We start from the raw sequence: 57,671 nt of genomic DNA, 5'->3' as shown, positions 1-57,671 counted from the left end.
TCCCTGGGATGTCGGCACGACGAAGCTTCTGGCCTCCTTCGGTTTCGAGGCACTGGCGACGACCAGCGCCGGCTTTGCCTTTTCGCGCGGCCTGCCCGATGGCGCGGTGACCTTCGACGCGATGATCCACCATTGCCGCGAGGTGACGGCGGCGACCGGCCTGCCGGTCTCGGCCGATCTCGAGAAAGGCAAGGGCGACAGCGCGACAAGTGCCGCCGAGACCATCTTCGCGGCCGAAGCGGCGGGCCTCGCCGGCTGCTCGATCGAGGACCACACCGGCGAGCCCGACAAGCCGATCTACGATTTTTCGCATGCGGTCGAGCGCGTCGCCGCTGCGGCGGAGGCGGCGCGGGCGCTGAAACACGATTTCGTCTTCACCGCGCGGGCCGAGAATTTCCTGTGGGGCAGACCCGACATCGACGACACGATCAAGCGGCTGCAGGCCTTCGAGAAGGCCGGCGCCGACGTGCTCTACGCGCCGGGCATCGGCGACATCGAGACGGTGCAGATCATCTGCTCGGCGCTGACCAGGCCGGTCAATGTCCTGGCGAGGCCCGACTTCACCATCGACGACCTCGCCCAGGCAGGTGTCAAGCGTATCTCGCTCGGGTCCGGACTCACCAATTTCGCCTTTGGCATGCTGGAAACCGCGGCGCGCGAGATCCAGCAGGACGGCACCTTCGGCTTCAGCCGCGACGCCATGCCTTTCGGCAAGCTGCAGGCGTTGTTTGCCGAATCCTTGGCTTAGATGGGCCCCGACGCATGAGACTCACCGTCGTCGACATGCACACTGGCGGCGAGCCGCTGCGGATCGTCACCGGCGGTTATCCGCAGATCCCGAAAGGCACGATCCTGGAAAAACGCGCCTATGTGCGCGACCACCTCGATCATCTCAGGAAGCTCCTGATATTCGAGCCGCGCGGCCATTACGACATGTACGGCGCGCTGCTGGTCGAGCCCGACCTGCCCGGCGCCGATCTCGCCGTGCTGTTCATGCACAATGAAGGCTATTCGACCATGTGCGGCCACGCCATCGTCGCGCTCGGCCGCTACGCCGTCGACGAAGGGCTGGTGGCGCGGCAGGAGCCGGTGACGACCGTCAACATCGAAGCGCCGTGCGGGCTGGTCGTCGCCTCGGTCGAGGTGCAGGACGGCAAGGCCGGCGCGGTGTCGTTCGAAAGCGTGCCGGCCTTTCTGTTCGCCCGCGACCAGGAGATCGAATTGCCCGGCTTCGGCGCGATCGGCTTCGACATCGCCTACGGCGGCGCCTTCTATGCGCTGGCCGATTGCCGCCAGTTCGGGCTGGAGTTCGGCAAAAGCCGCGTGCGCGATTTCGTCGATGCGGCGACGGCGCTGACCGACAGGCTCAAGGCCGAGTTCCCGCTGTCGCACCCCGACCATGCCGATCTTGCCTTTCTCTACGGCACCATCCTGACCGACGGACGGGACGTATTTTCCGATACCCCGACTAGGAACGTCTGCGTCTTCGCCGAGGCCGAGGTCGACCGTTCGCCGACCGGCTCGGGCGTCACCGCGCGGCTGGCGGCGATGCATGCCAAGGGCCAGATTGCCGGCCAGACGCGGGTGTTCGAGAGCATCGCCGGCTCGCGCTTTTCCGGCAGCGTGGCGCGGACGGCCAAAGCCGGGTCGCATGACGCCATCATCGCCCGTGTCGGCGGCCGCGCCTACTACTGCGGCCGGGCCGAATTCATCGTCGAGCCCGACGACGAACTGGGCAAGGGTTTTCTGCTGCGCTGATGGTCAGAGATCTCAGAGGTTGGCAGGACAGCGCCCCCACATGGGGGAGATCGGAAGCTTCGTCCGCAGCGCCTTGCTGCAACGTTGGCGATTGGTGAAAACGACGACGATGTCCAATCTCCCCCCGCGTGGGCAGGGCAATCGCATATGGCGCTCCCCCACTCCGTCTCGGCTTCGCCGAGCCACCTCTCCCCACAAAGTGGGGGAGAAGAAACGCCGGTCGCCATGGTCGCGGCCTTGAAAGGCTTGGGTTTCCTCTCCCCCATGTCATGGGGAGAGGTGGCCGCGCAGTGGCCGGAGTGGGGGGCAGGCGCTGCCATATGCGATTGCCCTGCCCGCGTGGGGGAGATGTCCGGCAGGACAGAGGGGGGCGCGAAGGAACTCGACCTGAGCCAAGTAGCGAGCGGGCGAGCAGTCAGTTCGCTTCCCGCGCACTGATCGCCTTGTGCAGGTGCACCATCATGGCGGCGGCGAAGAGCGGCGTCAGAAGGTTGAGCAGCGGGACAGTGAGGAAGGCAGCGATGACCAGCCCTGCGAGGAACACCGTGACGGCATGTTTCCTGCGCAATGCCCTTGCCTCGGCTTCCGGGCGAAAGCGCATGGCGGCGAATTCGAAGAACTCGCGTCCCAGCAGATAGCCGTTGACGACGAAGAAGGCGGCGATGTTGATGCCCGGCACCAGCAGAAGCAGCAAAGCCACGATGTTGCCTGACATGACGACGCCGAAGAATTTTATCGCCAGCACCAGGGAGCGCAGCGCCGGCATGGCACGGCCGGGCGGGTCATTGGGATAGTCGGTGCGCTCGACCACTTCGGCGACGTCGTCGAGAAACAGGCCGGCGATGATCGCCGTCACCGGCGCGATGAGCAACGCCAGCCCCAGTGCAAGGCCGATACCGGCGACGATGACGCCCAGCCATCCGGCCCAGGACGGCAGCCCGGGCAGCCAAGCGTCGATCCAAGGCAAGGCCAGCCACTCGAACAGGCCCTCGATGGCGAACCAAAGTGCGGCCAGCGTCAGCAAGGTCAGCCCCAGCGTCTTCACGAACACCGAGCGGAATTCGGGCGAGAACAGCCGGCTTGCGGCGGCGCGGGCGGCGTCGAAGATCACGGCGTTTCCAACTCCTATGTCAAACAGGGCCTATATAGAACAGGCCCAAATCGAACGGAACATCTGCGAGATAGGCGGAGACGCGACGCGTCATGGCGGGTCCGCAACCTTCGAGGGACGTTGATCGACTACGCCATCCCTATAGGCAAGGCACGGAAGAAATGCTTCGATCATTGTCCAACCGTGATGACGCATCCAGCGCGCGCCGTATTTGTTGGCTAGGCAAAGCCGCATCAAATCGCTAGACCCGCCCGCGGCCGGCGTGGCAGAAAGCCGGTGGGTTTTTGACGGAGACATCATTGATGCCGGATTATGACGTGCTTTGCATCGGTAATGCCATTGTCGACATCATCGCCCAGTGCGACGAGGCATTCCTGGAGACGAACGGCATCATCAAGGGCGCGATGAACCTGATCGACACGAGGCGCGCCGAGCTCCTCTACAGCCGCATGGGCCCGGCCATCGAAGCCTCCGGCGGCAGCGCCGGCAACACGGCGGCGGGCGTCGCCAGCTTCGGCGGTCGCGCCGCCTTCTTCGGCAAGGTCTCGAACGACCCGCTCGGCGAAATCTACGCCCATGACATCCACGCGCAGGGCGTCGCCTTCGACACCAAGCCGCTCAACGGCCAGCCGCCGACGGCGCGCTCGATGATCTTCGTCACGCCGGACGGCGAGCGCTCGATGAACACCTATCTCGGCGCCTGCATCGAGCTCGGCCCGGAGGATGTCGAGGCCGACAAGGCTTCGGGTGCGGCGGTCACCTATTTCGAGGGTTATCTGTGGGACCCGCCGCGCGCCAAGGAGGCGATCCGGCAGACGGCGATGCTCGCGCATGCCTCGGGGCGCGAAGTGTCGATGACGCTGTCGGATTCGTTTTGCGTCGACCGCTACCGCGACGAGTTCCTCGACCTGATGCGCTCGGGCACCGTCGACATCGTCTTTGCCAACACCCACGAGATCAAGTCGCTCTACCAGACCGCCTCCTTCGACGAGGCGCTGGCCCAGATCCGCAAGGACTGCAAGGTCGCCGCCGTCACCCGCTCCGAAATGGGCTCGGTCATCGTGCGCGGCGACGAGACCGTCACCGTCGGCGCGACCAAGATCCGCGAGCTGGTCGACACCACCGGCGCCGGCGACCTTTATGCCGCCGGCTTCCTCTACGGCTACACGCAAGGCCGCAGCCTGAAGGATTGCGGCGATCTCGGCTCGCTGGCGGCCGGATTGGTCATCCAGCAGCTCGGGCCAAGGCCGAGGCAGAATTTGCGCCGCGAGGCCGAGTTGGCGGGGCTGCTGTAGGTGACTCCTTCCTTCTCCCTTGTGGGAGAAGGAAGAGGTCGATCGCTGCCGTAAAAGCGGCAACCGCCGCCATATTCACGATGTCTGAAGCCTGGCGTTGAGCGCGACGATCTGATCCGGCGTGTCGAGGCCGGCATTCTATCGTGTGCTTCACGGGCCGCATCGCCACAGCGGTCAATACCTCCCGCCTGTCCAAAGAAGCCCGCCTGCAAGGGTCCGGCGCACTGCGCGGGCCGCAACAATTGAAACAATTCGGTTGAATTTCGGCATTCGTCCGAAACAGTCCGGAGCGAAAAGCCGCGCCATGGAGCGACCCGACGGGACGGCTCCGTTGAAGACGAAACGCTCCCGGCATCAAGCCGGCCACTCATCTGACCCAATCGCGGCCGAGGCCGCCAACCAACTGAAGGATCCGGAAAATGTCTACTTCCGTAACAGTCGACGGCGTCGATCCCGACGCATTGACGCCGACGCAGTATGAGGCGCTCTATACCGGCGCCGCAGCGCGCGCACATCAGGAAAGATCGGCCGTGCTCGCCAAAGGCGTGGCGCGCCTGACATCGATGTTCAAGATCGAACGCGCCGGTGTCGTCTTGCTGCTGGCCGCGATCGTGGGGGCCATGGCCGTCACGAACGGCGCCCACGCCGAAGGGAGCAACCTCAAGATAAAGCACGGTATTTCACAGGCCGTGAAGCAAGGCCCGGCGACGCCGCATGTTCGCCTCGCCCGCCGCACCGAAACCCTCAGGCCGTCAGGCAAACTGCCGTTTACCGACAAGATCCGCCCCAGGATACAGGCGAAAATCGACTGCGCTGCGATTGGCTGCAAAGCCAAACCGCCGATCCTTAAGCATCAGCGCAAAGGTCTGCCTTGCAAGATCGTCGGATGCAAGCCTGGCAATGGCGGCCATGGCGGCCACCATGGCAATCACCACCACAAGCACGGCTCCTGGGCGTGGGGCGGCGTGACGATCGTCGCTGCCGACCATGGCGGCTGCGGCTATGAGTTCTGGAAATGGAAGACGACCGGCTGGCGCTACTGGCGGCATGCCTATCTGAGCTGCCGCGACTGGGAATGAGCCGTCGCTATGTCAAGTGTCTGGCCTTCCCTCGCATGCGGGGGAAGGTTTTTTGCCTACCGATTGAATGACGGCGGCGAGCCGAACCACCACAGGGCCCATCGGCGCTCGCGCGAAGAAAGTTTGCGGCAAACGGCGTGCCGCCGCCCTGGCATCGGCGATGCGGACCGCTTTCAAGTCCCCGCCGAATACGCCGCGATAGCCGCCATGTTGACGATGTCGCTGTCCTTGGCATTCAGCGAGACGATCTGAACCGGCTTGTTCAGGCCGACCAGCAGCGGGCCGATGACGGTCGAGCCGCCGAGCTCCTGCAGCATCTTGGTCGAGATCGAGGCCGAGTGGAAGGCCGGCATGATCAGCACATTGGCCGGCCCGGTCAGCCGGATGAACGGGTATTGCGCCATGGCACGCGGGTTGAGCGCCACGTCGGCGGCCATCTCGCCGTCATACTCGAAATCGACGCGCCGCTTGTCGAGGATGCGCACCGCTTCCTGGACCCGTTCGGAGCGCTCGCCCTGCGGATGGCCGAAGGTGGAATAGGCGAGCATGGCGAGCCTTGGCTCATAGCCCATGCGGCGGGCAAAGCCGGCCGCTTCCTCGGCGATGTCGGCGATCTGTTCGGCATTCGGCATGTCGTGCACGGCGGTGTCGGCGACGATCACGGTCCGGCCCCGCGCCAGCACGATCGAGGCGCCGATGACGCGGTGGCCGGGTTTGGCGTCGATGACGCGGCGGATGTCGTCGAGCGCCGTCGAATAGTTGCGGGTGACGCCGGTGACGATGCCGTCGGCGTCGCCCAGCGCCACCATGCAGGCGGCGAAGTGGTTGCGGTCGTTGTTGATCAGACGCTGGCAGTCGCGGAACAGGAAGCCCTTGCGCTGCATGCGCTCGTACAGATAGTCGGTGTAGACGCCGTTGCGGCGCGACAGTCTGGCGTTGATGATCTCGAGGCCTTGCCTGTCGAGCTCGATGCCGGCGTTCCTGGCGTTCTCCTTGATGACGTCGTCGCGGCCGAGCAGGATGGCGGTGCCGAGCCGCTGGTTCACGTAGGAGACGGCGGCGCGCATGACCTGCTCCTCCTCGCCCTCGGCGAAGACGATGCGCTTGGGCTGGCGGCGCACGCGGTCGTAGATGCGCTGCAGCGTCGAGGCGATCGGGTCGCGGCGGGCGGAAAGCTCCTGGGCGTAGCGGTCGAGATCGAGGATCGGCTTGCGGGCGACGCCGCTATCCATCGCCGCCTTGGCGACCGCGATCGGAATGGCCGAGATCAGGCGCGGGTCGAACGGCACCGGGATGATGTAGTTGGGGCCGAATTTCGGCCGGTTGCCCTGGTAAGCGGCGGCGACGTCGTCGGGAACGTCCTGGCGCGCGAGTTCGGCGAGCGCGCGCGCCGCGGCGATCTTCATGTCGTCGTTGATGGTGGTGGCCCGCACATCCAGCGCGCCGCGGAAGATGTAAGGAAAACCAAGCACATTGTTGACCTGGTTCGGATAGTCCGAACGCCCCGTGGCCATGATGGCGTCGGTGCGGATCTCCGCCACTTCCTCGGGCGTGATCTCGGGGTCGGGATTGGCCATGGCGAAGATGATCGGCTTCTCAGCCATCGACAGCACCATCTTGGTGGTCAGCGCGCCCTTGGCGGAGAGGCCGAGGAACACGTCGGCGCCGTCCAGCGCCTCGGCCAGCGAGCGCGCCTTGGTCTTGACCGCATGCGCCGACTTCCACTGGTTCATGCCTTCGGTGCGGCCCTGGAAGACGACGCCCTTGGTGTCGCAGAGGATGATGTTTTCGGGCGAAAAACCCATCGCCTTCATCAGCTCGATGCAGGCGATGCCGGCCGCGCCCGCCCCGTTGCAGACCATTTTCGTGGTCTTCATGTCGCGGCCGGTAACTTTGAGCGCGTTGATCAGGCCGGCGGCCGAGATGATGGCGGTGCCATGCTGGTCGTCATGGAAGACCGGTATGTCCATCAGCTCGCGCAGCCGTTGCTCGATGATGAAGCATTCCGGCGCCTTGATGTCTTCCAGGTTGATGCCGCCGAAGGACGGGCCGAGGTAACGCACGCAATTGATGAACTCGTCGGCGTCCTCGGTGTCGATCTCGAGATCGATGGAATCGACATCGGCGAAGCGCTTGAACAGCACCGCCTTGCCTTCCATCACCGGCTTGGCGGCCAGCGCGCCGAGATTGCCGAGGCCGAGGATGGCGGTGCCGTTGGTAATGACGGCGACCATGTTGCCGCGCACCGTGTAGTCGAAGGCGCGGCTGGGATCCTCTGCGATGGCGAGGACGGGAACCGCGACGCCCGGCGAATAGGCAAGGCTGAGGTCGCGCTGCGTCGCCATCGGCTTGGTGGCGACGATCTCCAGCTTGCCCGGCCGGCCCATGACATGGAAATCCAGCGCCTCCTGCGCACTGACGGAGGGGCCGTTGTTTTCGGTTTTCCTGGCCATGATGCTTTCGGTTTCCTCACCCGAGCGGCACCGCTTGAGACGGGTGCGTGCTTTTTTTGAAGCTTCCGGATTAAGGCTACACGCCGCCGCTGTAAACCGCCAAGCGATCCGCAAACGCTCTTCCTGCGCGCCGCGAGATGCCTTCGATCAAGGGCGACCTTGCAACGTGGCGAGCCGGGTAAGTTCCCGGGCCGTCTTCCCCTGCTTTTCAAGTCGCCGGCATTAAACCGCGCGATCACATCTGCTAGCGTGCAGCGCATGGACATGCGCACTGCGAAAGACACCGACGCCCCGGCGGCCATGCCGCCGACACCCGCCGCCGCGAGCGGCGCCACCCCCATGATGGAGCAGTATATCGAGATCAAGGCGGCGAACCCGGATTCGCTGCTGTTCTACCGCATGGGCGATTTCTACGAGCTGTTCTTCGACGACGCCGAGAAGGCGAGCCGGGCGCTCGGCATCGTCTTGACCAAGCGCGGCAAGCACCAGGGCCTCGACATCCCGATGTGCGGGGTACCGGTGCATGCCGCCGACGACTACCTGCAGAAGCTGATCGGACAAGGGTTCCGCGTCGCCGTCTGCGAGCAGATCGAGGATCCGGCCGAGGCGAAGAAGCGCGGCGGCAAATCGGTGGTGCGCCGCGACGTGGTGCGGCTGGTGACGCCCGGCACCATCACCGAGGACAAGTTGCTGGCGCCGTCGGAGTCGAGTTTTCTGATGGCGCTTGGCCGGGTGAAGGGCGGGGCCGAGCACACTTATGCGCTGGCCTGGATCGAGATCTCGACCGGTGCCTTCCGCGTTGCCGAAACCACCGCCGACCGGCTGCTCGCCGATGTCTTTCGCGTCGACCCGCGCGAGCTGATCGTCGCCGAACCGGTGTTCTACGATCCCGAACTGAAACCGGTGTTCGACGTGCTCGGGCGGGTCGCCAATCCGCAGCCGCCGAGCCTGTTCGATTCGGCGTCGGCCGCCGGGCGCATCGCCCGCTTTTTCGAGGTGGCGACGCCGGACAGTTTCGGCACCTTTTCCCGCGCCGAATTGTCGGCGATCTCGGGCGCCATCGCCTATGTCGAAAAGACGCAGAAGGCCGAGCGGCCGCCGCTGTCGCGGCCGGAGCGCGAGGAGCAGGGTTCGACGCTGTTCATCGATCCGGCGACGCGCGCCAATCTGGAGCTACTGCGCACCCTGTCCGGCAGCCGCGAGGGTTCGCTGTTCAAGGCGATCGACCGCACGGTGACCGGCGGCGGCGCGCGGCTGCTCGCCGACCGGCTGATGGCGCCGCTGACCGATCCGGCGGCCATCGGCGCAAGGCTGGATTCGGTGTCGTTCTTCCGCTCCGAGACACAGCTGTGCCAGACGGTGCGGGCGAGCCTGAAGAGCGTCGCCGACATGCCGCGGGCGCTGTCCCGGCTGGCGCTCAACCGTGGCGGCCCGCGCGATCTCGGCGCATTACGCGCCGGGTTCGAGGCAGCCGGCGCCATTGCCGAACTTTTCGAGGCGACCGCCCTTCCGCAAGAACTGGCGGCGGCTTTTGCGGCGATCGAGGCGCTGCCGCGCCCGCTGGCCGCACGTCTGACGCAGGCACTCGGCGACGAGCTGCCGCTGCTCAAGCGCGACGGCGGCTTCGTGCGCAGCGGCTACCACGTTGAGCTCGACGAAATGCGGGCGCTGCGCGACGAGTCGCGAAAAGTGATCGCCGGGCTGGAACGCTCGCTGATCGACGAGACCGGCATCCGTTCGCTGAAAATCCGGCACAACAATGTGCTCGGCTACTACATCGAAGTCACCGCCAACCACCATGCGATCATGACGAGCAGCGATGGGGCGAAGGCGCGCTTCATCCATCGCCAGACCATGGCCAATGCCATGCGCTTCACCACGACCGAACTGGCCGAGCTGGAATCGAAGATCGCCAACGCCGCCGACCGGGCGCTGGCGATCGAGCTTGCCGCCTTCGACAGGCTGACAGCGGAAGCGGTTGGCGAGGCGGACACAATCCGCGCCGGCGCCGAAGCGCTCGCCGTGCTCGACGTGTCGGCGGCACTTGCCCTGCTATCCGAGAGCGAGGCCTGGTGCCGGCCGGTCGTGGACGCGAGCCTCGCCTTTTCAATTTCGGGCGGGCGCCATCCAGTGGTCGAACAGTCGCTGCGGCGTTCGGGCGAAGGACCGTTCGTCGCCAATGATTGCGATCTGTCGCCGGAAGGCGATGCCAAAAACGGCGCGATCTGGCTGCTGACCGGCCCCAATATGGGCGGCAAGTCGACCTTTCTCAGGCAGAACGCGCTGATCGCCATTCTCGCCCAGACCGGTTCCTTCGTGCCGGCGGCATCAGCTCATATCGGCGTCGTCGACCGGTTGTTTTCGCGTGTCGGCGCCTCAGACGATCTGGCGCGGGGTCGCTCGACCTTCATGGTCGAGATGGTCGAGACGGCGGCGATCCTCAACCAGGCCGGCGAACGCGCGCTGGTGATCCTCGACGAGATCGGCCGCGGCACCGCCACCTTCGACGGCCTGTCGATCGCCTGGGCGGCGGTCGAGTATCTGCACGAGAAGAACCGCTGCAGGGCGATCTTCGCCACCCATTTCCACGAAATGACGGCGCTGGCCAGCAAACTCGCTCGACTGCACAACGTCACCATGCGGGTCAAGGAATGGGAGGGCGACGTGGTCTTCCTGCACGAGGTCGGCAAGGGTGCCGCCGACCGCTCCTACGGCGTGCAGGTGGCGCGGCTGGCCGGCCTGCCGGAAGCGGTGGTCGGCCGGGCCAGGGAAGTGCTGCACCAGTTGGAGGCAGGCGAGGTTTCGGGCAAGGCAAACCGGCTGGTCGACGACCTGCCGCTGTTTTCGGTTGCGGTGAGGCGGGAAGCACCGAAGTCGGTGAAGGACGACGCGCTGGGTGTCGCGCTCGGCGCGATCAACCCCGACGAGATGACGCCGAGGGAGGCGCTGGAGGCGCTGTACCGGTTGAAGGGCATGGCGGGGAAGTAGCCGTCACTGGCTGGTCCCTCTTCCATCCGCCGGCATTCCTTCGCGCCCCCCTCTGTCCTGCCGGACAGAGGGGGGCGCGAAGGAATGCGACCTAAGCTCTGAGCCTCGTCCTCAAATCATCTCCAGGCCGCGCTTGCGGGTCGGCGGCGGGAAGGCGCGGTCGATGTCGGCGAAATCTTCCGGGGTGAGCCTGATGTCGAGCGCAGCGACATTCTGGCGGACATGCTCCTGTTTGCCGGCCTTCGGAATGGCGATGACACCTGGCTGCGCCATCACCCAGGCCAGCGCCACCTGCGCCGCCGTGGCATCATGGCGGGCGGCGATGGCTTCGAGCCCGGCGTTGCGCGCCAATACGCCCTGATCGACCGGCGAATAGGCCATCAGCGGAATGCCGCGCTGCCGACTCCAGGGCGCAAGGTCGAATTCGGGGCCGCGCTGGGACAGATTGTAGAGGATCTGGTTGGTCTGGACGCTGTCGCCGGCCGGCAGGCCGACCAGCTCGTCCATCTCATGAGTGTCGAAATTGCTGACGCCCCAGTGGCGGATCTTGCCGGCCTTTTTCAACGCCTCGAAGGCATCGACCGTTTCCGCCAGCGGCACGCTGCCGGGCCAATGCAGCAGATAGAGATCGATGCGGTCGGTGCGCAGATGCCTGAGACTTCTGTCGCAGGCCGCCGGCACGCCGGCGCGCGAGGCGTTGGAAGGCAGCACCTTGGAGACCAGGAACACCTCATCGCGGCGCCCGGCAATGGCATCCGCCACCACCTCCTCGGCACCGCCGCTGGCGTACATTTCGGCGGTGTCGATCAGCGTCATGCCGAGGTCGAGCCCGAGCTTCAGGGCGTTGACCTCATCGGCATGGCGACGGGCGTCCTCGCCCATTTTCCACGTGCCCTGGCCGAGCACGGGAACGGCTTCGCCCGAGGGCAGTGTGGTGGTTCTTATCGTTGACGGCATGGCGTGCTCCAGTCGAGACCCGGATGGCATCACACCCTTCGGGAGAAATCCAGATGAAAGTCCCTGGATTTCCCGTGGACCGCTTGATGTCTACTTCACCGGGTGGGCAGCGAGCCAATCCTGCATCTGCTTGATCTCGGCTTCCTGCGCCGCGATGACCGCCTCGGCCAGCTTGCGCATCTCCGGGTCCTTGCCGTTGGCGAGCTCGATCTTGGCCATGTCGATGGCCGCCTGGTGATGCGGGATCATGCCGCGGGCGAAATCGACATCGGCATTGCCGGAATATTCGATCGCCATCATGTCGGTGTGCATCTTGTCCATCGCCGCCTTGTAGCCGTCGGTCGAGGGGCTATCCATCGCCATCGCGCCCATGTCGTGTTTCATCTCCTGGGCTTGCGACGGAATGCTTTCGAGGAAAACGGCAAGCAGCATTCCCGCCGCCATCAGCAGCAGCACGATCTTCTTGGCCAAGGTCATTCATTGTCTCCTTTTTGAACGAGTTTCTATCTGGGGCATCACTCAGAGTTTCAACGTCCTGAGCCGCAACGCGTTGGAGATAACCGAAACCGACGACAGGCTCATCGCCGCCGCCGCGATCATCGGCGACAGCAGCGTGCCGGTGATCGGATAGAGCACGCCGGCGGCGACCGGCACGCCAAGCACGTTGTAGAGGAAGGCGAAGAACAGGTTCTGGCGGATATTGCGGATCGTCGCCTGGGCGAGCGTGCGGGCCCGCACGATGCCGTTGAGATCGCCCTTGACCAGCGTGATCCCCGCGCTTTCGACCGCGACATCGGCGCCGGTGCCCATGGCGATGCCGACATCGGCGGCGGCCAGTGCCGGCGCGTCGTTGACGCCGTCGCCGGCCATGGCGACGCCAGCGCCCCCGGCGCGCAACGCCTCGACCAGCGCGCTCTTCTGTTCCGGCAGCAGACCGGCACGCACCTCGTCGATGCCGAGTTTGCTCGCGATGGCCTTCGCCGTGCGTTCATTGTCGCCGGTCGCCATGATGATCTTCATTCCGCGGTCGTGCAGCGCCTTGATCGCCTCTGCCGTCGTCGCCTTGACCGGGTCGGCGACGGCGACGATGCCGGCCAGTTTCTTGCCGACGGCGACGAACATCGCGGTCTTGCCCTCGGTCTGCAACGCCTCGGCGCTGGTCGAGATGGAGGCGATATCGATGCCGAGATCGGCCATCATCGCGGCGTTGCCGAGCGCGACCTTCTTGCCCGAAACCGTGCCGGAAACGCCCTTGCCGGTGACCGCCTCGAAATCGCCGGCGTCGGGAATTTTTGCGCCGCGTTCGCGGGCACCTTCGACGATCGCCTCGGCCAGCGGATGTTCCGAGCCCTTTTCCAGGCCGGCGGCAAGTGCCAGGAGATCATCTTCCGGCATGTCTTCGGCCGCGACGACGTCGGTCAATCTCGGCCGGCCTTCGGTCAATGTACCGGTCTTGTCGACGATCAGCGTATCGACCGCGGCAAAGCGTTCGAGTGCCTCCGCGTCCTTGATCAGCACCCCGGCATGCGCGCCGCGCCCCGTGGCGGTCATGATCGACATCGGCGTGGCAAGACCCAGCGCGCAAGGGCACGCGATGATCAGCACCGAGACCGCCGAGACGATGGCAAAGATCAGGCTGGGGTGCGGCCCGAAGATCGCCCAGGCGGTGAACGCGACGATCGCGACCACCACGACGGCCGGGACGAAATAGAAGGAGACGCGGTCGGCCAGGGCCTGGATCGGCGCGCGCGAACGCTGCGCCTTGGCGACGAGCTCGACGATCCGCGCCAGCGTGGTTTCGGCGCCGATCCTCTCGGCGCGCATGATCAGCGAACCGTTCTTGTTGAGCGTGCCGCCGGTTAGCGGATCGCCTTGCGTCTTTTCGACCGGCAGCGGCTCGCCGGTAATCATCGATTCGTCGACGGAAGAGCGGCCTTCCAGCACGATGCCGTCGACCGGCACGGCATCGCCGGGGCGGATGCGCAGGCGATTGCCGGCCTTGACCGTGTCGAGCGGCACGTCGTTTTCGGAACCGTCCTCGCCGATCAGCCGCGCGGTCTTCGGCGCGAGGTCGAGCAGAGCGCGGATCGCCGAGCCGGTTTTTTCACGAGCGCGCAGTTCCAGCACCTGGCCGAGAAAAACCAGCGCCACGATGACGGCGGCCGCCTCGAAATAGACCGGCACCGTGCCCTCATGGCCGCGGAACTGGTGCGGAAATATATCCGGGAACAGCGTGGCGACGACGCTGTAGAGATAGGCGGCACCAACGCCGAGCGAGATCAGCGTCCACATGTTGGGGCTGCGGTTGAGAACCGAATCCCAGCCGCGATGGAAGAAGGGAAATGCCGCCCACAGCACGACCGGGCTGGCCAGCGCCATTTCCAACCAGACCTTCGCCTGCCCGTCGATGAAGGTGCTGAACGTCAGGCCGAGCATCGGCGCCATGGCGAAGATCAGCAATGGCACGGACAGCACGGCACTCACCCAGAAGCGCCTGGTGAAATCGACCAGCTCCGGGTTCGGGCCTTCGTCGCCGGTCGGCACGCCCATCGGCTCCAGCGCCATGCCGCAAATCGGGCAGGCGCCGGGCTTGTCGCGGATGATTTCCGGATGCATCGGGCAGGTGTATTGCGTGCCTTTCGGCATCGCCTGCGGCTCCGGCCGGTCGCCGAGATACTTTGCCGGCTCCGCCTCGAATTTCACCTTGCAACCGGCCGAGCAGAAATAGAAGCCCTGGCCTTCATGCCGGGAAAAGTGCTTCGCCGTGGCGCGGTCGACGCTCATGCCGCAGACAGGGTCGGTCGCCGTAAGGTAGTTTTCCGGCTCAGCCGTGAATTTCGAACGGCAGCGCTCGCTGCAGAAATGATAGAGATGGCCGCCATGCTCGGCGGTCGGCTTGCCGGCGGCCGGATCGACGGTCATGCCGCAGACCGGATCGCGAATGACGGCGTCGGCGACGGATGGGGCAGCTTTCGCCGAGCAGCAGGAACCGTGTGTGTGGGCGTGATGATCGTGGTCGGAATGCGTCATGCGGAATGCCTCTATCTCGATGCTGAGGCGGAGGTAGTGCTTCCAGTAACTGGAAGGTCAAGGGCCAAATTCGATTTTCGTGCCGTAGGCGCGATGCCGAACGGTTCAGGCGGAAAATTCCCGCCGCTACCGCGCCGGCGTGTCCGTCCGCCCCATACCCAGCGCCGCGAAAACGCGCTATAGACGCCGCCGAAACGGCGAGGCCGAACGGCACTTATGGCAAGAATATCCCTGAAGCTCGATGAACTGATCGACGGCGAAGCCTTGCGCCGCGAGATGACGGCGCTGACCGCGGCCACGGCAGGCGACGGCTCCGGCAAGGCCGCGCGCGCCGGCGTTCTCCAGCTTCTCAAGGGCAGGCTGGCCGCCGGCCGCACGATCGTGGAACGCATGCTGATGGACGACGGCAGCGGCACTGCCTGCGCCGCCCGGCTGTCGCACCTCATGGACGAGATCATCCGCGCGCTCTACGATTTCGCCGCCAGCCATGTCTATCGCGTGAAAAACCCGTCATCGGCCGAACGCATGGCCGTCGTTGCGGTCGGCGGCTATGGCCGCGGCACGCTGGCGCCGGGATCCGACATCGACCTCCTGTTCCTGCTGCCTTACAAGCAGACACCATGGGGCGAACAGATCGTCGAATACATGCTCTACATGCTATGGGATCTGGGGCTGAAGGTCGGTCACGCCACCCGCAACATCGACGAATGCCTGCGGCTGTCGCGCACCGACATCACCATCCGCACCTCGATCCTGGAAGCGCGTTTCCTGTGGGGCGAGCAGAAGCTCTATGACGAGCTCCTGCAGCGTTTCGACCACGAGGTGGTGCGCACGACCGGGCCCGAATATGTGCAGGCCAAGCTTGCCGAACGCGACGAGCGCCATGCCAAGGCCGGCGAAAGCCGCTACCTGGTCGAACCCAACGTCAAGGACGGCAAGGGCGGCCTGCGCGACCTGCAGACGCTGTTCTGGATCGGCAAGTATTTCTACCGGGTGCGCACCGGCGAGGAGCTGGTCGACAAGGGTGTCTTCACCGGCACCGAATACCGGGAATTCCAGAAGGCCGAGGATTTCCTGTGGGCGGTGCGCTGCCACATGCATTTCCTCACCGGCAAGGCCGAGGAACGGCTGCATTTCGACATCCAGCGCGAGATCGCCGAACGTCTGGGCTACACCACGCATCCGGGCCTTTCGGCGGTCGAGCGCTTCATGAAGCATTACTTCCTCGTCGCCAAGGATGTCGGGGATCTCACCCGCATCTTCTGCGCGGCGCTCGAGGAAGAGCAGGCCAAGCATGTGCCGGGCTTCAACCGCATCTTCCTCACCTTCTCGCGCCGCAAGCGCAAGCTGGCCGGCACCGGCGACTTCATCATCGACAACCATCGCATCAACATCGCCGACGACCAGGTGTTCGAGCGCGACCCGGTCAATCTCCTGAGGCTGTTCTGGTTCGCCGACAAGCACGGGCTGGAGTTCCACCCCGATGCGCTGAAGCTTCTGACCCGTTCGCTCGGCCTGGTCGGCAAGGCGCTGCGGCGCGACGAGGAAGCCAACCGGCTGTTCCTCGACATTTTAACGTCGGACCGCAACGCCGAGCTCAATCTCAGGCGCATGAACGAAGCGGGACTGCTGGGAAAGCTGATCCCGGACTTCGGCAAGATCGTCGCCATGATGCAGTTCTCGATGTACCACCACTATACGGTGGACGAGCACCTGATCCGCTGCATCGGCGTGCTGGCCGAAATCGAGCGCGGCGACGGCGAGAAAATCCACCCGCTCGCCCACTCACTGATGCCGGGGCTGAAGAAAAGCCGCGAGGCGCTCTATGTCGCGGTGCTTTTGCACGACATCGCCAAGGGGCGGCCGGAGGATCATTCCGAAGCGGGCGCCCGGATCGCGCGGCGCATCTGCCCGCATATGGGACTGTCGGCGGCCGACACCGAAACGGTCGCCTGGCTGGTCGAGAACCATCTCGACATGTCGATGACGGCACAGACCCGCGATCTCAACGACCGCAAGACGATCGAGGATTTTGCCGCCATCGTGCAGTCCGTCGAACGGCTGAAGCTGCTGCTGGTCCTGACCGTCTGCGATATCAGAGGCGTCGGGCCGGGCGTCTGGAACGGCTGGAAGGGGCAGTTGCTGCGCACGCTCTACTACGAGACCGAGTTGCTGTTGACCGGCGGGTTTTCGGAAGTATCGCGCGCCAAGCGGACGGCGGCGGCGCGCGAGCTGCTGGCCGAGGCGCTCACCGACTGGCCGGAAAAGGCCCGCAAGCGCTATGCCGGCAAGCACTACGAGAATTATCTGCTGACGGTCGATCTCGCCGACCAGCTTCGCCACGCCGAATTCATCCGCGAGGCGGATCAAGCAGGCAAGAAGCTCGCCACCATGGTCAAGACCCACCAGTTCGAGGCGGTGACCGAGATCACCGTGCTGGCGCAGGACCATCCCCGGCTGCTTTCGGTCATTGCCGGGGCCTGTGTGGCGGCCGGCGGCAACATCGTCGACGCGCAGATCTTCACCACCTCCGACGGCCGCGCGCTGGACACCATCCTGATCTCGAGGGAATTCGACCTCGACGAAGACGAGCGCCGCCGCGCCGAGCGCGTCGGCCGCCTGATCGAGGACGTGCTGTCGGGCAAGAGCTGGCTTCCGGAGATCATCGAGAAGCGCACCAAGCCCAAGCGCGGCGCCAAGGTCTTCCGCATCCAGCCGCGCGCCGAAATCCGCAACACGCTGTCGAACCGGTTCTCGGTGATCGAGGTCGAGGGGCTGGATCGGCCGGGCCTGCTGTCCGAGATCACCGGAGCGTTGTCCGACCTGTCGCTCGACATCGCGTCGGCGCACATCACCACCTTCGGCGAAAAGGTCATCGACACCTTCTATGTCACCGATCTCACCGGCCAGAAGATCGACAGCCCGACGCGCATCACCGCTATCCACAACAGGCTGATCGCGGCCCTCGAAGGCACCGTGCCCGAGCGCGGCGGCAAGGCCAAGGCCGCCGCCGAGTGAACGCGGTCCTCGATTTGTCCCAATCACCCAGGCAATCTCCACACAAATGAGCCTTGTCAAGAAATTCGCCACGGTCGCTTCCGGCACGCTGATGAGCCGCGCCCTGGGCTTCGCCCGCGAGATGCTGATGGCGGCGGCTCTGGGCACCGGGCCGATCGCCGACGCCTTCAACGCCGCCTTCCAGTTCCCCAACACCTTTCGCCGGCTGTTTGCCGAAGGCGCCTTCAACGCCGCCTTCGTGCCGCTCTTCGCCAAGGAGATCGAGACTCACGGCACCGACGGCGCCAAGCGCTTTTCCGAAGAGGTGTTCGGCGTGCTGTTCACGGCGCTGCTGGCGCTGACCATCGCCATGGAGCTGGCGATGCCGCTGATCGTGCGCTACCTGGTGGCGCCGGGCTTCGCCGACTCGCCGGGCAAGTTCGAGATGACGGTCGGGCTTGCGACCATCATGTTCCCCTACCTGATCTGCATGTCGCTCGGCGCGATGATGGCCGGCATGCTGAATTCGCTGCGCCGCTATTTCGCCGCCGCGGTGGCGCCGGTGTTCCTCAACATCATCCTGATCGCCGTGCTCGCCTATGCCTGGTACCAGGGATCGGACGCGCGCACCGTCGGCTTCGCTCTGGCCTGGGGCGTGCTGGCGGCCGGGCTGGTGCAACTGGCGATCGTCTGGGTGGCGGTGCGCCATGCCGGCATCTCAATCGGCTTTCGCCGGCCAAGGATGACGCCCAACGTCAAGCGCCTGCTGGTGCTGGCGCTGCCGGCGGCGATCACCGGCGGCATCACCCAGATCAACCAGGTGATCGGCACGGCGATCGCCTCGACGCAGGACAGCGCGGTATCGTCGCTCGCCTATGCCGATCGCATCTACCAACTGCCGCTCGGCGTCGTCGGCATCGCCGTCGCCATCGTGCTTCTGCCCGAACTGTCGCGGGCGCTGAAATCAGGCAATCTGATCGAAGCGGCCAATCTGCAGAACCGATCGGTGGAGTTCACCTTGTTCCTGACCCTGCCGGCGGCGGCGGCACTGCTGGTCATGTCCGAGCCGATCGTGCGGCTGGTCTACGAGCGCGGCGCGTTTGCCGCCAACGGCTCGACGCCAAGCGTGGCGGCGATCCTGGCGATCTTTGGCTTGGGCTTGCCGGCCTTCGTGCTGATCAAGGCGTTCACCCCCGGCTATTTCGCCCGCGAGGACACGCGCACGCCGATGATCTTCGCCGCCATCTCGGTGGCGGTGAACATCACCACCGCGCTGACGCTGTTTCCGTCGATGGGCGCGCCGGGCATCGCCGTCGCCTCGGCCGTCGCCGGCTGGGTCAATGCGCTGATGTTGCTCGGCGTGCTGATCCGGCGCGGCCACTGGGGCCGCGACGCGCCGCTCATGAAACGCATCCCACGGCTGGTTCTGTCGGCGGCGGTGATGGGGGCGGCGCTCTACTTTGCCGAGAACTGGTTCGCCGCCCAACTGGCCTCGGGCTCGCCGCTGGCAATCAAGGCGACGACGCTTCTTGCGCTGGTCGCCGGCGGGGCGTTGCTCTACTTCATCGCGGCCTTCGCCACCGGCGGCGCCGATTTCGGCATGATCCGGCGCAATATCAGGCGCAAGGGGACGTCGCTTGCCGGGGAACAGTCTCCAGATCCGTAAGCCGAAGGGCCGAGGACGGGGGCAGCGCGAGCCTGAAGCGATTGCCCTGGGTAGTTTCAACTTGACAGGTGACGGCAGTTATGCTAGGAATTTATTCATGGTGCTGAGTTGCGCCAACGACCCGCCGGCGAGGCGGGTTTTTCATTTCATGCTTCGGCAAACAGGCGTTTTGCCAAGCTGGAGCCCGAAGCCCTCGCGTCTATCCGAGAGCCTCTTGATCCTCTCCTCTCTCTCGTCCATAAGCGCGCCGTCGAAAGACTTTCGCCGCGCGCGAAACGGCCCTCCACAAGCCATGGGGACATCATGACCGCCTTCAAGCCTCTCGTTTTTTCCGGCGTCCAGCCGACCGGCAATCTGCATCTCGGCAACTATCTCGGCGCCATCAAGAAGTTCGTCGCGCTGCAGGAGACCTCCGATTGCATCTACTGCGTCGTCGACCTGCATTCGCTGACCGCGCAGCTCGTGCATGACGATCTCAAGGACCAGACGCGCGCGATCACCGCGGCGTTTCTCGCCTCCGGCATCGACCCGAAGAAGCAGATCGTCTTCAACCAGTCGCGGGTTATGCAGCACGCCGAGCTTGCCTGGATCTTCAACTGCGTGGCCCGCATCGGCTGGATGAACCGGATGACGCAGTTCAAGGACAAGGCCGGCAAGGACCGCGAGAATGCCTCGCTCGGGCTGCTGGCCTATCCGAGCCTGATGGCGGCCGACATCCTCGTCTACCGCGCCACCCACGTGCCGGTCGGCGACGACCAGAAGCAGCATCTGGAGCTGACGCGCGACATCGCGCAGAAATTCAACAACGACTTTTCGGACCGCATCGCCGGCCTTGGCGTCGGTGTCGAGATGAAGGTCGGCGAGGAGACGGTGAACGGCTACTTCCCGCTGACCGAGCCGATCATCGGCGGACCGGCGGCGCGCATCATGAGCTTGCGCGACGGCTCGAAGAAGATGTCGAAGTCGGACCCGTCGGACCTGTCGCGCATCAATTTGACCGACGATGCCGACACGATCTCGAAGAAGATCCGCAAGGCCAAGACCGACCCCGAGGCGTTGCCAGGGGAATTGGACGGCCTTGCCGGCCGGCCCGAGGCGGAAAACCTCGTCGGCATCTATGCGGGCCTGGCCGAGATCTCGAAGGAAGCGGTGCTGAAAGAGTTCGGCGGCCAGCAGTTCTCGGTGTTCAAGCCGGCGCTGGCCGACCTGGCCGTGGAAAGACTGGCGCCGGTCGCCGGCGAGATGCGCCGCATTTCCGACGACCGCGGCTATGTCGACGCGGTGCTCAGGGACGGCGGCGAGCGGGCCGGCGCCTTGGCCGAGGCGACGATGAAGACCGTGCGCGACATTATCGGCCTCCTGCAAGGCTGATTTGCACCGGCATCGCCACACCCGCCGGTCGCTTGCGGCCGGGCTGTGGCGGTGGCAGATTGCGACCGAAACCATCGAGGTAGAATATGGTCTCCAAACGCCTCAGCCGCGAAGCCGGCCATCGCCGCAAGTTCCTGGCGATCATCGACGATACGCCCGAATGCGAGCGGGCCGTCGCCTACGCCTCGAAACGCGCGCAGAGCACCAGCGGCGTGCTGGTGCTGCTCTATGTGATCGAGCCGGACGATTTCCAGCATTGGCTGGGTGTCGAGAAGATTATGCGCGAGGAGGCCAACGCCACGGCGCGGGCGGCGCTCGACGCGTATGCCAACAAGGTGCGGCAGAAGCTCGGCATCGAGCCGGAACTGGTGGTGCGCGAAGGCAAGCCGACGGACGAGATCCACAAACTGATCGAGGAAGACCAGGACATCGCCATCCTCGTGCTGGCGGCCGGCGCCGGCAAGGAGGGGCCGGGGCCGCTGGTCGGCGCCGTTGCCGGCAAGGGCGCCGCCTTCCCCATCCCGGTGACGGTGGTGCCGCAGAACCTGTCGGACGAGGAAATCGACAGCCTCGCCTGAGGTGCATCGGCCATCGGGGGTCCGGCAAAAACATTCCGCCGGCCAGCCATTCCGGCGATGCCTTTTGCTTGAATGTCCCGCCGATAAGGCCTATTTAGAATTATTCCAAACTATCTGCCCGAATGGGCACGGAGACGGCCATGTTCATCCAGACCGAATCGACACCAAATCCGGCGACATTGAAGTTCCTGCCCGGCAAGGAGGTGCTTGTCGACGGCACCGCCGATTTCCGCGATGCCGACAGCGCCGCCGCTGCCTCGCCGCTGGCTGGCCGGCTGTTCGAGATCCCAGGCGTCACCGGCGTCTTCTTCGGCTATGATTTCGTCACCGTGACCAAGGACGGCCCCGACTGGCAGCATCTGAAGCCCGCGATCCTCGGCGCCATCATGGAACACTTCATGTCCGGCGCGCCTGTCATGGCCAAGGCCGGCCCCGCCGCCGAGACCAGCCAGACCGGCGAATTCTACGACAAGGCCGACGAGGAACTGGTCATCACCATCAAGGAACTGCTCGACACGCGGGTGCGCCCGGCCGTCGCCCAGGACGGCGGCGACATCACCTTCCGCGGCTTCGAGAACGGCACCGTGTTCCTGCATATGAAGGGCGCCTGCGCCGGCTGCCCGTCGTCGACGGCGACGCTGAAGCACGGCATCCAGAACCTGCTCCGGCATTTCGTGCCCGAGGTGCAGCAGGTCGAGCAGGTCTCTTAGAGGACCCCAATTAATCGCCTTCCAGACAAAACAAAAAACCGGGCCGAATTGCCCGGTTTTCTGTTTGCGACGTCTATTTGTTGCCTAGACGGTCCGCGCATGATTCCTTTTACAAAACGATGACCTTGGCGCCGACCGAGGTGCGGTCGTAGAGGTCGATGATGTCCTGGTTCATCAGCCGGATGCAGCCCGACGACATCGCCTTGCCGATCGAGTTCCACTCCGGGCTGCCATGCAGGCGGTAGCCCGAATCGCCGCCCTTGTTGAACAGATACAGGGCGCGCGCGCCGAGTGGGTTGGTCAATCCCGGCTCCATGCCGCCGGCAAATTTGGCGAGCTCCGGCTGACGCCTGATCATCGCCGAAGGCGGCGTCCAAGTCGGCCATTCGCGCTTCACCGCGATACGGGCGGTGCCGCGCCACTCAAAACCCTCGCGGCCGACGCCGATGCCGTAACGCATCGCCTCGCCGCCGCCCATGACGTAGTACAGAAACTTGTTCTGCGTATCGACGACGATGGTGCCCGGCTTTTCATCGGTGTCGTAATTCACCACCTGCCGACGATATTTCTGCGGCACCTTTTCGATTGGAATGCGGGGCAATTGATAGCCCGCATCGGTCACCGCGCCATAGTTGTTGTTGAATATCTGCGAGCCGATGGTGCTGCAACCAGCGATAGCGGCCGACAACGCAAACGCGACGACGATTGCAAATGGCTTCATGCGCATAAAAAGGTTCGATGCCCCGCCAAATAGTGCGGCACGTTGCGGCCGCTTTGTCGCCATTATTCATGCTGGCATTTGCTTTGCTTGCCAAGCGCGCGATGACTATATGCGGGGGCTTACGTGCGGTAAGTCCGCAACTGTGGCTTTTCGGCAACGGTCGCTGCAGGATTGTGAAGCAAATTCAATGGGCGGTCCGCCAGACCGCCGGAGGTCGAGGAATCGCCATGAATGTCGGAGAAGCCGCCCACCGTTCCGGCCTGCCGGCCAAGACCATTCGCTACTACGAGGAGATCGGCCTGATCCGACCGCGGCGCGCCGGCAACGGCTACCGCGACTATTGCGGCGACGACATCCACCGGCTGGCTTTTCTGCGCCGCGCGCGCAATCTCGGCTTTTCTATCGAAGATTGCCGCCAGCTGATGGCGCTCTATGAGGATCGCGGCCGCGCCAGCCATGACGTGCGCGAGATCGCCGCCGCGCATGTGACGGCAATCGAGGAGAAGGTGCGCGAACTGTGGTCGATGCGCTCGACCCTGCAGAAACTGATCCACGCCTGCCACGGCGACGAGCGGCCGGACTGCCCGATTTTGGATGATATTGCGGGGGCTGCGCGGCCCGATGACAAAGTCGTTTCTGCACAGGTGTGAAGGTTGCGCGACACCAGCCATTCCGTAGCGTGGGTAGCCCAACTAGCGACCAGCTCTGCAAGCCGCAACGGCCGACCTTACGATCCCGGCGGGCGATACCGGATCGACTTCGCCTTGCCAAGCGCTTGCATCGTCTCTTCGACGCTAAGGAGAACGGTGGTCTCGCACGAGCTGAGCGCTCCTCCCGCACCAATGGCGAGCACGACAGATGCCATCGACACGTTGTCTGGCGCCTCCCACAGATTCCAGCCATCGTGCTCTCCGAAGGCGTACCAGAACCCGTGCAGCTTTCCGCCCACCGATTCGATGTAGGAACGGGCCGCCTCGCGTCTATCTTCGGGGTTTTCGATCAGGCGGGCCCAGGTTTCGGGCGTATAGCTGAATTTCGTGAGATACATGGGCATGGTTCATCTCCTCCCAGAGTTACCCCTACGAACACAATTAAGCGCCCCAATCCGAGAGAACGCGAGTCATTTCCGGGGCGTAGTGCCGGCTTATTTGCGGTATCGCTAATGGACGTGCTTCAATGCCTTTCCTCGCGGAGTAGGGTCGATGGCAGCCTATCTTATTGCTGATGTGGACATAACCGACGCCGCCGTTTTCGAGGAATACCGCCGGGATGTACCAGCAAGCGAAGCGCGCTACGGGGGAAGGTACATCGCTCGTGGCGGAGCCACCAAAGTGCTGGAAGGCGATTGGGAACCTCATCGCCTGGTCATTGTCGAGTTCCCGGATATGGCCTCCCTCATGGCATGGTACGACTCTCCGGAATACAGCCGGCTCAAAGCCATCCGCGAACGCTGCGCAAAGACGAGGATCATTGCTCTGGAGGGCATGATGCCCGTAGATTAAAGGAAGGGTTTGTAAAGTACATAATCGCCGCCAAAAAACAGGTTCAAACCGTGAACAACATCTGGCATGGTGTCCGCCATGCCAATCATTTCTCCCATCCCCCTCAATCCCCTGATCGACGGCCGCCAGTCGGAGCGCGCCATGCTGGTGCGGCGTGGCGTGCAACGGCTGCTGAAAGAGATGGGCGCGCATGTGCTGCCCGAACTGTCGCTGGCCACCGGGCGCCGCGCCGATCTCGTCGCGCTGACCCGCCAGGGCGACATCTGGATCATCGAGATCAAATCCTCGATCGAGGATTTCAGGGTCGACCGCAAATGGCCGGACTACCGGCTGCACTCCGACCGCTTCTTCTTTGCCACCCATCCCGGCGTGCCGTCGGAGATCTTTCCGCAGGAATGCGGGTTTATCCTTTCCGACGGCTACGGCGCCGAAATCCTGCGCGACGCGCCCGAGCACCGCATGGCGGCGGCGACGCGCAAGGCGCTGATGCTGAGGATCGCGCGGGCCGGTGCGTCGCGGCTGCTGGCGGCGGAACTCGCCGGCGTGGCGGTGCCGGCGCTGGAGGGAGAGAGCGAGTAGCTTTCGACCTTTGCGCTAAGCGTCAAGTGCGGCTGCTTTCGCAGAACCTGGGTTCCTCGCCCCACAAAGTGGGGAGAGGTGGCCCGGCGAAGCCGGGACGGAGAGGGGCCTTCACGGCGTCCGGGAGCTCGTTGTCTCAAGGCGCCTGAAAGGCTTCGTACCATGGCGAGTCACGCACCCTGTCCCTCACCGGGTTCTGACTTCGCGGATGTCGCCCCCCTCTCCGTCCCGGCTTCGCCGGGCCACCTCTCCCCCGCTTCGCGGGGGCGAGGAACGGCGCCAATCGGCCAGTTCTACTCCTCGTCCTCCTCTTCCCCATTCGCGGCCGGCGCCATCAACAGCACGGCTGCGCCGAGGATCGCGGCGATGACGGATCCGGCGAGGATGCCGACTTTCACCGCGTCCTGCAGCTCGACGTTGCTGGCGAAAGCGAGCAGGCCGATGAACAGGCTCATGGTGAAGCCGATGCCGCAGAGCAGAGAAATGCCTGTCATGTGCAGCCAGCCGGCATTCACCGGCAGATCGGCAAAACCGAACCGGATGGCAAGCGCGGAGGAGCCGAACACGCCGACCAGCTTGCCGACGACGAGGCCGGCGGCGACGCCCAGCGTCAGCGGCTCGACCAGGGTGGCCGCGCTCAGGCCAGCAAGCGAAACGCCGGCATTGGCGAAGCCGAAGATCGGGATGATGACGAACGGCACGACGTTGTGCAGGCCATGCTCGAGCCGATGCAGCGGCGAATGGTCGAGATCATGACTGATGCCCGGGGTGATCTTCAGAGGGATGGTGAGGGCTAGCGCCACGCCGGCGAGCGTGGCATGGACGCCCGATTTCAGCACCAGAACCCATAGGACAAGACCAAGCACGAGATAGGGCAGCAGCGTCAGCACCTGCATGCGGTTGAAAACGACGAGCAGAGCGATGACCGCGAAGGCGGCGCCGAGATAGGCGAGCGACAGGTCGCTTGTGTAGAACATCGCGATGATGATGACCGCGCCGAGGTCGTCGATGATGGCAAGCGCGGTGAGGAATACCTTCAGCGACCCCGGCACGCGGCTGCCGAGCAGCGACAGCACGCCGAGCGCAAATGCGATGTCGGTGGCGGTCGGGATCGCCCAGCCGGACAAAGCGGCCGGGTTGTCGCGGTTGATGGCGACGTAGACAAGGGCAGGAACCAGCATGCCGCCGGCTGCGGCGATGCCGGGCAGGGCGCGCCGCGGCCAGGTCGAGAGCTGTCCGTCCAGCATCTCGCGCTTGATCTCCAGGCCGACCAGCAGGAAGAACACGGCCATCAGGCCGTCATTGATCCAGTGCGATACGCTGAGCGGTCCCAGATAGGCGTGAAGAGCTTCGAAATAGGCCTGGGACAGCGGCGAATTGGCGACGATCAGGGCCAGTGCCGCGGCCACCATCAGGACGATGCCGCCTGCCGCCTCGCTGGCGAGGAATTCGCGAAGAACGGAAACCGGCCGCTGCCGAAGAATGGAAGCCGGTGGCTGCTTCTGGTCCTGCATGTGCTCTCCGTCCTATCGGCCGGCAGGGCCGGTTTCACCTGGTGCGATGATGCGCAAGCATCAATGGCAGGGCAAGCCTCTACGCCGCGCGTCTTTGGAACGCCGCAGTGGTTCGCGCATGGTGCTTTCCGAACCGAAGGTCAGCGAAGCAAAATCGATCCCGGGGAATCATGCGTCAGCGCGGCGCGCGCTTGGCGAGTATCCGCTGCAGCGTGCGGCGGTGCATGTTGAGCCGGCGCGCGGTCTCGGAGACGTTGCGGTCGCACATTTCGTAGACGCGCTGGATGTGCTCCCAGCGCACGCGATCAGCCGACATCGGATTTTCGGGGGGTGCCGCGCGTTCACCCGCCGTGCGGGTGAGTGCGGCGAAAACATCGTCGGCATCGGCCGGCTTCGACAGATAGTCGATGGCTCCCAGCTTCACCGCCGTCACCGCGGTGGCGATGTTGCCGTAGCCGGTGAGGATGACGGCGCGGGCATCGTCGCGCTTCTCGCGGATGGCGGCGACGACGTCAAGGCCGTTGCCGTCGCCGAGCCGCATGTCGACCACCGCATAGGCCGGCGGGTTGGCGCGCGCCTTGGCCACCGCCTCCTCCACGCTCTCGGCCGTCTCGACCACGAAACCCCTGGTTTCCATGGCGCGGGCAAGCCGGGTGAGAAACGGCTTGTCGTCGTCGACGATCAATAGCGAGGTGTCCTCGCCTTCAACCATTGCGCCAATCGTTTCGTCGCCACTCATCGTCTTAAAATTCCTGCTGCCTGATTTTTACGCAGATATAGTTTTGGAACGCCATTGTCCAATTCAGGCCGTGTCAAACATGATGGCCGAAGCCTGCTCAGGATTGAGGAAGACGCCGCGCGGCCACGATATCTGCACAACCGCGCCCTCGCCCGGTTCGCTCGAATTGCGGAAATCGAGGGTGGCGCCGGAGCGTTCCAGCAAGGTCTTGGCGATGAAAAGACCAAGGCCCAGGCCGCCGCCGGCCTCGGTGCCCTGGCGCGTCGACATATAGGGTTCGCCGATGCGGTCGATGATTTCGGGAGGAAAGCCCGACCCGTCGTCGGTGATCGAGAAGGTAACAGTGGCCTCGTTCCAGCTCCAGCGCACGGTGACGACCTTGCGGGCGAAGTCGACGGCGTTCTCGACCAGATTGCCGAGGCCGTAGATGACGCCGGGATTGCGTCGCCCGACCGGTTCGGGGCCGACGCGCTCGCCGGGGCGAAGCTTGATCGAGATGCCGAAATCGCGGTGCGGGGCCGTCACCTCCTCGACCAGCGAGGTCAGCGGCAGGCGCGAAAGATGCGCCTCGCCCTCGGACGACAGGCTGGTCAGGCGTTTGAGGATTTCGCGGCAACGCTCGCTCTGCGAACGCAGCAGCGTCACGTCCTCGCCGTATTTCGGATCGCCTCGAAGCGCTTTCTCCATCTCCTTGGCGACAAGCGTGATGGTGGCAAGCGGCGTGCCCAATTCATGCGCGGCGGCGGCGGCGAGGCCGTCCAGGGCCGACAGATGCTGCTCGCGCTGCAGCACCAGCTCGGTGGCGGCAAGCGCATTGGCGAGCAGGCGCGCTTCCTCGGCCACGCGGAAGGCGTAGATCGCGGTGAAGGCGATCGAGGAAAACACCGCCATCCACATGCCGGCGACATAGATGAACGGCATCGCCAGCGGCGCGCCCTCGTACCAGGGCAGCGGCAAATGGAAGAAGACCAGCAGGCTCGCCGCCACCATAACCAGCGTGCCGAGGATGGCGGTCAGCCGCAGCGGCAGCGATGTCGCCGAGATGACCACGGGCACCGTGACCAGCACCGAAAACGGATTGGTGAGGCCGCCGGTCATGTAGAGCAGGCCGGCAAGCTGCAGGCTGTCGAAGGTCAGGATGGCAAACGCCGGCAGCGGGGTCAGCCGGTGCGCCGCCGGATAGCGGAAGGTCAGCAACAGGTTCATCCAGGCCGAACAGGCGATCAGTGCGAAGCAGAGGCTGACGGGCAGCGGGAACTTCAGCCCGTAGGCGACGACGAGAACCGTCAGGCTCTGGCCGACAATGGCGAGCCAGCGCAGCCTGATCAGCGTGTTGAGGCGCAGCCGCTGGCTTTGCTGGAAGTCGGGCGCCCGCAGGATGTTTATCATGGCTAAGGATTATAGCCGGAAAACGACGAGCGCCAGACCATCATGCTCAGGTCCCCCGCGGCTTGGCGCGGCTGGTGGCGGTGGCGAGAAGCGGGTTCTCCGGCCAGACATGCTTTGGGTAGCGGCCGCGCATGTCGGTGCGCACATCGGCCCAGGAACCGCGCCAGAAGCCGGGCAGGTCACGCGTCGTCTGGATCGGCCGGTGCGCCGGCGACAAAAGTTCCAGCGTCAGCGGCACCGTGCCGTTGGCGATTGCGGGATGCCGGTCGAGGCCGAACAGCTCCTGGACGCGGATCGCCAGCACCGGCCATTCGCCATCATAGCGGATCGGCACGCGGCTGCCCGACGGCGCGTCGAAATGGGTCGGCGCCAGCGTGTCGATCCTGCGCTGGAGATCGTGCGGCACCAATGCCGTCAGGCCGGCCGAAAGCACGCCCGGTTCGATCGCAGCAAAGGACGCCGTACCGGAGAGGAACGGCAACAGCCAGTCGTCGAGGCGGTCGATGAGCGCGGCGTCGGAAACATCGGGCCAGGTCGCGCCGAGGCCGCGATGCAGCCAGCCGAGCCGTTGCCGCAGTGTTTCGGCCTCCTTGCTCCACGGCAAAAGCGACAGCCCGTGTTCGCGCAGAGCGTCGAGAATGGCGCGATCCGCCTCGGCGCCGACCGGCGCCGGCAGCATGCGTTCGGACAGGGTGATGGCGCCGAGGCGAGCGGTTTCGCGCACACGCACCGCGCGCCTGTCACGGTCGAAGCTCACTTCGCGGCGGGTCTCGATCTTGCCGGCAAGCGAAGCGCGAATGTCGGTCTCATCCACCGCCGCTGCCGCCGTGATGCGGGCGGTCTGCGCCTTGCCCTGCAGGTCGGCGACGACCAGCCAGGTTTCGCCCGCCAGCGGATCGGCGGCGTCGAGCATGGCGCCCGAACCGTTGGCCAGCACGAAACGGCCGCGCTCGCCACGCGCCCTGGCGACGCGGTCCGGCCAGGCATGGATGAGGAGAGCGCCGGCGTTGCCCTCCCCCTTGTGGGGAGGGTCGGCGAGCGAGCCTTGCGCAGCAAGGCGCGGGAGACGGGGTGCCGCGCTCGACCTACCCCACCCCGCTCCGCTTCGCGGATCGACCCTCCCCTCGAGGGGGAGGGTGAAGAGGGTGAGGCCTGTTTCGCCAAACGCTCTGCAAGCTGCCGTGCAGCGGTGGCGCGCGGCGATCTTTCGGAGCGGAACCGCACCAGCCGCCGTTCGAGGTCGGCACCGTCGCCGCCAAGGCCGCGCTCGGTGAGCAGCACGGCGAGCATCGCCGCTTCGACCGCCTGATTGGCCTTCGCCGCCTCGGTGATCATGTGAGCCAGCCGCACCGGCAGCGCCAGCCTGCGCATCGCAGCACCCGACTCGGTCAGGCGCCCTGCCCCGTCAACGGCGTCGAGCGCACGAAGCAGCGCCCTTGCCTCGTTGAGTGCCGGGGCCGGCGGCGGATCGAGGAAGGAAAGGCTCACCGGGTCGGCGACACCGAAGGCGGCGCAATCGAGCATCAACCCCGAAAGATCGGCTTCGAGGATTTCCGGCGGGGTGAAGGCGGGAAGTGCCGACGTCTGCTCGGCCCGCCACAGCCGGATGGCGACGCCCGCTTGCGTGCGGCCGGCGCGGCCGGCGCGCTGGTCGGCGGAGGCCCTGCTAACACGCACCGTCTCCAGTCGCGTCAGGCCGCTGGCCGGCTCGTAGCGCGGCAGGCGCGACAGGCCGGAATCGATGACGACGCGCACACCGTCGATGGTGATGGAGGTCTCGACGATCGACGTCGCCAGCACCACCTTGCGACGGCCGGACAGCGCCGGCTTGATCGCCGCATCCTGCGCCTTGCCGTCGAGCATGCCGTAGAGCGGCACGATGTCGGTGTCGGCATTGACGCGACCCTGCAACCGCTCGGCGGTACGCTCGATCTCGCGCTGGCCGGGCAGGAAGGCGAGCACGCTGCCGCTCTCATCGGCAAGGGCCGCGCGGATCGCCTTGGCCATGGCGTCCTCTATTGCCGTGCCGGCCGGCCGCTCGTCATAGCGGATATCGACCGGAAAGGCGCGGCCTTCGCTCTCGATTACCGGGGCGCCGGAAAGCAAGCGAGCGACCCGCGCGCCGTCGAGCGTCGCCGACATGACCAGCAGTCGCAGATCGGGCCGCAGCGCGCCTTGCACGTCGAGCGCCAGCGCCAGGCCAAAATCACCATCGAGCGAGCGCTCATGGAATTCGTCGAAGAATACAGCCGAGACGCCGGGCAGTTCCGGGTCGTCGAGGATCATCCGCGCGAGCACGCCCTCGGTGACGACGAGGATTTTCGTCCTTGCCGAGGTGCGATTCTCCATGCGCATGGCATAGCCGACGGTTTCGCCCGGCTCCTCGCCGAGCAGTTCGGCCATGCGGCGGGCGGCAGCGCGGGCAGCGAGCCGGCGCGGCTCGAGCAGAATGATCTTGCCCGTGCCGAGCCATGCTGCATCGAGCAGCGCCAGCGGCACCAGCGTCGTCTTGCCGGCGCCGGGCGGCGCCACCAGCACGGCGCTGTTGCCATGGTCGAGCGCGTCGCCGAGCGCCGGCAGCACGGCGGAAACCGGAAGCTCCGGCAAGGGTTTTCTGGTCATTGTTCCAGGGATGCTTCCATCCAGTCGCGGCGGATCCGCAGCGACCGCATATCAGCGGTGACGGCTGTCGCGCAACCGGTGCGGCCAGATCAAAGCCGCGTCCGCGAAAACGGATTCCAGCGCACTGTGCCGAGCCTCACCTCCTCGCGCACCATCGTCAAAAGGCCGGAGCCGCCGACGACGGTGAGGCCGACAAGCGACAGGAAATCGGGATATTCCTGGAAGAACAGCGCGCCCAGGATCACCGCCCAGAGGATCTGCGAATAATGCGTCGGCGCGATCCGGTTGGCGGGCGCGTATTTGACGGCCAGTAGCTGAAGCAACTGGCCGCAAGCGGTGAATACGCCCGACAGCACCAGCCAGGCCAGTTGCCTTGCGTCCGGAAGCGAGAATGACGTGGCCGCGGCGCCGATGCCGTTGAAGAACGGGCCGTAGCCGATCAGCACGCCCAGCATCGTCGTGCGTTTTTCCCCGGCCGCGAGCGAACGCATCAGGATGACGCTGGCGGCGGCGAGGAAGGCAACGCCGAACGCGGCAAGGTGACCGAGATGCAGGTCGCGAAAGCCCGGCCGCACGACCAGCATGACGCCGGCAAAGCCGGCGACCACCGCCAGCCATCGCCACGGGCCGACCTTCTCCTTGAGTATGACGGTGGAGAGAATGGTGACGCACAGCGGCGCCAGGAAAATCAAGGCATAGGCTTCCGCCAGCGGGATGGTGGTGAAGGCATAGACGCTGAGCACGCCGGACGCGATGCCGGACCAGGCGCGGGCCTGCACCGCCCAGGGCCGCTTGGTGCGCCAGAAATCACGCCAGCGTTCGCCGTTTGGCCGGGTGAAGAGAAGAAACAAGCCGGCAAACAGCGTCGAGTAAAACCCGATCTCGAACACCGTGAACTGCCCGCCCAGGCTTTTGACGACGGCATCGTTGCACGAATAGCTTGCATAGGCGATCAGGGCGAGCAGGATTCCGTTCGTCACGTTTTTCCATTCCGGGAGAGAGTGGGATGAAGTGGAGAGCGTAGAGTGAAGGCATTGGCGCTCGGTGCGCATCCGGACGAGATCCTCATGCTCGGTACGATGGGCGCTTAAGCCGCGCAAGGCGCAGAATTGGTTTTTGCGATAGCCACGGATGGCGCCAAGGGCGGGAAGAGCGATCCAGGACTGCTCGCCCTTCCCGCCGCAAGGAAGCAACGGCGTCGGCGGACCTGCTTGGCGCAATGTATTTCCTCAACTTCCCTGACGGCTGCTTTCGCCAGCCCCAGTGATCCGGCCGGTGATGGTCAGGACGAGAACGGTCGATTGAACCGGCTCCGGTGCGCCGACCAATCCGGCAGCCGCAATTTTCCCGGACCAGCACCCCGGGACGGAAGCGCCATGTTGCGGCGCAGCAACGAATTCGCTTGCCTTGTTTAGTAAAAATTGCATCACTAAACAAATTACTAAACATCCGCGGTTCAACCGCGTCGTCATGTTTAGGCCCCTGAGGAGGGGGGTTGAGGTTTCTTGAAACCGTCATCCGGGCGCGTTTCGCAAATGGGAGGAAGGCATGAAATCGACCTTGAAACTGACGTTAGGGAAACTGACGTTGGGACTGGCCTCGGCAATGCTTGCGTCGACAGCCGTCTCGAACGTCGCACATGCGGAAGACCTGACGCTTTGCTGGGCAGCATGGGACCCGGCCAACGCGCTTGTGGAACTGTCCAAGGACTTCACCAAGGAAACCGGCATCGGCATGAAATTCGAGTTCGTGCCGTGGACCAACTATGCCGATCGCTTCCTCAACGAATTGAATTCCAAGGGCAAGCTGTGCGACCTGATCATCGGCGACAGCCAATGGATCGGCGGCTCCGCCGAGAACGGCCACTACGTCAAGCTGAACGACTTCTTCGACGCGGAGAAGATCAGCATGGACGACTTCGTGCCGGCGACCGTCGTCGGCTATTCGCAATGGCCGAAGAACTCGCCGAATTACTGGGCGCTGCCGGCCATGGGCGACGTCGTCGGCTGGACCTATCGCAAGGACTGGTTCTCCAAGCCGGAACTGCAGAAGGAGTTCAAGGAAAAATACGGCTGGGATCTCGCCGCGCCGACGACCTTCGACCAGTTGAAGCAGATCGCCGAGTTCTTCCAGAAGCGCGAGATCGACGGCAAGACGGTCTATGGCGCGTCGATCTACACCGAGCGCGGCTCCGAAGGCATCACCATGGGCGCCATGGACGTGCTCTACAGCTTCGGCTTCAAATACGAGAACCCCGACAAGCCCTACGAGATGGACGGCTTCGTCAATTCCGAGAAATCGGTGAAGGGCCTGGAGTTCTACAAGGCACTCTATGACTGCTGCACGCCTCCCGGGGCGTCTAACAGCTACATGGGCGAAGGCGTCGATGCCTTCAAATCCGGCCAGGTGGCGATGCACATGAACTTCGCCTTTACCTGGCCAGGCCTGCAGAAGGACGAGAATGTCGGCGGCGACAAGATCGGCTATTTCGCCAATCCCAAGGGTCCCGACGGCGACCAATTCGCCCAGCTCGGCGGCCAGGGCATCTCGGTGGTCTCCTATTCGGACAAGCAGGAGGCCGCGCTCAAATACATCAAATGGTTCGCCAACAAGGACGTGCAGGCCAAATGGTGGTCGCTCGGCGGCTATTCCTGCCTCAACGCGGTGGTGAACGACCCGGGCTTCCCGGCCAGCCAGCCCTATGCACAGACCTTCCTCGATTCCATGGCCATCGTGAAGGACTTCTGGGCCGAGCCCAGCTATGCGCCGCTGCTGCAGGCGTCGCAGAAGCGCTTCCACGATTATGTCGTCGCCGGCCAGGGGTCGGCCAAGGATGCGCTTGACGGCCTGGTCAAGGACTGGACCGAGGTGTTCCAGGACGACGGCAAGATGTAGTCGCTCCTCCCGAGCCCGCGTGTCCCGTGCCGCCCTTGGCACGGGACACAGTTCAGATAAATTCCATTGTCGAGACGACCCAAGTGACCGAAGCGGGACTGACCATGCTCAATCGGACTGCGGACAGCGTTGCCCGGGCTACGCCTGAGCCGTTGGCCCGCAAGGTCCGAGGCATCAGCGACAAGGGCCTTGCCTGGCTGTTCATCTCGCCGACGATCCTCTTGCTGCTCGCCATCAACATCTTCCCGCTGTTTTGGGCGATCTACCTTTCCTTCACCAACTACCGCGCCAATCGCCCCAACGAGGTTGTCAAAAATGTCGGCTTTGCCAATTACCGGCGCATCCTCGGCGACCAGGACATCTGGATCGCCATGCAGACGACGGCGCATTTCGTGTTCTGGACCATTCTGCTGCAGACGCTGATCGGCTTCACGCTGGCCTGGCTGATCGACCGGAAATTTCGCGGCCACGCCTTCTGGACGACCATCATTCTCGTTCCGATGATGCTGTCGCCGGCGGTGGTCGGCAATTTCTGGCGCTTCCTCTACGAGCCGCAGATCGGTCTGTTTGCCTATGCCATCTCATTCGTGTCAGGCATTCCGGCAACGCAGATCGGCATGCTCTCCAACGTCTCGCTGGCGCCGTGGTCGATCGTCATCGTCGACACCTGGATGTGGACGCCCTACGTGATGCTGATCTGCCTCGCCGGCCTGCGTTCGATCCCCGAATACATCTACGAGGCGGCCGAGGTCGACCGCGCCTCCAACTGGCGGCAGTTCTGGTCGATCACGCTGCCGATGGCGTTGCCCTTCATCATGCTGGCGGTGCTGTTCCGCGGCATCGAGAACTTCAAGATGTTCGACATGGTCAACCTGCTCACCGGCGGCGGGCCGGGATCGACCACCGAGGTCGCCTCGATCACGCTGAAGCGGCAGGCCTTCGAAAGCTGGCGGACGGGCTATTCCTCGGCTTTCGCCATCATCCTGTTCGTCGCGGTGTTCGGCCTCGCCAACATCTACGTCAAGGCGCTCAACAAGGTGAAGCAGAGATGAGCCTGACGTCAGCCCATTCGGTCGTCGCACCCTCGGTCACGTCGAAGCGCGTCGCCGGAACGATCATTGTACTTTACGCGCTGATCTCGATCGTGCCGCTGCTGTGGATCTTCGCCACCAGCTTCAAGACACCGCCGGATTCGATCGCCTATCCGCCCAAGATCCTGTTCCAGCCGAGCCTCGAGGGCTACTGCAATCTGTTCTCGACACGGACGCGACAGACGCCGGAATACATCAACTCGCTGGGACCGGCGACCGGCCTCTGCGACGAGACCGTGCGCAAGCGCAACATGGTGATCGCCGGCCCGTCCAACTTCATGCCGCGCTTCGTCAACTCGCTGATCATCGCCTTCGGCTCGACCTTCTGCGCTGTCTTCCTCGGCACGCTGTCGGCCTATGGTTTCTCGCGCTTCAAGGTGCCGCTGGCAGACGACCTTTTGTTCTTCATCCTGTCAACGCGGATGATGCCGCCGATCGCAGTCGCGATTCCCATCTACCTGATGTATCGCGAGCTTGGCCTGTCGGATACCGCGCTCGGCATGATCCTGCTCTACACGGCGGTCAACGTGTCGCTAGCAGTGTGGCTGCTGAAGGGCTTCATCGACGAGATCCCGCGCGAATACGAGGAAGCGGCGATGATCGATGGTTACACGCGCCTGCAGGCGTTCTGGCGCACCGTGCTGCCGCAGGCGACCACCGGCATTGCCGCGACCGCCATCTTCTGCCTGATCTTCGCCTGGAACGAATATGCGTTCGCCGCCCTGTTGACCTCGGGCACGGCGCAGACCGCACCGCCTTTCATCCCGACCATCATCGGCGAAGGCGGCCAGGACTGGCCGGCGGTCGCCGCCGGCACGACGATTTTCCTGGTGCCGATCCTGGTGTTCACCATCCTGCTGCGCAAGCAGTTGCTGCGCGGCATCACCTTCGGCGCGGTGCGCAAATGAGCATGACCCAACCGGCAAGACGCAAATCGCGCTGGCCGGCCTGGGCCAGGCGCGGCTTGATGGAGAACATCGCGACAGTGATCATCGCCATCGGCTTCCTGATGCTGTTCCAGCCTTTCGCACTGCCGCTCTATACTTACTCCTTCGTCACCATGCTGGCCGGCACGGCGATGTTCATCATCGTCTCGAAATTTCCGGAGTAGACGATGGCGGAGATCAGGGTCGAGCATCTGAGAAAGGCCTTCGGCGATTTCGTCGCCGTGCAGGATTCCAACTTCGTCGTCGGGGATGGCGAGTTCTTCGTCATGCTGGGGCCGTCGGGCTGCGGCAAGACGACGACGCTCAGGATGATCGCCGGGCTCGAACTGCCGACAGGCGGCAAGATCCTGCTCGGCGGCGAGGACGTCACCATGCGGCGTGCTCGCGAGCGCGACATCGCCTTCGTCTTCCAGTTGTTCGCGCTCTACCCGCACATGAACGTCAGGAAGAACATCGGCTTTCCGCTGCTGGCGCAAGGCATGCCCGGTGCCGAGATCCGCGCCAGGGTCGAGGAGACGGCGAAGCTTTTGCGCATCGACCATCTGCTCAACAAATCAGTCTCCGGCCTTGCCGGCGGCGACCGCCAGCGCGTGGCGCTCGGACGCGCCATCGTGCGGCGTCCAAAATGCTTCCTGATGGACGAGCCGCTCGGCACACTCGACACCGAATTCCGCGACCTCATGGTCCACGAACTGCGCGAATTGCACAACCGCATCCACGCCACAACCGTCTATGTCACCCATGACCAGATGGAAGCGATGTCGATGGCCGACAAGATAGCGGTGATGAACCACGGCGTCATCGAGCAGTTCGGAAGCCCGCGCGAAATCTACGACCGGCCGGCGAGCATGTTCGTCGCCGACTTCATCGGCTCGCCGCCGATGAATTTTCTGGGCTTCGGCGGCGGGCTTTCAAGGGGTGCCAGGGAGATCGTGGTGCAAGGTGCCAAGGTGGCCGTGCCGGAGGTGCGCGAGGACATCGCGCCGGCCGACATGGCGCTTGGCATCCGGCCGGAACACATCCGCTTCGACGACGCCTCGAAGCTGCGCGGCGCCATCTACGGCACCGAATATCTCGGCACCACGCAGATCGTGGCGGTGGAGACTGCAGACGGCATCATCAAGGCGCGGGTCCCGGCCGAAATCCGGCTCAATGCGGGCGACCATGTCGGCCTGGCGCTGAGCAGCGCCCGGCTGTCGCTGTTCGAGAAAGGCTCCGGCCGCGCGGTTCGCACCGCGATCCATGACGCCACCGCAGAGGTCCGTCATGGCTGACGTGCACATCAAAGGCGTAACCAAGAGCTTCGGCGAGCACACCGCCATCGACAATCTCGATTTGCAGGTCAAGGACGGCGAATTCGTCGTGCTGCTCGGCCCGACCGGCGCCGGCAAGACTACGACGCTGCGGCTGATCGCTGGATTGGAACGGCCGGATATGGGCTCAATCCATATCGGCGGCCGCGATGCGACAGCACTCTCGCCGGCCGAGCGCGACACCGCCTTCGTCTTCCAGCAATATTCGCTCTATCCGCATCTGTCGGTCTACGACAACCTCGCCTTTCCACTGCGTTCGCCGGCACGGCGTTTCCCCGAAGAGGCGGTGCGCCGCCGCGTCGAGGAGGTGGCCAGGATGGTGCGCATCCATCACAAGCTCGACAACCGCTCCACCAAACTTTCCGGCGGGGAGATGCAGCGCGTCGCCATCGGGCGTGCCCTGGTTCGCAAGCCTTCGATCTACCTGATGGACGAGCCGCTGTCGTCGCTCGACGCCAAGCTGCGCGCCGACCTCAGGCTCGAGCTGAAGCGCATCCAGGCCGAGCTCGGCGCCACCATGCTCTACGTCACGCACGACCAGATCGAAGCGATGACCATGGCCGATCGCATCGGCATTCTCGCCGACGGCGTTTTGGTGCAGATCGGCACGCCGCGGACGATCTATTCGGAGCCGGCCAACCTTCATGTCGCCGCAAGGCTCGGCCAGCCGGCGATCAATCTGCTGCCGACCGGCCTGCTGCCCGACGGCGACATGCCGGCGGGAACCAAAACCATCGGCGCGCGTACAGAACATCTATCCATCGGCAAGGCATCGAACGGCCACGCCGACGGCGTTGTTGACTGGGTCGAGCATCTGGGCGACCAGAACCACCTGCATGTGAGCGTCGGGACCAAAAAACTGGTGACGCTGACCGACCCCGACACGCAACTGGAAAAGGGCGACAAGGTGACGATCCGCTACCGGGCGCCGCTGTTCTTCGACCAGGCCGGCAACAGGATCGCAAACCGATGAGCGCTCGGACGATGGACAAGACTGGGACGATGGACAAGGTTGATCTGAAGGCGCTGATATCAGCCACCGCCGACACGATTGTCGCCCACGCGGACGAGCTGACCACGCTCGACCAGGCGATCGGCGACGGCGACCATGGGCTGAACATGAAGCGCGGCTTCGAGGCGGTGCGGGCCGAGGCCGACCAGTTCGCGGCAAAGCCCCTGCCCGACGCGTTGAAGGCGATCGGCACCAAGCTGGTGATGACGGTGGGCGGCGCTTCCGGCCCGCTGTTCGGCACGCTTTTCATGGCGCTCGGCAAGGAAATTTCCGCTGAGCCCGATCGCGCCAATCTGGCGTCTGCGTTCGGCAAGGCGATCGAGGCGGTGGCGGCACGTGGCAAGTCGCAGGTCGGGCAAAAGACCATGCTCGACGTGCTGCAGCCGGTGCATCAGGCGCTGCTACAGGGAAAGACCGGAGCGGAAATTACCGACGCCGCCGACAGTGCGGCCGACACCACCGTGCCGATGAAGGCCTTGCGCGGACGTGCCTCGTTCCTCGGCGACCGCTCGATCGGCCATATGGATGCCGGCGGGCGCTCGGTCGCGCTTCTGGTGCGAGCCGTCGTCGAAACCATTAAGGGCCACGCATGAGCAATGTCGGCATCGTCATCGTATCGCATTCACCGCTGGTCGCCGAGGGCACGGCCGACATGGTGCGCCAGATGGTCGGCGACGAAGTGCCACTTGCATGGTGCGGCGGAAACGGCCATGGCGGGCTGGGCACAAACGTCGAGGCGATTATGGGCGCCATCGACAAGGCCTGGTCGGAGGCGGGTGTCGCCATCCTCGTCGATCTTGGCGGCGCCGAGACCAACAGCGAGATGGCGATCGAGATGATCGGCGAGCCGCGCGCGCAGAAGATCGTCGTCTGCAATGCGCCGATCGTCGAGGGCGCGGTGATGGCGGCGACGGAGGCTTCCGGCGGCGCCTCGCTCAGGGAAGTGGTGGCAACGGCACATGAATTGTCGCCATCGTGAATGAATAGGAATTTTGACTCGATGTCCGCATCCGCCGAAGCCACCGTCCTGATCACCCACGAGGTCGGTCTGCATGCGCGCCCTTCGGTGAAGTTCACCAAACTCGCCAAGACGTTCGCGGCCGAGGTCGAAGTTGCGCTCGCCGCCAACGGGCCGTGGTTCGACGCCAAGAGCATCGTCAAGGTGATGGCGGCCAAAGCGCCGAAAGGCACGGTGCTGCATATCAGGGCCAAAGGCGACGGCGCCAGCGAGGCGGTCGGCGCGCTGGTCGAGCTGGTACGGCGCGATTTCGACGAGGGCGCGGACCATGCCCGAACCGCTTAGGCTGAAGGGGATTTCGGCCTCCGCCGGCTATGCCGAGGGGCCGTTGTTCAACCTGGAGCCGGTTGCCGCGCGCTACGCCGGCAAGGCGAGCGCCGCGGACGAGAGGCTCGCGCTCGAAACGGCAATCAAGGCAGCCATCAGCCGGCTTGCCACGCTGATCGAGGCGGTCGAGGGCGACGCCGCCGACATCCTCGAGTTCCAGATCGCCATGCTGGAGGACGATGCGCTGACCGGCCCGGCCTTTGCCGCGATTGACTCAGGTCAGCCAGCGAATGCGGCGTGGCGGCAGGCGCTCGACGCCGAAATCGTCGGCTACGAGACGTCGGACCAGGACTATTTCCGCGCGCGCGCCGCCGACATGCGCGATATCAGAGACCAGGTGCTGCGGACGCTGACCGAGGACAGCGAGGCTGCCGCGCCGGTGGGCGCCATATTCTACGGCGAGGACATCGCGCCGACGCGCTTCCTCGAAACTGACTGGAGTTCCGGCGGCGGCATCGCCCTGAAAGCGGGCAGTGCCGCCAGCCACGTCGCCATGCTGGCACGCTCGCGCGGCGTGCCGATGGTTGTGGGGCTTGGGGCGGTTGGGCTCGACGCTTTGCCGGCTGATCTTGCCGGCGTCGCCCTGCTCGACGCCGAGCACGGCGGCATCGTGCTGGCGCCGTCGAAAGCCGAGGTCGAGGCATTCCGCCGATCGTCGTCGTCCTTTGCTAGGCGCCGCGACCTGGCTGAAACCTTTTTGGGCCGCCCGGCGGTCACCAAGGCAGGTACGGCGGTACGGGTGCTGGTCAACATAGCTGATCCGTCCGACGTCGATGCCATCGATATCTCGACCTGCGACGGCGTCGGGCTGATGCGCACCGAATTCCTGTTCGGCAAGACGCTGCCGGACGAGGAAACGCAATATCGCGCCTATCGCAAGGTGCTGGAATGGGCCGGCGAAAAGCCAGTGACGATCCGCACCGTCGATGCCGGCGGCGACAAGCCGGTGCCCGGCTTCACTGTGGAGGAAACCAATTCGTTCCTCGGCCTGCGCGGCATCAGGCTGTCGCTGGCAAGGCCAGCGGTTTTTCGCGTACAGATCCGGGCGCTGCTGCGCGCGGCCGTCCATGGCAATCTCAAGGTGATGTTCCCGATGATCGCCGTTGTGGACGAATACGCGCGTGCCGCCGCGCTGTTCGCGGAAGAGCAGGCCGCGCTTGCCGCGCGCGGCGTCGCGCAAAGAATGCCGCCGCTCGGCATCATGGTCGAGGTGCCGTCGGTGGCGGTCGCGCCGGAGGCGTTTGCCGAAGTCGCCTTCTTCTCGATCGGCTCGAACGACCTTACCCAATATGTGATGGCGGCGGCGCGCGACAATGCCTCGGTCGCGCATCTCAATTCGGTCAGGCACCCGGCCGTGCTTCGGCTTATCGCCTCGGTTGCCGCGTTCGGCCGCGCGCAAAAGATACCGGTCAGCCTGTGCGGCGACGCCGGCGGCGATCCGGCGGCGATCCCGGCGCTGATCGAGGCCGGTCTGGGCGACCTGTCCGTGGTTCCCGCCCAGCTCGCCATGGCCAAGGCGGCCATTGCGGACGTCTCGATCTAGGCGCCGGCATGGCCGAGAAGACGCCCGAAGCCGGCTCCGAAGAGGCGATCCGCGCTTACAAGACGATCCTGTCGCAGGTCATCGACCAGCGCCCGTCCGGCATGCGCCAGCGCCTCGCCGACGCGCTGGGCAAGCACCGCAGCTTCGTCACGCAGATTTCCAGCCCGGCCTATTCGACCCCGATCCCGTCAAAACATTTGCCGGCTATTTTCTCCGTCTGCCATTTCAGCCCGGCCGAACGCGACCATTTTCTCGCCGCCTACCATCAGGCTCATCCAGGAAAAATGCCGGTGGCATCAGGCATGCGCAAGACGCGGCATGTCTCGCTCATCGTTCCGGATTTAGGCGACGACAAGCAGAACGCGGCGCTCGACCGGGCAGTCAACGATTTCATCCAGAAGATCACCAGCATCGCCGGCAAGGGCGGGACATAGTCGCGCCACGTTCAGCTATTTCGGGAGGAGACGGCCATGAAGAAGTTTCTGAATTCCGTGGACACGGTGCTGACCGAAAGCCTCGACGGCTTCGTTGCAGCCCATGCCGACCTGCTGGTGCTTGGCGACGAGCATAAATTCGTCCGCCGCAAGATACTCAAGCCGGGCAAGGTGGCGCTGATTTCCGGCGGCGGCTCGGGCCACGAGCCGCTGCACGGCGGGCTGGTTGGGCATGGCATGCTGGATGCCGCCTGCCCCGGCCAGGTGTTCACCTCGCCGACGCCGGACCAGATGATGGCGGCCGCGGAAGCGGTCAACACCGGTGCCGGCTGCCTGTTCATCGTCAAGAACTACGAAGGCGACGTGATGAACTTCGACATGGCCGCCGAAATGGCGGAGGGCGTCATGCAAGTCGTGACCAACGACGACGTCGCTGTAGAGAACTCATCCTACACCACCGGGCGGCGCGGCGTCGCCGGCACGCTGGTCGTCGAGAAGATCGTTGGCGCCGCAGCCGAGCAAGGCATGGCGCTGAAGCAGTTGAAGGCGCTTGGCGAACGCGTCAACGGGGCGACACGCTCCATGGGCGTGGCGCTGACCAGTTGCACCGTACCGGCGGCGGGCAAGCCGACCTTCGACATAGGCGATGGCGAGATGGAGTTCGGCGTCGGCATCCATGGCGAGCCCGGCCGCCGGCGCGACACATTGAAGAGCGCCGACGCCATTGCCGAGGAGATCTGCGCGGCGATCGCCGGCGACCTCGGCGGCAAGGCAAAAGGTCCGGCGCTGCTCTTCGTCAACGGCTTCGGCGGCACGCCGCTGATGGAACTTTACCTGATGTACAACAGCGCCCGCAAAATCTTCGAGAGGAACGGCGTGACGGTCACCCGCTCGCTGGTCGGGTCCTACGTGACCTCGCTCGACATGGCCGGCTGCTCGATCACGCTGACCATGCTCGACGGTGAGACGACCGCGTTGTGGGACGCGCCGGTGCATACGGCCGCGCTGCGCTGGGGCATGTAGCGCACTCCAGAAATAGCCGATGGCAAAACTGTCATGTGCTTTGCCGAGGATTGTCAGGCCAGTGTGGTGGATTCAGGCAGCGATGTTCCTTTCTTTACCTTTGGTAAGGTAAGGAATCCGGCGGGTTTTGGGAGGCAGAACATGCGTTACAATTGGGATCGGGCGCCGACGGGTTTCCAACGTCATAGAAAAGCGTTGGCCGCCGTTTTGCTGATCGCCGGCGGTATTGGATTCATGCTGACGGCGCTGCCGCTCTAGAGCCAATCCGAATGAGCGCAGTCGAGATCGCGCTGGGATGCCCGGGCGCGAATGGCATCCCTTGCCCGCGCGCGGGGGGAACAGTCTTCACCAGCAGCGCCGTCAACATGGCTATCCAATCCCGCATCGCAACTTCATTGCCTATGCCCAACCAAAATCCCCAATCATAATGCGGCACGTTTGCGACCGAGCCGAGGTCGCCAAAAGACGAAATTGCACATGCTTGCAAAAACAGCATACGGTGTTTCAAAGACAGCAAACATTCCTGGGGAGGAAGCTGGATGGCGTCACGCTACCACGAGGTTTATGACGGCTGGAAACGCGACCCGGAAAAATTCTGGGCGGATGCGGCCAAGGCCATCGACTGGTTCTCGCCCTTCGAGACCGTGTTCGATCCGAATGCCGGCGTCTATGGGCGCTGGTTTGGCGGCGCCTCCTGCAACACCTGCTTCAACGCCGTCGACCGCCACGTTGCTGGTGGCCGCGCCGACCAGATCGCGCTGATCCATGACAGCGCGATCTTAGGCACGATCAGGAAATTCACCTATGCCGAACTGAAGCGCGAGGTGGTCGCGCTGACGTCGGTGATGAAGAACCGCGGCGTCCAAAAAGGCGACCGGGTCATCATCTACATGCCGATGGTGCCGGAAGCGGCCTTTGCCATGCTTGCCTGCGCCCGGATCGGCGCCGTGCATTCGGTGGTCTTCGGCGGCTTTGCCTCGCACGAGCTCGCCACGCGCATCGACGACGCCAAGCCGAAGCTGATCATTTCCGCCTCTTGCGGCCTGGAGCCCGGGCGGGTCGTCGCCTACAAGCCGCTGCTCGACAAGGCGATCGAGATGTCCCGGCACAAGCCCGATGCATGCCTCATCCTGCAGCGCGACCAGTTGCGCTGCGAGATGAAGGAGAACTACGACATCGACTATGCCGACGCGGTCGCCCGCGAGCGGGCCGCCGGCGCCAATGTCGACTGCGTTGCGGTGCTCGCCACCGACCCGCTCTACATCATCTACACATCAGGCACGACCGGCCAGCCCAAGGGCATCGTGCGCGACAATGGCGGCCACATGGTCGTGCTGAAATGGTCGATGGAGAACGAGTTCGGCGTCAGGCCGGGCGAGGTGTTCTGGGCGGCTTCCGACGTCGGCTGGGTGGTCGGCCATTCCTACATCGTCTACGGCCCGCTGCTGCATGGCTGCACGACCGTCCTGTTCGAGGGCAAGCCGGTCGGCACGCCCGACGCCGGCACCTACTGGCGGGTGATATCAGAGCATGGCGTGGTCGCGCTGTTCACCGCGCCGACCGCCTTCCGCGCCATCAAGGGACAGGACCCGAAGGGCGAGTTCGTCCCCAAATACGACCTCTCGAAATTCCGCACGCTGTTCCTTGCCGGCGAGCGCGCCGATCCGGAAACCATCAAATGGGCGGAGCAGCAATTGAACGTGCCGGTGATCGACCATTGGTGGCAGACCGAGACCGGTTCGCCGATGACCATCAACCCGGCCGGATTGGGCCTGCTGCCGGTGAAATACGGCTCGCCCGGCGTGCCGATGCCCGGCTACGACATCCGCGTGCTCGACGATGCCGGCCACGAAGTGCCGCGCGGCACGCTGGGCAATGTCGTGGTCAAGCTGCCGCTGCCGGCCGGCTGCCTGCCGACGCTGTGGAACGCCGATGACCGGTTTCGCCAAGCCTATCTCGATGAATTCCCCGGCTTCTACAAGACGGCGGATGCCGGCATGATGGACGAGGACGGCTATCTCTATGTCATGGCCCGGACCGACGACATCATCAATGTCGCCGGCCACCGGCTGTCGACCGGCGCCATGGAGGAGGTGCTGGCCGCGCATCCGGACGTTGCCGAATGCGCCGTCATCGGCGTCGCCGACGCGATGAAGGGCCAGGTTCCGCTCGGCTTCGTCGTGCTGAATGCGGGTGTCGCGCGCGACACCGGCACTATTGAGACCGAGGTGGTCACGCTGGTGCGCGAGCGGATCGGCCCGGTCGCCGCCTTCAAGACGGTGGTGACGATCAAGCGCCTGCCAAAGACACGCTCCGGCAAAATCCTGCGCGGCACCATGCAGAAGATTGCCGACAAGGAAGACTGGGCGATGCCGGCGACCATCGACGACCCGGTCATTCTCGACGAAATCACCGCGGCGCTGAAAGGACGCGGGCTTGGCCGGTAAAGACATCGGGCCGATAGTCAATCGGCTATTGTGCAATGCAGCAAATCGCCATACAGTTTTGCCGGGGCGCCCACCGACGATACGGCATGGCTCAGAAAAAGACTACATTTGGCGGCGTCGACATCCTTCGATTCCTCGCCGCCGTCCTCGTGATGTTCTACCACTACGGTTACTGGGTGTGGGCCTTTCCCGCCGGCGTTTCGGCACGGGCGACCGGCGGCATCCCGCCGCATCCGGAACTGGAGATGCTCGGCTCAGGATGGGTCGGCGTACAAGTGTTTTTCGTCATCAGCGGCTTCGTCATCGCCTTCAGCGCCGAAAACTCGACGCCCTTGCGGTTTTTCGAGGCAAGAGTGAAACGATTGGTGCCGGCGGTCTGGATCTGCGCGCCCATCACCGCGGCGGTGCTGCTCTTGGCCGACCTCAGCTGGCCGACGGATGCCGTGATCAGGCTCATTCGCACGGCATTGTTCGTTCCCTACTCCCCCTGGGTCGACAGCGTCTATTGGACGCTCGGCATCGAGATTGCCTTTTACGCCGTCGTCTGGACCTTGCTGCGGCTGAGGTGCTTTCACCTGGTGGAGGTCGTGGCCATCATGATCGGCATAGTCAGCACACTCTTCTGGTGCCTGTATTATCCGCTCGACTGGTCGGATCTTGCCGAGACGCGCTGGCTTGCCCTGCTGCTGGTGCATCACGGATGCTTTTTTGCGGTCGGCGTCATGATCTGGCTGATGCGCTTCAAGGCGGTGACACGCGCTCGCCTCGCCCTGTGTGCCCTGTTTCTGGCAGGCTGCGTCCTGCAGATCGCCAGCTCGGTCGATGTTCACACTGTGAAGGTAGAAGAGCAGATGCCATACGCGCCACCGATCATTTTCTTCCTCGTTGCCGTCGCCCTGATGGCGTGGTCGTTGCGGCTCGACCTGTCCTGGCGCGGCTGGCGCCGGATCGGCCTGATGACCTACCCACTCTATCTGATCCATGACGTCGTCGGTGCGGCCATTCTCGGGGCGCTGATGCGCGCGGGAGTGCCCTACCTGCTTTCGGCAGCCGTTGTCGGGGCAACCATGATCGCGGCGAGCTGGCTGATTGCGATCGAGGCCGAACCGCGAATCCGGCTTCTGCTCGACCACACCATCTTCCGCTATCGTCTCAAGACCGCGTAACCGCGCCGGCGTGTCACCCGCGTCCAGAACTGCAAACCTCCTGCTGCGAAATGCGCGGCGCCTGGCATGCCGCCTTCGCCTGGACGACTGACCGCTCTCAGCATCGCCGGCAACGCGGCGGGCTGGTGTTTCCCTAAATTAGCTTATGGCCCTGAAATCGGATTCAATTTTCGGCAGGGATCATGCCCGAATAAGCGCCAGAGCGGGATGCGTTCAAATTGAACCGGGCATCCCGCTCTGGCGCTTTGTTCTAGCCGCATTTTTACGGCGCCAAGTGATTCCCCTTAGCTGCAAAATGCTCCAAGCGTCTTTTGGTGAGCCAAACAGACGCGCGGCGCTGCAATGCCGGCCTCAGGTGTTTGCCTTCGTCCGCGCTTCCGATTTTTCCAGATAATAGGTCGAATATCTGTCGAAGAATTTTTCCGAGCCGCCGATCGATCCATACTTCGCCAGCTTCTTCAAATCGACCTTGTTCAGGACCACGCCGACAATCTTGTTGGCGATATAGGCTTCCGAACTCAGTATGGATTGCACCATCGCACGCGGCGTGCGCCCCCACTCTGTCACGAGCACGAAACCGTCGGCAAGCGGAGCAAAGGCCTTGGCATCGACCACGGGGCCGAGCGGCGGCAGATCGACGATGATGTATTCGAATGTTTCCTTGGCGTTGTCGATGAAACGCCGCATTCCGGCCGACGACAGAAGCTCGCTTGTGTGCGAGAAATGACCGCGCGGGACGGCCGGGATGATCGCCAGCTTCGTCTGCCGGTCGATCTTGCCGACGGACTGCCACGTCTGCCCGCTCACGACCGCTTCCATCAGGCCTTGCTCGGTCTCCATGCCAAGGCTGCGGCTGAGGCCGGGGTTGCGCAGGTCACCGTCCACCAGCAGCGTTTTGGACCCGTTGGCGGCAAGCAGTCCGGCCAGATTCGCCGCCACGGTCGACTTGCCCTCGCCGGGAAGGACCGAGACTATGCCAATGACACGGCTGCCTTGCCCTTCCATCACGACGTCGAAGGCAATCTTGGTGCTGCGGAGCGTTTCGGAAAACATCGATGCCGGGGCGTCGATGCTCACCCGCATGCGCGCGCGCTTTTCGGCGGCCGATGGTGATTGGGCGGTTCTGACATCCGCCTGGACGTCATCGCGCTTGTCGTCCTTGCCGACCTTGCTGCCAATGATCGGCAGGTAGCCGAGGAATTTGAGACCGACGCGATCGCGAACGTCCTCGCCTGTCCTGAAGAACCGCTCCCTGAATTCATTCAGGCCGCCAACCCCGGCCCCCAGCATCACGCCAAGCACAAGCGAAAGTCCCAGCACAATGGACGTGCGCGGGGTTGCGGCGGATTGCGGCAGCTTCGCGTCCGAGATGACGCGGATCTTGCCGACCGGGAATGATTGCTGCTGGGAGGCTTCCTCGTAGCGGCCAAGGAACGTCTGATAAAGTGTCGAGAGCGCCGTTGCCTTTTGCTCCAGTTCGCGCAGCTGGACCTGCGTCTGGTTGTCGATGGAACTCTTGCCGGCCGCTAACGCGACATTTGCGCGGAGCGCCGTCTCGCGTGCGAGAGCGACTTCGTATTCGTTGCGATAGCTTTCGGTCAGTTGCTTCAGCTCGCCGAATATCTGAGCCGATATGTCGGCCTTTTCCTTGGCAAGCGCGACCGCCTGGGGATGCTCGGCGCCGAAATTGGCTTCTATATCCTGCTGCCGCTTGGCGACAGCGAGATAGCGTGTCTTGAGCGTCGAAATGACCGAGTTGCTCGGTTGGTCGCTCGATATGGCGGCGTCTCTGAACGCGTTGTCCGAGCCGCTTTCGACGATCGACTTGTACTGCTGGTAGCGGGCGCTGGCGCGGGCGGTATCGGCCTGCGCTTCAATGAGCTGCTCATTGAGGTCGGACAGTTGTTTGTCGCTGATCAACTGGCCATTGTTATTGACGGCCAATCCATGTTCCGCCCTGAACTTCTCGACCGCGAGCGCCGCTGCCTGGGAACTTTCGCGAAGCTCGGTCAGCCGGCCTTGCAGCCAGACCGCCGCCCGCTCGGTCGCATCGAAGCTCGCATCGAGCTGATCCGCGAGATAGGCGTCGGCATAGGCTTTGGTGATCGCGGTCGCAAGTACGGGATCCGTCGCCTGATAGGCGATGGAGATCACATAGCTTCGACCGAGGCGCTCGGCTTGCACCTCGTTCTGCAATTTGAGGATTGCGTAATCGCGGCGTGACGAGGCCATCATCGCCTCGCGCGCCGCCTCATCAAGCTGGGTAACGTCGGCGATGCCCACGGCAGGGCTGGGACGGAAATACCGGACCACGCCACGCACGAAACCGGCAGCCTTCGCCACGGCCGATGTGGGGGGATTCATGAAAGCGTCGTTCTGATCGAGCTTCTGCTTATCGACGACCACCGCCGCCAGCCTGGCCGAGTGGAGAATTTCGATCTGGCTTAGAATGGCGGAATCGGTCTGCATGCTGACCGACGCCGCCGAGACCTCGTCGACGACCTTGTTCAAGCCTTCGTCGATCAGCACGCGGCTCATCGCCATGTAGGTGGGAGGCGTGGTCTGCAAATAGAGCACGCCCAGAAAAAGACCGATGGCGGCGCATGCCGCGACCACCTTTGCCTGCCTTGCTGCCATGCCGAGCAAGCGCTCGACATCGATGAAGTCTTCGGCGCTTACTGCGTCTGAACTCGGCAATGGCTTCCTCTTGTCGAGAGGAAAATTGGCATAATTCATCTTCGATCCAATTCTAGTTTGCGTCTAGAGCGGCGGTCCTTCAAGTCGAACTGTTCCGCCGCTCTATCTCTTTGTTTGAGCATCGGATTCTCCCAAAACCGGTCTCCATTTTGGGTCCGATGCTCTCGTTTGCAGGCGCTAGAGCGAGATCAGGCGCATCAGCATATATGGGACGCAAGCTTCATGCCAGATACCGCGATATCCGGGCGACCAAACGCATCGGCGTGTCTTGCGTCGCCCTCATGTGCTAATGCTCCTCAAAAATGGGCATTATGCGGCTTCTACCCGGCGCTCATGCGTCCGGACGAACTCCTGAAGCATGTCGAAGACGGCTTCCTTCATATCGTCGCGCGCCAGCGCGAAGGCGACATTGGCCTGGATAAACCCCTCCTTCGAGCCGCAGTCGAACATGCGGCCGTTAAAGGGCTGGGCAAAGAAAGCCTGGTTTTGCGCAAGACGGACCATGGCGTCGGTCAGTTGGATTTCGTTGCCGGCACCGCGTTGCTGATTGCCGAGCAGCGAGAATATCTCGGGCTGCAGGATATAGCGGCCGTTGATGTAGTAGTTCGACGGCGCATTGGCCGGAGCCGGCTTTTCGACCATGGCGGTCACCTCGAAGCCCGTGCCGACGTCCGCGCCGCAGCCGACGATGCCGTATTTGCTGGTTTCGGTCGGATCGCAGCGCTCGACGGCGATAACGTTTCCGCCGGTGTGCGCATAGAGGTCGGTAATTTCGGCGAGACATCCGCGCCCGCCGAAGGACACCATGTCCGGCAGCAGCAATGCGAAGGGCTCATCGCCGATGACCTCCCGGGCGCACCATACCGCATGACCAAGACCTTGCGGCGACTGCTGCCGGATGAAGCTGGTGGCGCCGGCCACGGGAAGCAGGCTTTCGAGCGCCTGAAGTTGCGCCGTCTTGCCGCTCTGCTCCAAAGTCCCAATCAATTCGGGATGCAGGTCGAAATAATCCTCGATGACCGCCTTGTTGCGGCCCGTCACGAAGACAATGTGCTCGATGCCGGCTTCGAACGCCTCGTCCACCGCATATTGCACGACAGGCCTGTCGACGACCGGCAGCATTTCCTTCGGCATGGATTTGGTCGCCGGCAGGAATCGCGTCCCAAGCCCCGCCACCGGTATGACTGCCTTCCTGACTTTCTTCATTGCATATTCCTTCTGAGGGGATCGACTTCAATTATTGCGGGGCTGCAAACCATTTTCATTCACCCGCACTCTTCACCTCCCCACCCACGGCGAACTGCGCCGCCACCCTTCGCAGCCGGACAGCGATCGGCATGCTCATATGCCGAACCGCCGCCGGATCGCTGAGCGCCGTCCACACCGCCTTGAGCGGGGACCGCGCCTTGATATGCTGGACCAGCGACAGGAACGACGCCGCCTTGCGCAGGCTGCGTGTGCGCCTTGCGAAAGCGGCCTCGGCGGCCGCGTCCATCGAATGGGTTCTGGCGAAGACGAGATCGGCCTTGCGCATCGCCTCGACGTGATGAAGTTCGAGCACGCGGGAAATGGAGCCGGTCCGGATATGGTAGACATAGCCGGTCGTCGGCTCGACCACGCATTTTCCGCCCTTGGCCAGAGCACTGGCCAGCAAGATATAGTCTTCGCCGATGATCAGGCCTTCGTCATAGCGAAGCCCGTTTTCGTTCAAGAACCGGCGCTGGAAGATCGGCTTGAGATAGCCAAGGTTGAACCTGGATTCGAAGACCACATTGCCGGCGATATAGTCCGCCAGCGAGATTTCACTCAAGCCCTCCAGATAGTCGGCCGGGAACATCGTCTCTTCGGCAACGCCGTCCTCGCGAACGACCTGGAGATTGTCGACCGCGATCTCGGCGCCTGCTTTCTCCGCGCGGTCGATCATGGCACATATCCGCCCCGGGTAGACCGCATCGTCGGAATCGAGTACCGCGACCCACCTGCCGCGGGCAAGCTCGAGGCCGGCATTCCTGGCGCCGCCAGGACCACGGTTCTGCGCAAGGGCGACGACACGTACGACATCTTGCGGATAGGATTTCGCCAGATCGAGCGTCCGGTCGCGCGACTGGTCGTCGACGACGATGATTTCGACGCTGACGTTGCGCTGGGCGATAGCGCTGGCGATCGCCCGCTCGATGGTCAGCTCCGCATTGTAAGCGGCAATGACAAAGGTGACGTCAGGCTGCACGCTTGCCCCCTTCCTGCGGCGAGGGCAGGCCGTATTGGCGGATTTCACGCACACCGACGAGACCGCTCACGACGCCGACATGCATGATGCCGCGAAGCACGCTGCGGTTCCTGCGCACGGGATTGATGGCGACCGGGATTGCCGACGCGAAACAATAGAGCGCCTTTGCCGAGGCGAGGCCGACTTGCCTGACCAGCGCGAGACCACGCGCGTCGCGTCCCAGGATGTGCCCATGCGTCTGTCCGACACGGAACCGGCGGCGGCGGAGCCAGTCGAATGCGGCCCTGGCGCGCGGCACCACTTCGTCGACCCAGGCCTGCGGCGAAAAGGCGATGCGGCCGCCGGCCTTGACCATATGGTCGAAGAATTCGGTGTCCTCGCCGCCGGTCTGGCCCCGCGCGAGGCTGAACCGCCGGCCGCGCAGGCTGTCGGCGCCCATCCTGAGCAGAACGTTGCAAGTGTAGCCGGTGCGGATCTCGCCGCGCACCCAGACGGGCAAGGTGGAGTGGAAATCGCCGCGGCGCATCCAGTCGGGCGCATCAGGCCGATAGCGTGCCCGCACCGGCCCGAGCACGGCGGCGGCGGCGCTCACTTGTGCCGTCGCAACCAGTTCGGCGAGCCAGCCGACGGTAGCCGTTTCGTCGTCGTCGATGAAAGCGACGAAATCCGACGTGCTGGCGTCGAGGCAGGCGTTGCGGGCGATCGAGATGTTGCGTGCCGGGCAATGATGGTAGCTGATCGGCAGCTTCAGCGTCTCCGCCAGCGTCGCCACCAGCAGTTCGGCCGTCGGGCCGTCATCATTGTCGGCGACGATGACGCGGACGTCGAATCCCGGAGGCACGTCCAGGGCGGCAATGGAACGAAGCGTATCGGCAAGCTCCGGCCGCCGAAACGTGCAGACGCAGACGTCGATGCTGCGGTTTTCTTCGGCCACACCCATCACGCCACCCTGCGCTGTGACCGCGGTCCAAGCAGTTGCAGCCAAAAGCCGACGGACCAGCCGAAATGCATGACCATCGCCGAAATACCGGCAAGGGCACTGTCTGGATTGCGCTGGCTGATGGCGGTCCACACGCCATAGCCGAGGCAGACCGACGCCCATATCAGGAGCGGCACGACCGCCAGCCAATGCACGAAGGAAAAAGCCGCGAGAACGACGATGGGAACCACCAGAAGCGGTGCCATCTGCCGGACCTTCGGTATCATGCGGTGCTTGAGAACGTTCTTTGCCCGGCCGCGGCCATAGCCGAGATACTGGAAATAGAGGCCGGCGAGCGACGAGCGCGGGTAATAGGTCATTTGCGTCTTGCCGGTCATCCAGATCCGGTAACCGGCCCGACGGAGCCGGTAGTCGAGCTCGGCATCCTCGTTGTGGCTGAATGTCTCGTCGTAGCCGCCCACAGCCTTGAAGGCCGATATCCGCATCAACGCATGGTGGCCGTGATCGACCCACTCTCCCACTGAGAGATGCCGGTGCTTGGAACCACCCGTGCCGAGCTTGGAATTCTGCGCAGCCGCCACCGCTTTCTGCACCATGCCGCTGCCGCTGGTCAGCATGGAGACGACGACCGAATCCGCGCCAGTGGCCAGCGCCTCCTCGATCAACCGATCGCAATAGTCCGGGGGATAGCCGCCATGCGCGTCGATGCGAATGAGATATTCGGCTCCTTCGCCGTAACTGGCGACGGCAAGGTTGATCGCCGCGCTCTGGAGGCGCTTTTCATTGTGGAGAAGGATGATCCGCGGATCCTTCACGGCGATCTCCTCGACGATCGCCCTTGTGCCGTCCGTGCTGCCGCCATCGGCAACGATGATCCTGGCGCCAAGCCTCTCGGCCGCCGGTCGAAGCTCATGAACAAGCGCCCCGATGTGAGCCGCTTCATTCAGGCACGGAATCACGATCAGGCTGGACGGAAGCACTCCAGTTTGCGTCATCGGCCCATGTCCATACCTACCCATCCTATGCCAGCGCCTCTGCAGCATATGCATCGGGCGCGGCCGTCAACCCGCGAAGCTTCTCGACGAGCGCCCGGCAATCGCTGCGATCGTGGCTCCAGGTTCGCGGATTGCGGGCAAGAACACGTGCCCGCAATGTCCCGAAACGATGCTCCTCCATGTCGCCCAAAGCGGCTTCAAGCGCCTCGGGCGTGGCTTGGGGCAAAAGAACGCCGATTCCCTGCCGGTCGAGGAACCTGCCTGTTTCGGTGCGGCCCATCGAGATCGGCACGGCGCCGAAGCGGCAGCCCTCATAGAGACGGTTAGGCAGCAGCCACTCGGAATTCAGCCCCTGCTCGAAAAAATCTATGGCCCAGGAAAAATGTACCTCCCGGTAGATCATAGCCATATCCTCGGGATTCCGATAGGGTCCGCCAAACGAGAGCCAGGGCTCGGATTCGACGAAAGCGTGAAAATCCGGAAATTCGGAAAGCGCCGGACGGCCCCTGAGGATGATTTCGAAGCGACCGTCGAGTCGGCGGGAAAATTCGGCCAGAAGCTCTAGGGAGCGGCGGCACCGGAGTGCGCCGAACCAGCCGATCCGCCAAGGCGGCGCGATGGGGTTCTCTGCCACGATGCGATCATCCAGCGAAATGGCGGCAGGCTCGAAATATTTGTTTTCGAGCAATTCGACCGGCGCGGCGATCTGCCCGAACGGTTTGAAATAGTTGGCGATGAAGGCCGGCGAACTGGTCACCAGGAGTTTTATATCTCTGGCCAGATAGCGTTCCGCGCCGCGCATCGCCTTGCCCAGAAGGTCGTCGCGAAGCACCAGGCGGTGGATGTCGAGACACTCGTAGACAATCGGCACCGTCGCCTGGAAAGCCGACCTGGCACGACGGGCAAGCGCCAACATTTCCAGATTGCGCGCGATGATGAGGTCGGGTCTTGGCATGGAACCGAGCTTCGAGCCGATTGAGACCGCCGCCTTCGCGACCGCCGCCAGCCGCTGGGCGAATCGGCCGTCGCGCGTAGCACCAAGATCGATCGGCTGCAAGCCCTCGACGTCGGCGATCGGGCTTGCCGTCCGACGGAAGCCCGCCAGTGTGACCTGGGCGCCGCCTGCCTTGAGCATTATGATCCGCCGGCGCACTGCCGGGTCGGAGACGTCGTGTACCAAGTACAAGACATGCAGCATGAAAAATCGACCGCTGTTGGCCCGCCCACCAGAAACCTAGTACAGCTTTTGCTGCATCGCAACATTTTTGGCGCGGCGTGACACGGATCCACGTTTTTTGTTGCACTGCAAAATTATTGCCGTAGTTTGATGATGGCATAGGGCGCGGGTCCGTCATAGGGACCAGCACAAAAATCAGGAATCCTGAATTTGCAAGCCAATGCATTCGATCCGCCAGAGGGCTCTCTCCGCAGATCGGTCGGACGCGGCGCTATCATCACGGCTTTGGCGCAATCGGTGCGGGTTGCGACACAGGTCGCCTCCGTCATCGTGCTGTCGCGCCTGCTGTCGCCGCAGGACTTCGGTGTCGTAGCGATGTGTGCGCCGGTGCTTGCCTTCATCGCGCTGTTCCAGGATTTCGGCCTGACCCAGGCGACGATCCAGAAAAGCGGAATCAGGCATGAAGAGATCAACTACCTGTTCTGGGTCAATGTCGCGGTCAGCGTGTTGCTCGCCTGCGTGCTTGCCGGCGCGGCACCGCTGGTCGCAGCCTTCTACAGCGAGCCGCGGGTGACAGGCCTGGTGGCCGCGTTGGGGCTGCAGATCATAGCCTACGGGCTGGGCGCCCAGCATCTGGCGCTGATGACACGCCGCATGCAGTTCGCCCGCCTGGCCATCATCGATGTCGCAAGTGCCGTCGCCGGTCTCGTCGTATCGATCGCCTGGACTTTCATCGACCGTTCCTACTGGGCGCTTTTTGCCGGTACGCTGACAGCAGCCGTGCTGCCGACGCTTTGCTTCTGGGCCAATTCGCGATGGCGTCCGGGGCTGCCGCGCAAGGTCGATGGGATCAGCGAACTGATCAATTTCGGGGCAGGCATCACCGGGTTCAATTTCGCCAACTTCTTTGCCCGCAATCTCGACAATGTGCTGATCGGAAAATATTGGGGCGAAGCGCAGCTCGGGCTTTACGACCGAGCCTACAAACTGCTTCTGTTCCCATTGAGCCAGATCACCAATCCGCTGTCGAAGGTCATGGTGCCGGCTCTTTCCAGGCTGAAGGACGAGCCGGATCGCTACCGCAGCGCTTATCTTCGCGTCATGCCTCTGATCTTGCTGGTCGCACTTCCCGGCGTCGCCTTCGCCACCGCCATGTCCGACGTGCTGATACCGTTCGTGCTCGGCGAGCAGTGGCGGCAGAGTTCCAGCATCTTCCTGGCGCTCGGTTTTGCCGGACTGCTGCAGCCGCTCAACAACCCGGCGGGATGGCTTTTCATCAGTCAGGGCCGCTCGGGCGATTTCATGCGCTGGGGCATCGTAACAGCGTTGACGTCGGTGGTGGCGTTCATCGCCGGCCTGCCTTATGGCGCTTTGGGCGTGGCGATCGCCTATGCGATCAGCGAATATCTCAGAACGCCTTTCCTGTGGCTGTATATCGGCAAGACCGGGCCGCTGCGGGCAAGCCATATCCTTCGCGCGGCAACGCCCTTCGTGCTTGGCGCGCATCTGGCGCTTGCCGCCATCTGGTTCGCCAAGCCGCTACTGCCGCAACAGCACGTCGTCGCCATGGCGATTGCGGCGGTGCTGTCCTACATGATCACCATTGTAGTCGCGCTGGTGTTTGCTTCCGGCCGCGAGGCGTTGCGGGAGGCCCTGAAGCTCCTGCCGGCACGGCCGCCCACGGCAGCACCAAGCGAGGCGAAGTAACTTGCACGGACATACATACGAGGACCAGGCCTGATCCCATGCACTACCGATCGATCTCTGACATGAACGACGCGATCGTCAGGAACCTTCACCGGCTGCCGCGCGACATCGACCTGGTGGTCGGCGTTCCTCGAAGCGGCATTCTCGCCGCCACGCTGCTCAGCCTGACGGCGAACATCCCGATGACCGACCTGGACAGCTTCCTCGCCGGAAAGATCTATACTTCGGGCGTTACCAAACGCCGCGCCGCGCTCGACCGGCAGGTGTCCGAGATGCGCAAGGTTCTGGTGATCGACGACAGCGTCAGCGGCGGCGCGGCCATGCGCGAGGCACGCAACCGTGTAGAGGCCGCCGGCATTAAGGCGGACTTCACCTTTGCCGCGGTGTTCGGCCTGATGGCGCAGCACGAGGAAACCGATATCGTCCTGGAAGTCGTGCCGCATCCAAGGATGTTCCAGTGGAACTTCATGCACCACAAATTCCTCGCGCAATGCTGCGTCGACATTGACGGCGTGCTCTGCCTCGACCCGACCGAAGCCGAAAACGACGACGGTCCCGCCTATGAGAAATTCCTTAGCGAAGCGCTGCCTCTGTTTGGCCCGACCCGCAAAATCGGCTGGCTCGTCACCAGCCGGCTCGAGAAATACCGCGCGCTTACCGAAGCATGGCTCGCAAAGCACGGCATCAAATACGACAAGCTGATCATGCTTGACCTGCCAAGCAAGGCGGAACGGCAGCGGCTTGGCGTACATGGCAGTTTCAAGGCCGATTTTTACCGCAAATCCGACGCCATCCTGTTCATCGAGAGCGAGCATCAGCAGGCTCTCAAGATCGCCAAGCTTTCCGGCAAACCGGTGCTATGCATGGAAACGCATCTGATAAGTTATCCCGACGCGCTGTCGCTTCCCGCACTTGGGCAGCAGATCAGTTCCCCTGACGGGCGCAAGGCGGCGATCAAGACCGTCGCGCGCACGCTGCTCGGCGAACGCGGCTACGAGACGCTCAAGAGCCGGGTCAAACGACCGGCCTGAACCTGGCTTCGGGACTAACGCGGGATGCGTTCAATTGCGCATCCTGCTCTACCTATCTGTTTTAGCCGCATTTCTGCGACGCCCAGTGATTCCACTTGGCTGCGAAATACTTAGGCGGCCTGCCGTGAACGCTGTCGTGCCGCCCTCTCGAGCATCGAGAAGAAAGTCGCGAACTGACGCCCGGGGTCGAGTTCCGGGCGCTCGGAGAATGCACGTGCCGCCGCAGAAAGCCGCTCATATTCTTGCCTGTCGGTCCACAGGCGCCTGACCACTGCCACCCAATCGGCGAGCGGGGCGTCGTAATCCAGCACCACGCCACCGGAGCCGATCGCTTCGGGCAGGCCGCCACGACGTGAGCCGACGACGGGAATGCCGCTGCAGTGGGCTTCCGACGCCACCCGGCCCCAGGCCTCTTCCCACTTGCTGGGGGCGAGCAGGATTTTCGTGCGGCCATAGACCGTCTTCATGTCGCTGGTCCGGCTCTCCAGCGTGACGTTGCCGAGCGGCGCGATCGTCTGCTCGATCCGGGACCGATGATCGTCGTCGAGCTTCCAGCTTTCGACGAACAGGAACGGAATTTCGGAGCAGGCGGCGGCGATGCGCACTGCGAGCTCGAAGCCTT

The 57,671-nt window shown here is 64.1% G+C and carries 48 protein-coding genes and 1 pseudogene (2 of these 49 cut by a window edge); 30 read left to right on the top strand and 19 right to left on the bottom strand.

Going from position 1 to position 57,671, the window contains the following annotated elements:
* A protein-coding gene (locus EJ066_RS10320) for an oxaloacetate decarboxylase (protein WP_126037339.1) crosses the window boundary here: on the top strand, nt 1–748 show its 3' portion. The gene continues 56 nt to the left of window position 1, outside the view; 748 of the gene's 804 nt are visible here — the last part of the coding sequence; its start codon lies off the left edge, out of view; its stop codon occupies nt 746–748.
* 14 nt (nt 749–762) lie between these two features.
* Nucleotides 763–1,758 (top strand): proline racemase family protein, encoded by a 996-nt coding sequence (locus EJ066_RS10315; protein ID WP_126037337.1) that lies wholly within the window; start codon nt 763–765, stop codon nt 1,756–1,758.
* Nucleotides 1,759–2,173: 415 nt separating this feature from the next.
* Here EJ066_RS10315 and EJ066_RS10310 read toward each other — a convergent pair whose 3' ends face one another.
* On the bottom strand, nt 2,174–2,869 hold the full coding sequence (locus EJ066_RS10310; RefSeq protein ID WP_126037335.1) for a sulfate transporter family protein: 696 nt from the start codon (nt 2,867–2,869) through the stop codon (nt 2,174–2,176).
* A gap of 302 nt (nt 2,870–3,171) precedes the next feature.
* On the opposite strand from EJ066_RS10310, the gene EJ066_RS10305 reads away from it, so the two are divergent.
* Both EJ066_RS10305 and EJ066_RS10300 read left to right on the top strand, forming a co-directional pair.
* Nucleotides 3,172–4,164 (top strand): adenosine kinase, encoded by a 993-nt coding sequence (locus EJ066_RS10305; RefSeq protein WP_126037333.1) that lies wholly within the window; start codon nt 3,172–3,174, stop codon nt 4,162–4,164.
* A 419-nt stretch (nt 4,165–4,583) separates the two neighbouring features.
* Nucleotides 4,584–5,243, top strand: coding sequence for a hypothetical protein (locus EJ066_RS10300; RefSeq protein ID WP_126037331.1), 660 nt, complete (start codon nt 4,584–4,586; stop codon nt 5,241–5,243).
* A 173-nt stretch (nt 5,244–5,416) separates the two neighbouring features.
* On the opposite strand, the gene EJ066_RS10295 is transcribed toward EJ066_RS10300, so the two are convergent.
* Nucleotides 5,417–7,696 (bottom strand): NADP-dependent malic enzyme, encoded by a 2,280-nt coding sequence (locus EJ066_RS10295; RefSeq protein ID WP_126037329.1) that lies wholly within the window; start codon nt 7,694–7,696, stop codon nt 5,417–5,419.
* A gap of 258 nt (nt 7,697–7,954) precedes the next feature.
* Between EJ066_RS10295 and mutS the strand changes: the two genes are divergently transcribed.
* The gene (gene mutS / locus EJ066_RS10290; RefSeq protein WP_126037327.1) at nt 7,955–10,684 is read left to right on the top strand and encodes a DNA mismatch repair protein MutS; all 2,730 of its coding nucleotides are present in this window, start codon (nt 7,955–7,957) and stop codon (nt 10,682–10,684) included.
* 111 nt (nt 10,685–10,795) lie between these two features.
* Here the strand turns inward: mutS and EJ066_RS10285 are convergent, their stop codons facing one another.
* The 3 genes from EJ066_RS10285 to EJ066_RS10275 all read right to left on the bottom strand — a co-directional run bounded on the left by EJ066_RS10285 (nt 10,796) and on the right by EJ066_RS10275 (nt 14,671).
* Nucleotides 10,796–11,641 (bottom strand): aldo/keto reductase, encoded by an 846-nt coding sequence (locus EJ066_RS10285; RefSeq protein ID WP_126037325.1) that lies wholly within the window; start codon nt 11,639–11,641, stop codon nt 10,796–10,798.
* 90 nt (nt 11,642–11,731) lie between these two features.
* Entirely contained in the window at nt 11,732–12,118 is a 387-nt protein-coding gene (locus EJ066_RS10280) for a DUF305 domain-containing protein (RefSeq protein ID WP_126037323.1), read from the bottom strand.
* 42 nt (nt 12,119–12,160) lie between these two features.
* Nucleotides 12,161–14,671 (bottom strand): heavy metal translocating P-type ATPase, encoded by a 2,511-nt coding sequence (locus EJ066_RS10275; RefSeq protein ID WP_126037321.1) that lies wholly within the window; start codon nt 14,669–14,671, stop codon nt 12,161–12,163.
* A 216-nt stretch (nt 14,672–14,887) separates the two neighbouring features.
* On the opposite strand from EJ066_RS10275, the gene EJ066_RS10270 reads away from it, so the two are divergent.
* From EJ066_RS10270 to EJ066_RS10250, 5 genes are all read left to right on the top strand, one after another.
* Nucleotides 14,888–17,689, top strand: a complete 2,802-nt coding sequence (locus tag EJ066_RS10270) for a [protein-PII] uridylyltransferase (RefSeq protein ID WP_126037319.1) — start codon at nt 14,888–14,890, stop codon at nt 17,687–17,689.
* Nucleotides 17,690–17,735: 46 nt separating this feature from the next.
* Entirely contained in the window at nt 17,736–19,334 is a 1,599-nt protein-coding gene (gene murJ, locus EJ066_RS10265) for a murein biosynthesis integral membrane protein MurJ (protein WP_126037317.1), read from the top strand.
* Between the two features lie 303 nt (nt 19,335–19,637).
* The gene (gene trpS / locus EJ066_RS10260; RefSeq protein ID WP_126037315.1) at nt 19,638–20,705 is read left to right on the top strand and encodes a tryptophan--tRNA ligase; all 1,068 of its coding nucleotides are present in this window, start codon (nt 19,638–19,640) and stop codon (nt 20,703–20,705) included.
* Nucleotides 20,706–20,791: 86 nt separating this feature from the next.
* Nucleotides 20,792–21,283: a universal stress protein gene (locus tag EJ066_RS10255; RefSeq protein WP_126037313.1), complete on the top strand. Its 492-nt coding sequence runs from the start codon at nt 20,792–20,794 to the stop codon at nt 21,281–21,283.
* Nucleotides 21,284–21,423: 140 nt separating this feature from the next.
* Nucleotides 21,424–21,993 (top strand): NifU family protein, encoded by a 570-nt coding sequence (locus EJ066_RS10250; protein WP_126037311.1) that lies wholly within the window; start codon nt 21,424–21,426, stop codon nt 21,991–21,993.
* 109 nt (nt 21,994–22,102) lie between these two features.
* Here EJ066_RS10250 and EJ066_RS10245 read toward each other — a convergent pair whose 3' ends face one another.
* The gene (locus EJ066_RS10245; protein WP_126037309.1) at nt 22,103–22,720 is read right to left on the bottom strand and encodes a L,D-transpeptidase; all 618 of its coding nucleotides are present in this window, start codon (nt 22,718–22,720) and stop codon (nt 22,103–22,105) included.
* A gap of 221 nt (nt 22,721–22,941) precedes the next feature.
* Between EJ066_RS10245 and cueR the strand changes: the two genes are divergently transcribed.
* Nucleotides 22,942–23,364, top strand: a complete 423-nt coding sequence (gene cueR, locus EJ066_RS10240; protein ID WP_126043816.1) for a Cu(I)-responsive transcriptional regulator — start codon at nt 22,942–22,944, stop codon at nt 23,362–23,364.
* Between the two features lie 77 nt (nt 23,365–23,441).
* Here the strand turns inward: cueR and EJ066_RS10235 are convergent, their stop codons facing one another.
* The gene (locus EJ066_RS10235) at nt 23,442–23,768 is read right to left on the bottom strand and encodes a GYD domain-containing protein (RefSeq protein ID WP_126037307.1); all 327 of its coding nucleotides are present in this window, start codon (nt 23,766–23,768) and stop codon (nt 23,442–23,444) included.
* A 148-nt stretch (nt 23,769–23,916) separates the two neighbouring features.
* On the opposite strand from EJ066_RS10235, the gene EJ066_RS10230 reads away from it, so the two are divergent.
* Both EJ066_RS10230 and EJ066_RS10225 read left to right on the top strand, forming a co-directional pair.
* A complete protein-coding gene (locus EJ066_RS10230; protein ID WP_126037304.1) occupies nt 23,917–24,216 on the top strand; it encodes a DUF1330 domain-containing protein in 300 nt (99 codons plus the stop codon).
* 78 nt (nt 24,217–24,294) lie between these two features.
* Nucleotides 24,295–24,795: an MmcB family DNA repair protein gene (locus tag EJ066_RS10225; RefSeq protein ID WP_189644470.1), complete on the top strand. Its 501-nt coding sequence runs from the start codon at nt 24,295–24,297 to the stop codon at nt 24,793–24,795.
* Nucleotides 24,796–25,088: 293 nt separating this feature from the next.
* Here EJ066_RS10225 and nhaA read toward each other — a convergent pair whose 3' ends face one another.
* The 5 genes and pseudogenes from nhaA to EJ066_RS10195 form a co-directional block, all read right to left on the bottom strand.
* Nucleotides 25,089–26,309, bottom strand: coding sequence for a Na+/H+ antiporter NhaA (gene nhaA, locus EJ066_RS10220; protein ID WP_126037300.1), 1,221 nt, complete (start codon nt 26,307–26,309; stop codon nt 25,089–25,091).
* A gap of 175 nt (nt 26,310–26,484) precedes the next feature.
* Entirely contained in the window at nt 26,485–27,048 is a 564-nt protein-coding gene (locus EJ066_RS10215; RefSeq protein ID WP_126037298.1) for an ActR/PrrA/RegA family redox response regulator transcription factor, read from the bottom strand.
* 63 nt (nt 27,049–27,111) lie between these two features.
* A complete protein-coding gene (locus tag EJ066_RS10210; RefSeq protein ID WP_126037296.1) occupies nt 27,112–28,437 on the bottom strand; it encodes an ActS/PrrB/RegB family redox-sensitive histidine kinase in 1,326 nt (441 codons plus the stop codon).
* Nucleotides 28,438–28,483: 46 nt separating this feature from the next.
* Nucleotides 28,484–31,059: pseudogene (hrpB, locus tag EJ066_RS10200) on the bottom strand (ATP-dependent helicase HrpB).
* An 89-nt stretch (nt 31,060–31,148) separates the two neighbouring features.
* Nucleotides 31,149–32,039, bottom strand: coding sequence for a DMT family transporter (locus EJ066_RS10195; protein WP_126037294.1), 891 nt, complete (start codon nt 32,037–32,039; stop codon nt 31,149–31,151).
* 568 nt (nt 32,040–32,607) lie between these two features.
* On the opposite strand from EJ066_RS10195, the gene EJ066_RS10185 reads away from it, so the two are divergent.
* From EJ066_RS10185 to EJ066_RS10115, 15 genes are all read left to right on the top strand, one after another.
* A complete protein-coding gene (locus tag EJ066_RS10185; protein ID WP_126037292.1) occupies nt 32,608–33,954 on the top strand; it encodes an extracellular solute-binding protein in 1,347 nt (448 codons plus the stop codon).
* Between the two features lie 83 nt (nt 33,955–34,037).
* Nucleotides 34,038–35,006, top strand: a complete 969-nt coding sequence (locus tag EJ066_RS10180; protein ID WP_189644469.1) for a sugar ABC transporter permease — start codon at nt 34,038–34,040, stop codon at nt 35,004–35,006.
* Nucleotides 35,003–35,953, top strand: coding sequence for a carbohydrate ABC transporter permease (locus tag EJ066_RS10175; RefSeq protein ID WP_126037290.1), 951 nt, complete (start codon nt 35,003–35,005; stop codon nt 35,951–35,953). The genes EJ066_RS10180 and EJ066_RS10175 overlap by 4 nt, the downstream gene beginning before the upstream one ends.
* Nucleotides 35,950–36,156: a hypothetical protein gene (locus EJ066_RS10170; RefSeq protein WP_126037288.1), complete on the top strand. Its 207-nt coding sequence runs from the start codon at nt 35,950–35,952 to the stop codon at nt 36,154–36,156. The genes EJ066_RS10175 and EJ066_RS10170 overlap by 4 nt, the downstream gene beginning before the upstream one ends.
* Before the next feature lie 3 nt (nt 36,157–36,159).
* Entirely contained in the window at nt 36,160–37,266 is a 1,107-nt protein-coding gene (locus EJ066_RS10165; RefSeq protein ID WP_126037286.1) for an ABC transporter ATP-binding protein, read from the top strand.
* Nucleotides 37,259–38,278 carry an ABC transporter ATP-binding protein gene (locus EJ066_RS10160; RefSeq protein ID WP_126037284.1) on the top strand — a complete coding sequence of 340 codons (1,020 nt, stop codon included), beginning with the start codon at nt 37,259–37,261 and terminating at the stop codon, nt 38,276–38,278. The genes EJ066_RS10165 and EJ066_RS10160 overlap by 8 nt, the downstream gene beginning before the upstream one ends.
* 29 nt (nt 38,279–38,307) lie before the next feature.
* On the top strand, nt 38,308–38,910 hold the full coding sequence (dhaL, locus tag EJ066_RS10155) for a dihydroxyacetone kinase subunit DhaL (RefSeq protein WP_126043814.1): 603 nt from the start codon (nt 38,308–38,310) through the stop codon (nt 38,908–38,910).
* On the top strand, nt 38,907–39,296 hold the full coding sequence (dhaM, locus tag EJ066_RS10150) for a dihydroxyacetone kinase phosphoryl donor subunit DhaM (protein WP_126037282.1): 390 nt from the start codon (nt 38,907–38,909) through the stop codon (nt 39,294–39,296). Before dhaL ends, dhaM begins: the two co-directional genes overlap by 4 nt.
* Before the next feature lie 21 nt (nt 39,297–39,317).
* On the top strand, nt 39,318–39,620 hold the full coding sequence (locus tag EJ066_RS10145) for an HPr family phosphocarrier protein (protein WP_126037280.1): 303 nt from the start codon (nt 39,318–39,320) through the stop codon (nt 39,618–39,620).
* Entirely contained in the window at nt 39,604–41,205 is a 1,602-nt protein-coding gene (gene ptsP, locus EJ066_RS10140) for a phosphoenolpyruvate--protein phosphotransferase (protein WP_126037278.1), read from the top strand. The genes EJ066_RS10145 and ptsP overlap by 17 nt, the downstream gene beginning before the upstream one ends.
* Before the next feature lie 8 nt (nt 41,206–41,213).
* Nucleotides 41,214–41,639, top strand: coding sequence for a hypothetical protein (locus EJ066_RS10135; RefSeq protein ID WP_126037275.1), 426 nt, complete (start codon nt 41,214–41,216; stop codon nt 41,637–41,639).
* A gap of 36 nt (nt 41,640–41,675) precedes the next feature.
* Entirely contained in the window at nt 41,676–42,662 is a 987-nt protein-coding gene (gene dhaK / locus EJ066_RS10130; RefSeq protein WP_126037273.1) for a dihydroxyacetone kinase subunit DhaK, read from the top strand.
* 33 nt (nt 42,663–42,695) lie between these two features.
* Nucleotides 42,696–42,920, top strand: a complete 225-nt coding sequence (locus tag EJ066_RS10125; RefSeq protein WP_126037271.1) for a hypothetical protein — start codon at nt 42,696–42,698, stop codon at nt 42,918–42,920.
* A 281-nt stretch (nt 42,921–43,201) separates the two neighbouring features.
* Nucleotides 43,202–45,109, top strand: a complete 1,908-nt coding sequence (locus tag EJ066_RS10120) for a propionyl-CoA synthetase (RefSeq protein WP_126037269.1) — start codon at nt 43,202–43,204, stop codon at nt 45,107–45,109.
* A gap of 86 nt (nt 45,110–45,195) precedes the next feature.
* Entirely contained in the window at nt 45,196–46,275 is a 1,080-nt protein-coding gene (locus EJ066_RS10115; RefSeq protein ID WP_126037267.1) for an acyltransferase, read from the top strand.
* A gap of 351 nt (nt 46,276–46,626) precedes the next feature.
* Here the strand turns inward: EJ066_RS10115 and EJ066_RS10110 are convergent, their stop codons facing one another.
* From EJ066_RS10110 to EJ066_RS10085, 6 genes are all read right to left on the bottom strand, one after another.
* Entirely contained in the window at nt 46,627–49,011 is a 2,385-nt protein-coding gene (locus EJ066_RS10110; protein WP_126037265.1) for a polysaccharide biosynthesis tyrosine autokinase, read from the bottom strand.
* A gap of 270 nt (nt 49,012–49,281) precedes the next feature.
* Complete coding sequence (locus EJ066_RS10105) at nt 49,282–50,178, bottom strand: UTP--glucose-1-phosphate uridylyltransferase (RefSeq protein WP_126037263.1); 897 nt, start codon at nt 50,176–50,178, stop codon at nt 49,282–49,284.
* A gap of 55 nt (nt 50,179–50,233) precedes the next feature.
* Nucleotides 50,234–51,199 carry a glycosyltransferase family 2 protein gene (locus tag EJ066_RS10100; protein WP_126037261.1) on the bottom strand — a complete coding sequence of 322 codons (966 nt, stop codon included), beginning with the start codon at nt 51,197–51,199 and terminating at the stop codon, nt 50,234–50,236.
* Nucleotides 51,189–52,139 carry a glycosyltransferase family 2 protein gene (locus EJ066_RS10095; RefSeq protein WP_126037259.1) on the bottom strand — a complete coding sequence of 317 codons (951 nt, stop codon included), beginning with the start codon at nt 52,137–52,139 and terminating at the stop codon, nt 51,189–51,191. Before EJ066_RS10095 ends, EJ066_RS10100 begins: the two co-directional genes overlap by 11 nt.
* A complete protein-coding gene (locus tag EJ066_RS10090) occupies nt 52,139–53,134 on the bottom strand; it encodes a glycosyltransferase family 2 protein (RefSeq protein WP_126037258.1) in 996 nt (331 codons plus the stop codon). Before EJ066_RS10090 ends, EJ066_RS10095 begins: the two co-directional genes overlap by 1 nt.
* Nucleotides 53,135–53,159: 25 nt before the next feature.
* Nucleotides 53,160–54,332, bottom strand: a complete 1,173-nt coding sequence (locus tag EJ066_RS10085) for a glycosyl transferase family 1 (protein ID WP_126037257.1) — start codon at nt 54,330–54,332, stop codon at nt 53,160–53,162.
* A gap of 189 nt (nt 54,333–54,521) precedes the next feature.
* Here EJ066_RS10085 and EJ066_RS10080 point away from each other — a divergent pair, with 189 nt between their 5' ends.
* Together EJ066_RS10080 and EJ066_RS10075 are read left to right on the top strand one after the other, a co-directional pair.
* Nucleotides 54,522–56,018, top strand: coding sequence for a lipopolysaccharide biosynthesis protein (locus EJ066_RS10080; protein WP_126037255.1), 1,497 nt, complete (start codon nt 54,522–54,524; stop codon nt 56,016–56,018).
* Between the two features lie 38 nt (nt 56,019–56,056).
* Nucleotides 56,057–57,049 (top strand): phosphoribosyltransferase family protein, encoded by a 993-nt coding sequence (locus tag EJ066_RS10075; RefSeq protein ID WP_126037253.1) that lies wholly within the window; start codon nt 56,057–56,059, stop codon nt 57,047–57,049.
* Nucleotides 57,050–57,159: 110 nt separating this feature from the next.
* Here the strand turns inward: EJ066_RS10075 and EJ066_RS10070 are convergent, their stop codons facing one another.
* Nucleotides 57,160–57,671, bottom strand: the 3' portion of a protein-coding gene (locus tag EJ066_RS10070; protein WP_126037251.1) for a glycosyltransferase. Its footprint extends 568 nt past the window's final position; the window shows 512 of its 1,080 coding nt (coding positions 569–1,080); its start codon lies off the right edge, out of view — the gene reads right to left on this strand; the stop codon is at nt 57,160–57,162.

Source organism: Mesorhizobium sp. M9A.F.Ca.ET.002.03.1.2, assembly GCF_003952365.1.
Taxonomy (GTDB): Bacteria; Pseudomonadota; Alphaproteobacteria; order Rhizobiales; family Rhizobiaceae; genus Mesorhizobium.
Note: the sequence above shows the minus strand (reverse complement) of the source record. Positions and strands in the feature narration are given on the sequence as shown.

Excerpts from the sequence above, each read along its gene's own strand:
- EJ066_RS10170 (WP_126037288.1), top strand. The coding sequence starts at position 35,950 with ATGAGCATGACCCAACCGGCAAGACGCAAATCGCGCTGGCCGGCCTGG.
- EJ066_RS10105 (WP_126037263.1), bottom strand. The coding sequence starts at position 50,178 with ATGAAGAAAGTCAGGAAGGCAGTCATACCGGTGGCGGGGCTTGGGACG.
- EJ066_RS10160 (WP_126037284.1), top strand. The coding sequence starts at position 37,259 with ATGGCTGACGTGCACATCAAAGGCGTAACCAAGAGCTTCGGCGAGCAC.
- EJ066_RS10095 (WP_126037259.1), bottom strand. The coding sequence starts at position 52,139 with ATGGGTGTGGCCGAAGAAAACCGCAGCATCGACGTCTGCGTCTGCACG.
- trpS (WP_126037315.1), top strand. The coding sequence starts at position 19,638 with ATGACCGCCTTCAAGCCTCTCGTTTTTTCCGGCGTCCAGCCGACCGGC.
- EJ066_RS10275 (WP_126037321.1), bottom strand. The coding sequence starts at position 14,671 with ATGACGCATTCCGACCACGATCATCACGCCCACACACACGGTTCCTGC.
- EJ066_RS10305 (WP_126037333.1), top strand. The coding sequence starts at position 3,172 with ATGCCGGATTATGACGTGCTTTGCATCGGTAATGCCATTGTCGACATC.
- EJ066_RS10225 (WP_189644470.1), top strand. The coding sequence starts at position 24,295 with ATGCCAATCATTTCTCCCATCCCCCTCAATCCCCTGATCGACGGCCGC.
- EJ066_RS10135 (WP_126037275.1), top strand. The coding sequence starts at position 41,214 with ATGGCCGAGAAGACGCCCGAAGCCGGCTCCGAAGAGGCGATCCGCGCT.
- mutS (WP_126037327.1), top strand. The coding sequence starts at position 7,955 with ATGGACATGCGCACTGCGAAAGACACCGACGCCCCGGCGGCCATGCCG.
- dhaK (WP_126037273.1), top strand. The coding sequence starts at position 41,676 with ATGAAGAAGTTTCTGAATTCCGTGGACACGGTGCTGACCGAAAGCCTC.
- EJ066_RS10315 (WP_126037337.1), top strand. The coding sequence starts at position 763 with ATGAGACTCACCGTCGTCGACATGCACACTGGCGGCGAGCCGCTGCGG.
- cueR (WP_126043816.1), top strand. The coding sequence starts at position 22,942 with ATGAATGTCGGAGAAGCCGCCCACCGTTCCGGCCTGCCGGCCAAGACC.
- EJ066_RS10145 (WP_126037280.1), top strand. The coding sequence starts at position 39,318 with ATGTCCGCATCCGCCGAAGCCACCGTCCTGATCACCCACGAGGTCGGT.
- EJ066_RS10115 (WP_126037267.1), top strand. The coding sequence starts at position 45,196 with ATGGCTCAGAAAAAGACTACATTTGGCGGCGTCGACATCCTTCGATTC.
- EJ066_RS10110 (WP_126037265.1), bottom strand. The coding sequence starts at position 49,011 with ATGAATTATGCCAATTTTCCTCTCGACAAGAGGAAGCCATTGCCGAGT.
- EJ066_RS10300 (WP_126037331.1), top strand. The coding sequence starts at position 4,584 with ATGTCTACTTCCGTAACAGTCGACGGCGTCGATCCCGACGCATTGACG.
- EJ066_RS10175 (WP_126037290.1), top strand. The coding sequence starts at position 35,003 with ATGAGCCTGACGTCAGCCCATTCGGTCGTCGCACCCTCGGTCACGTCG.
- EJ066_RS10215 (WP_126037298.1), bottom strand. The coding sequence starts at position 27,048 with ATGAGTGGCGACGAAACGATTGGCGCAATGGTTGAAGGCGAGGACACC.
- murJ (WP_126037317.1), top strand. The coding sequence starts at position 17,736 with ATGAGCCTTGTCAAGAAATTCGCCACGGTCGCTTCCGGCACGCTGATG.
- EJ066_RS10245 (WP_126037309.1), bottom strand. The coding sequence starts at position 22,720 with ATGCGCATGAAGCCATTTGCAATCGTCGTCGCGTTTGCGTTGTCGGCC.
- nhaA (WP_126037300.1), bottom strand. The coding sequence starts at position 26,309 with ATGCAGGACCAGAAGCAGCCACCGGCTTCCATTCTTCGGCAGCGGCCG.
- EJ066_RS10125 (WP_126037271.1), top strand. The coding sequence starts at position 42,696 with ATGTGCTTTGCCGAGGATTGTCAGGCCAGTGTGGTGGATTCAGGCAGC.
- EJ066_RS10085 (WP_126037257.1), bottom strand. The coding sequence starts at position 54,332 with ATGCTGCATGTCTTGTACTTGGTACACGACGTCTCCGACCCGGCAGTG.
- EJ066_RS10210 (WP_126037296.1), bottom strand. The coding sequence starts at position 28,437 with ATGATAAACATCCTGCGGGCGCCCGACTTCCAGCAAAGCCAGCGGCTG.
- EJ066_RS10295 (WP_126037329.1), bottom strand. The coding sequence starts at position 7,696 with ATGGCCAGGAAAACCGAAAACAACGGCCCCTCCGTCAGTGCGCAGGAG.
- EJ066_RS10120 (WP_126037269.1), top strand. The coding sequence starts at position 43,202 with ATGGCGTCACGCTACCACGAGGTTTATGACGGCTGGAAACGCGACCCG.
- ptsP (WP_126037278.1), top strand. The coding sequence starts at position 39,604 with ATGCCCGAACCGCTTAGGCTGAAGGGGATTTCGGCCTCCGCCGGCTAT.
- EJ066_RS10165 (WP_126037286.1), top strand. The coding sequence starts at position 36,160 with ATGGCGGAGATCAGGGTCGAGCATCTGAGAAAGGCCTTCGGCGATTTC.
- EJ066_RS10250 (WP_126037311.1), top strand. The coding sequence starts at position 21,424 with ATGTTCATCCAGACCGAATCGACACCAAATCCGGCGACATTGAAGTTC.
- EJ066_RS10185 (WP_126037292.1), top strand. The coding sequence starts at position 32,608 with ATGAAATCGACCTTGAAACTGACGTTAGGGAAACTGACGTTGGGACTG.
- dhaL (WP_126043814.1), top strand. The coding sequence starts at position 38,308 with ATGGACAAGGTTGATCTGAAGGCGCTGATATCAGCCACCGCCGACACG.
- dhaM (WP_126037282.1), top strand. The coding sequence starts at position 38,907 with ATGAGCAATGTCGGCATCGTCATCGTATCGCATTCACCGCTGGTCGCC.
- EJ066_RS10230 (WP_126037304.1), top strand. The coding sequence starts at position 23,917 with ATGGCAGCCTATCTTATTGCTGATGTGGACATAACCGACGCCGCCGTT.
- EJ066_RS10255 (WP_126037313.1), top strand. The coding sequence starts at position 20,792 with ATGGTCTCCAAACGCCTCAGCCGCGAAGCCGGCCATCGCCGCAAGTTC.
- EJ066_RS10285 (WP_126037325.1), bottom strand. The coding sequence starts at position 11,641 with ATGCCGTCAACGATAAGAACCACCACACTGCCCTCGGGCGAAGCCGTT.
- EJ066_RS10090 (WP_126037258.1), bottom strand. The coding sequence starts at position 53,134 with ATGACGCAAACTGGAGTGCTTCCGTCCAGCCTGATCGTGATTCCGTGC.
- EJ066_RS10235 (WP_126037307.1), bottom strand. The coding sequence starts at position 23,768 with ATGCCCATGTATCTCACGAAATTCAGCTATACGCCCGAAACCTGGGCC.
- EJ066_RS10270 (WP_126037319.1), top strand. The coding sequence starts at position 14,888 with ATGGCAAGAATATCCCTGAAGCTCGATGAACTGATCGACGGCGAAGCC.
- EJ066_RS10075 (WP_126037253.1), top strand. The coding sequence starts at position 56,057 with ATGCACTACCGATCGATCTCTGACATGAACGACGCGATCGTCAGGAAC.
- EJ066_RS10280 (WP_126037323.1), bottom strand. The coding sequence starts at position 12,118 with ATGACCTTGGCCAAGAAGATCGTGCTGCTGCTGATGGCGGCGGGAATG.